Source organism: Streptomyces sp. NPDC056061, from assembly GCF_042266885.1.
In the GTDB taxonomy this organism is placed as follows: domain Bacteria; phylum Actinomycetota; class Actinomycetes; order Streptomycetales; family Streptomycetaceae; genus Streptomyces.
On record NZ_JBHJWQ010000044.1, the window covers coordinates 1 to 41,370 of the forward strand.

Below are 41,370 nucleotides of genomic sequence, written 5' to 3' on the forward strand. Positions count from 1 at the left end.
TGCTGCGTCCACCTCACTCAAAGCGGGCGCCCCGCCCAGTTCCGCCCCACTCCGGCGAATCGGACGAACGCTGACCTTGCAACGGACCCTGGGTCGTGACCGACCCCCGGGACATCGCCCAATACGTGGCGAAGTTCGAGGGTTTCGCCCAACAGGCGCTTCCGGGGGCCGAGTCGGTGGAGCTTCTGAGATCCATCAGCGACGAGCTGTTGCAGCAACAGTAGAGCGGCTGCTGATGGCGACCGCTTTCCTGCGTGGCCTACTTGTCGAAAATGAACAAGATGTGGCCCGGCACGGGGCCCCGAGGATTGTTCCGGTCGCACCGAATCGGTCCGCTGCGCGGACACCCTGTCGCAGACTGGCCCCATGACCACCGCACCGGACAGCAAGAGCGATCTCCACTACTACCTCCAGTCCGCCCGCGACGCCCTGCTGTGGAAACTCGAAGGGCTCCCGGAGTACGACGTCCGCCGCCCCTTCACGCCGACCGGCACCAACCTTCTGGGCCTGGTGAAGCACGCGGCCAGTGTCGAACTCGGTTACCTGGGCGACACGTTCGGGAGGCCGTCCGGCATACCGCTGCCCTGGGTCGCCGCCGACGCCGCCCCCAACGCCGACATGTGGGCCACCGCCGACGAGTCACGGGAACAGATCGTGGGGCTCTACCGGCGCGCCTGGGCGCACGCGGACGCGACGATCGACGCGCTCCCGCTCGACACGGTCGGCAGGGTGCCGTGGTGGCCCGACGACCGGGACGAGGTGACGTTGCACCACGCCGTGGTACGCGTGATCGCGGACACCCATCGGCACGCCGGGCACGCCGACATCCTCCGGGAACTCGCGGACGGGGCGGTCGGCATGAACAAGGGGAACGACAACATGCCGCCGGGCGACGCGCAGTGGTGGGAGAACCACCGGAACCGGCTGGAACGCGCGGCCCGCGAGGCCGGGGGCCACGCCTGAACCGGACAACGGCAAGGGGCGGCGGGCCCATCGGCCCGCCGCCCCACCCGGTCGCGTACGCGTATCGGTGTTACTGGACGACCGTGATCCGGTCCGCCGCCGGCGGGGCCAGCGGGGCGGCGGCCGAGGAGTGGGCCGCCAGGTAGGCGTTGAACACGTCGAGGTCGGACGGGCCGACCAGCTTGTTCGTGCCCTCGCCAAGGGCCGCGAAGCCGTCGCCGCCGCCCGCGAGGAACTCGTTCATCGCGACACGGTAGGTCTTCGCCGGGTCGATCGCCTCACCGTTCAGCTTGATGGTGTCGGTGACCACGCGGGCCGCACCCGACTTCGTCATGTCCAGGGTGTAGGTGAGCCCCTTCGAGACCTGGAGGATCTTCGGGCTCGCCTCGTTCGGGCCGCTGACCTGCTGCTGGAGCGCGGTGACCAGCTGGGCACCGGTCAGGTCGACGACGTTCATCATGTTGGTGAAGGGCTGCACGGTGAAGGACTCGCCGTACGTCACCACGCCGTCGCCCTCGTCGCCGGACGCCTTGTGGACCAGGTCCGCGCGGATACCGCCGGGGTTCATCAGGGCGACGACCGCCCCGCCCTTGTCCTCGGCGGCCAGGCCCTCCAGCTGTGCGTCCGCGATCAGGTCGCCGAGCGGCTTCTCGGGGGCCGTGGAGCCGCGGCCGTTGATGTCGGCGGTGATGTAACCCTGCGGCTTGTTCGCGATCGGGGCCGCGAGGGCGTTCCAGCGCGCGATCAGGGCCGTCATGTCGTTGGCCTTGGGCTGGTCACGGGTGACGATGTGGTTGACCGACTTCGGGTTGTGCGCGCCGGCCGACTTCACCGATGTCCGGACGATGTCCTTGGTGCGGCGGTCGTAGGTGAGGGTCGTGTCCGTGTACAGCTTGCCGAACGACGACGCGGAGGTGACCATGCGCGGGTTGCCCGCCGGGTCCGGGATGGTGCACACGTACGCCTGGTGGGTGTGGCCGGTGACCAGCGCGTCGACCTTGGGCGTGATGCCCTTGGCGATGTCGGTGATCGGACCGGAGATGCCGTCACCGGTGCCGGAGCTGTCGCAGTCGTAGTTGTACGAGGTGGAGGCGGGCAGCCCGCCCTCGTGGATCAGCGCGACGATGGACTTGACGCCCTGCCGGTCCAGTTCCTTGGCGTACTTGTTGATCGTCTCGATCTCGTCGTGGAACTTCAGGCCCTTGACGCCGTTGGCCGTGACGATGTCCGGGGTGCCCTCCAGGGTCACGCCGATGAAGCCGATCTTGACGCCGTTCTTCTTCCAGACCGTGTACGGCTTGAGGATCGGCTTGCCGGTCTTCTCCTTCGTCACATTGGCGGCGAGGTAGGGGAAGTCCGCGCCCTTGAACTTCTTGCCCTTCTCGTAGCAGCCCTCGACCGGGTGGCAGCCGCCGTTCTGGAGGCGGGCCAGCTCGGTGGCGCCCTCGTCGAACTCGTGGTTGCCGACCGACGTGACATCGAGGTCGAGCTTGTTGAGCGCCTCGATGGTCGGCTCGTCGTGGAAGAGACCGGACAGCAGCGGGCTCGCGCCCACCATGTCGCCGCCCGCGGCGGTGATCGAGTACGGGTGGCCCTTGCGCGCGGTGCGGAGCGAGGACGCGAGGTACTCGATGCCACCGGCCGGAATCGCCTCGACCGTGCCGTCGGCCTGCGTCTCGTTGACCGTGCCGGCCGAGCCGGCCGGCGGCTCCAGGTTGCCGTGCAGGTCGTTGAAGGACAGCAGCTGCACATCGACGGTGTTGCCCGGCTTGTGGTGCCCGTGCCCGTGGCCGTGACCGTTCCCGTGGCCCCGGTCCTGGGCGCCGGCCGGCATCGCGGCGACGAGCGCGCCGACGGTGGCGAGCCCGGCCGCGGCGGCCAGCACCCGCCGGGACGCGCGGTTCTTCTGCGGTGTCGCTGACATCGGTCCCCTTGTGAGTTCAGCGGAGTTCTGAGGGTGGTGACGAGTCTGGAGACGTCGTGCGCAGCCTAGGGTCAACGCGCGTAGCGCGACAGATGTTCGTGGTTACGAACTGGTTGCCATGCGGTCGGAAACGGGAGCAATGCCCACCCATCACCCGTATGGCCCACGTATGTACGCAGAATCATCACGGCACGCATGAACCCCGGAAACCCGGTCGTCCGGGAGGCGTTCCACCCCGCCCCGGGAAGGGGGCATCACCGCAAGCTGCCGAGTTCCGGCTCCCGGCCCGGCCCGCCCGCGCAAGCGCCCCCCAACCCCCGCCTCGCCCCCGTACGCTCGTACACATGACGACTGACGTACCTCTGCCCGCTCCCGGACGGGAGATCCAGACGCTCGACGTGCTCTCCTCCGAACAGGCCGGGGCCGTGGCCGAGCTGCTCGCCGAGGCGGCCCGGTCCGACGGCATGCAGGCCGTGTCCGAGCAGGGGCGGCTGCAACTGCGCGGCGGGCGGCGCGAGGGGGTGCGGCACCTGCTGCTCAGCAGCGGACCCGTCCTGGTGGGGTACGCGCAGCTGGAGGACACCGATCCGGTCGAGGCGCCGGCCGCCGAGCTGGTGGTGCACCCGGCGTACCGCGGGCAGGGCCACGGGCGGGCCCTGGGTGCGGCGCTGCTCGCCGTGACGGGCAAGCGGCTGCGGGTGTGGGCGCACGGCGGGAAGTCCGCGGCCCGGCACCTGTCCCAGGTCCTCGGGCTCTCGCTCTTCCGCGAACTGCGGCAGTTGCGCCGCCCGTTGGTCCCGCTGGACATCGCCGAACCGGTACTGCCGCCCGGTGTCACCATCCGCGCCTTCGTGCCCGGCGAGGACGACGCCGCGTGGCTCGCGGTGAACCGTGCCGCCTTCGCCCACCACCCCGAGCAGGGGTCGCTGACCCAGCGCGATCTGGACGACCGCAAGGTGGAGCCCTGGTTCGACCCGAAGGGCTTCTTCCTCGCCGAGCGCGACGGCGAACTGATCGGCTTCCACTGGACGAAGGTGCACGCCGAGCAGCAGCTCGGCGAGGTGTACGTCCTCGGCATCCGGCCGGACGCGCAGGGCGGCGGCCTCGGCAAGGCGCTCACCGCGATCGGGCTGCGCCACCTGGCCGCGCAGGGGCTGCCGACCGCGATGCTCTACGTCGACGCGGACAACAAGGCGGCCCTGACGGTCTACGAGCGGATGGGCTTCGCGACGCACGAGGTGGACCTCATGTACCGCACGGAGACCTGAGCCCGGCCCCGGTCCCGGCCCTGATCCCGGTCCCGGCCCCGGCCCCGGCCCCGGCCGCGAGGGGCCCGTCGGAGCCCGACGGCAAGGGGCGTCGTCATCCGGACAGCATGGGTCCGCTTGACGTCGCCCCTTTCTTGCCCCAGGCTTTCACTACTTAGCTAGGGAAAGGGGGAACTATGGCAGAGCCGGCAGCGATCGAGTACCGCATCGACCGACGCAGCGGTGTCGCCACGTACCTCCAGATCGTCCAGCAGACCAAACAGGCCCTCCGGCTCGGCCTGCTGGAGCCCGGTGACCGGCTGCCCGCCGCGCGGGAGGTCGTCGAGGCCACCGCCATCAACCCGAACACCGTGCTCAAGGCGTATCGGGAGCTGGAACGCGAGGGCCTAGTCGAAGGCAGGCGCGGGCTCGGCACGTTCGTGACGGGGACGCTCGGCGGCGCGGCGGCCTCCGACGACGGCGCGCTGCGTGCCGAACTCGCCGACTGGGCGCGGCGGGCCCGCGCAGCCGGGCTGGAGAAGGACGACGTGAGCGCGCTCTTCACCGCCGTACTGGACAGGACTTTCGAGGGGGATCGGACCGGATGACAGGCGCTGCGATCGAGACCGTCGGCCTCGGCATGAAGTACCGGAAGAGGGGAGGTGGCTGGGCGCTGCGCGACTGCTCGTTCCGGTTGCCCGCCGGGCGCGTGTGCGCCCTGGCCGGCCCGAACGGCGCGGGCAAGTCCACGCTGCTCTCGCTGGCCGCGGGCGTCCTGCGCCCGTCCGAGGGAACGCTGCGGGTACTGGGCGGGGAGCCCGGCGAGGCACGGGAGCGGGTGGCGTTCGTGGCGCAGGACAAGCCGCTGTACCCGCAGCTGACGGTGGCCGGGACGCTCTGGGCGGGTGCCGAGCTGAACCCGGACACCTGGGACGGGGGCACCGCCGAACGCATCGCCGGGCAGCTCCCGCGCGACGCCAAGGTGCGTGACCTCTCCGGTGGTCAGCGCACCCGGCTCGCACTGGCCCTCGCCCTGGGCAAGCGGCCCGCGCTTCTCCTGCTGGACGAGCCGATGGCCGACCTCGACCCGCTGGCCCGCCACCAGCTGATGGGTGCGCTGATGGCCGAGGCCGCCGACCGCTCCACGACCATCGTGATGTCCTCGCACATCCTCACCGAGCTGGAGAACGCCTGCGACTACCTGCTGCTGGTCGACGGCGGCCGGGTCCGGCTGGGCGGCGGGACGGACGATCTGCTGGCCGCGCACGCCCTCCTCACCGGCCCGGTCCGGGACACCTCCCCGCACACCGTCGTCGAGTCCCGTACGGCGGGGCGCGTGCAGACGACCCTGGTGCGCAGGCAGGGGGCCGTCGACACCACCGTCTGGGAGGCCGTCGAGCCCTCCCTGGAAGAACTGCTGCTGGCACACCTGCGGTCGCCGGAGGCACCCGCCCTGCTCACGCCGAGCGCCGGGGCGACCGGGAACGAGGTGGCGGCGGCGTGAGCACGCTCGGTCTCCCCGGCCCGGCCCGGGTCGTGCTGCGCCAGCACCGCGGCACCCTGTGGATCACCGGCGTCCTCGCACTCGTGGGGATCGTCGCCCTCGCCGCCGTCTGCCTGTGGCCGAGAGCCGCGGTCAGCGCGTACGCGGCCTCCGGCTGCTCGATCGAACACACGGTCTCGGGCTGCGGTGACGTCGTCCGCCGGTTCCTCGACTCCGAGATGCGGCTCACGCACGCCATCCGTTACGCGGGCCTGGCGATGCTGCTGCTGCCCGTGTTCATCGGCATGTTCGTCGCCGGGCCGATGATCGGCCGTGAGCTGGAGAGCGGCACGTACAAGCTGTCATGGACCCAGTCGGTCCCACCGGCGCGCTGGCTCGCGACCAAACTCGCGGTACCGGCCGCGCTGTCCCTGGCCGGGGTCGGTGTCCTGTCGGCGGTCTGCCGCTGGGCCCAGGCGCGGGTCGACCGGACGTACTACCCGGTGAACCGGTACGAACGTCTCGCATACGGCTCGATCGGCACCGTCCCGTTCGGCTACGCCCTGTGCCTGCTGGCCCTGGGGGCGCTCGCCGGGCTGCTGCTGCGGCGCACCGTGGCCGCGATGGTCGCCACCGCGGCCGGATTCGCCGTGCTGGTGGAGGCGCTCGACATCGTGCGCGACGGCCTGTGGCCCACGATGACCCGGGCCTACGGGCTGAAGGGCACGTACACGCTTCCCGACGGGGCCCTCAATGCCGGGGGCGGCTGGCTGACCGGGGACGGCGCGCGGCTGTCCGGGGACACGTGCCGTGAGTGGGTGCCCGGCTTCCGGCAGTGCCTTGCCGACCACGGCATCAACCGGCGCTTCGTCGACTACCACCCCGCCTCGCACTTCTGGCCGCTCCAACTCGTCGAGACGGGCATCCTGCTCGCCCTGGCAGCCCTCGCAGTGCTCCTTGCCTTCCGGGTGCTGCGCCGCCGCCACGGCTGAGCGGGCCGTCGGCGCGGCAGGAAGCGGTGTGCCGCACATGGCACACCGCTTCCTGCACGTCATGTCGCCGTTACCAGCCATTCAGAAGGGCTTGCCACCCTCACAGAATGCAGCCAGCTGTGCCGACCCCCCGCAACGGGAGAAATCCCGACGGAGAACGCGCGAACCGCACGAGCCCCATGAACCGCACGGGACGCACGGACCGTGCCGAGCGCATGGACCGCACGGGACGCACGGAACGGACCGAACGCACCGAACGCACGGGACGCGCCGCGCGCACGGAACGTCCGACCAGCACGGATGCCCCGGCCACCGCCGAAACCGACCACCCGAACCCGGTGTCACCGGCGCTTCCCACCCCTTCCGACGCGCCCGGGAGGCGCTCGGCGCGGAAGAATGGGTTCATGAGCCAGCAGCCCAGCTCCGAGGTCCCGGTCCAGCCCGCCGTGCAGCCGTCGGTCGGCTCGCTCGCCGCACACCGGCCGCACGCCGTCGCCTCCTCCTCGCACAACGGCGCCGCGCTCTCGACCGCCGCGGACCTCGATCCCGACATCGACAACGACGTCGACGCGTACGAGCCCGACATCGACGGCGACGAGCTGCCCCACGACCGTTTCCTGGACCGGGAACGCAGTTGGCTCGCGTTCAACGAACGGGTGCTCGAACTCGCCGAGGACCCGGCGACGCCCCTTCTCGAACGGGCTAATTTCCTCGCCATCTTCGCCTCGAACCTCGACGAGTTCTTCATGGTCCGGGTGGCCGGGCTGAAGCGCCGCATCGCCACCGGCGTCGCCACCCGCTCCGCCTCCGGCCTCCAGCCCCGCGAGGTCCTCGACCTGATCTGGACCCGCTCGCGCGAACTCATGGCCCGGCACGCCGCCTGCTACCAGCAGGACGTCGCTCCCGCCCTCTCCGACGAGGGCATCCAGCTGATCCGCTGGCCCGAACTCACCGAGAAGGAACAGGCCCGCCTGTTCACCTTCTTCCGGCAGCGCGTCTTCCCCGTGCTGACGCCGCTCGCGGTCGACCCGGCGCACCCCTTCCCGTACATCTCCGGGCTCTCGCTCAACCTCGCCGTCGTCGTCCGCAACCCGGTCAGCGGCCACCGCCACTTCGCGCGGGTCAAGGTGCCGCCGCTGCTGACCCGCTTCCTGGAGGCGTCGCCGCAGCGGTACGTGCCCATAGAGGACGTCATCGCCGCCCACCTCGAAGAGCTCTTCCCCGGCATGGAGGTCCTCGCCCACCACACGTTCCGGGTCACCAGGAACGAGGACCTGGAGGTCGAGGAGGACGACGCCGAGAACCTCCTCAAGGCCCTGGAGAAGGAACTCATGCGGCGCCGCTTCGGCCCGCCGGTCCGCCTGGAGGTCGAGGAGTCCATCGACCCGTACGTGCTGGACCTGCTGGTCCGCGAGCTGAAGGTGTCCGACGCCGAGGTCTACCCGCTGCCCGGACCGCTCGACCTCACCGGACTGTTCGGCATAGCCTCCCTGGACCGGCCGGAACTGAAGTTCCCCAAGTTCATCGCCGGCACCCACCGCGACCTCGCCGAGGTCGAATCCGCCTCCGCGCCCGACATCTTCGCGGCGCTGCGCGAACGCGACGTGCTCCTGCACCATCCGTACGACTCGTTCTCCACCTCCGTGCAGGCGTTCCTGGAGCAGGCCGCCGCCGACCCCGACGTCCTCGCCATCAAGCAGACCCTGTATCGGACCTCCGGCGAGTCGCCGATAGTGGAAGCCCTCGTCGACGCCGCCGAGTCCGGCAAGCAGGTCCTCGTGCTCGTCGAGATCAAGGCCCGCTTCGACGAACAGGCCAACATCAAGTGGGCCCGCAAGCTGGAGGAGGCCGGCTGCCACGTCGTCTACGGACTCGTCGGCCTCAAGACCCACTGCAAGCTCTCGCTCGTCGTGCGCCAGGAGGGCGACACCCTGCGCCGCTACGCGCACGTCGGCACCGGCAACTACCACCCCAAGACGGCACGGCTGTACGAGGACCTCGGCCTGCTGACGGCGGACCCGCAGGTCGGGGCGGACCTCTCCGACCTGTTCAACCGGCTCTCCGGCTACTCCCGCCGCGAGACCTACCGCCGCCTCCTGGTCGCCCCCAGATCGCTGCGCGACGGGCTGATCACCCGGATCAACAAGGAGGCCACCCACCAGCGGGCCGGGCGGACCGCCTACGTCCGCATCAAGGTCAACTCCATGGTCGACGAGGCCGTCATCGACGCCTGCTACCGCGCCGCGATGGCGGGCGTACCGGTGGACATCTGGGTGCGCGGCATCTGCGCGATCCGCCCCGGCGTACCCGGCCTCTCCGAGAACATCCGGGTCCGCTCGGTCCTCGGCCGCTTCCTGGAACACTCCCGGGTCTTCGCCTTCGGCAACGGCGGCGAACCCGAAGTGTGGTTCGGCAGCGCCGACATGATGCACCGCAACCTCGACCGCCGGATCGAGGCCCTGGTCCGGGTCACCGACCCCGCCCACCGCGCCGCGCTCAGCCGTCTCCTGGAGACCGGCATGGCCGACACCACCTCCTCCTGGCACCTGGGTCCCGACGGGAACTGGACCCGGCACTCCACGGACGCGGACGGCCAACCGCTGCGACACGTACAAGAAATGCTCATTGATGCCCGGAGGCGCCGGCGTGCGACGCCATGACCACCACACGACGACGCAAGCGGACGTTACGGCGGGGGCGGTGCTCGCACCCTACCTCCAGGAGCAGGCCGCCGCGTTCCTCCGCAGCCTGCGCCTGCACCGCGAGAACAGCGCCCCCACGGACGCCGGACCCCACACCGCCGAGGAGGCCGTCGCCGCACTGCGCCGCTCGTCCCGCCGGATCGGCGGCACCCTGCACACCTTCCGGGCGGCGCTGGACCCGGCCTGGGCCGAACAGCTCCGCGCCGAACTCGCCTGGCTGTCCGGCACCCTGGCCCGGGAACACGCCTACGCGACCCGGCTGAACCGGCTCCTCGAAGCACTGCACAACCTGTCCGGCACCCCGCTGCCCGCCGCCCGCAAGTCACCGGGCACCGGCCCGGACGACAAGGAACGCGCCGCCCTCGGCGTCGGCGCCGCCCGCGCCGGGGCCCTGCTCGAACGGCAGCTGACCCTCGCCCGGACCCGCGCCCACTCCACCGCGCTCCAGGCGCTCGGCTCCTCCCGCTTCCACGCGGTGGCCGACGCCGTGGCGCTGCTCGCCTCCGAGGTCCCGCTCGCCCCGGCGGCCACCGCCCCGGCCGACGAACTGCTGCGCCTCCCCGCCGACCGGGCCGAGCAGCAACTGCTGGGCGCGGTGTCCGCGCTGTCGGCGGACGAGGCGGGACAGCCGTACAACGAGGCGCAGGACGCGCCCTGGCACCGGACCCGGCTGCTGCTGCGCCTGCACCGGTACGCCCACGAGGTGGTCCGGGGCGCTCCGGACCCGGTCCTGGCTGCGGCGGGGCGCGCACTCGACCTGCACCGGGACGCGGCGGAGGCCGCCGCCGCGGCTGCCTCGGCGGCCCGCACGCCCCGGATCGCCCCCACGACCGCGTACGCCCTCGGGGTGCTCCACGCCGATCAGCGGCACGAGGTGCGGGCGGCACGCGGAATGTTCCGGACGAGCTGGCCGTACGCGGCGGCGGTGACCGCGTCATGAACCGGCCGCCCGCGCCGTGGGGGACGCGGAGGACGTGGAGGACGTGGAGGACGGTGAACCGCGTCACAGCGGCAGTGACCGGGCCGGGAGGAGCGGTGACCCCGTCATGAGCGGGACGCCCGCGTCCGAGGGCCGCGCTGGGGGAGGAACCGTGCGGGACCATGCCGGTGAGCCCGTCGGCAAGCGGTCCGCGAACCGGCCGGTGCTCGCCGCGGGGTGCCTGCTGTGGCGGCGCTCGGAACGTTCCGGCGCCCTGGAGGTCTGCCTGGTCCACCGGCCCCGTTACGACGACTGGTCGCATCCCAAGGGCAAGCTCAAGCGCGGCGAGTCGGCACTGGACGCCGCCCGCCGCGAGGTCCTGGAGGAGACCGGCCACCACTGCGCTCCGGGCGCCGCGCTCCCCACGGTCCGGTATCTGGTGAACGGGCGGCCCAAGGAGGTCTTCTACTGGGCGGCCGAGGCGACCGGCGGCTCGTTCGTGCCCTGCTCCGAGGTGGACCGGGTGAGCTGGCTCGCCCCGGAGGCGGCCCGGGACCGCCTCACCCAGCAGCACGACCGCGACCTCCTCGACGCCTGGCTCGCCGCACCGCCCGACGCCCGACGCCCGACGCCTGACGCCTGACGCCTGACGCCTGACGCCTGACGCCTGACGCCAGGCTCCCGACAGCGCCGCCCGAGGCCCGACACACCCCTCGCCGGCCCGCCCGGCACCCGACGCCGCCACGCGCGGCGAGGCCGGGGGCGGACGGGGTGTGACCGCGCACACCCCGGGCAGATGGCCAGAACCGCACCGTCCGACACGGTTCACCTCCCGTTCACCAACCCCCGTAAACCACTTCACCTGCCCTGCCTAACTTCGGCGGTGCACGGTGCACGGCGCAACGCCGGAGCACCCACCACATCGCGCGCCGTCGGAGAACGAAATGGCCTCGGCGGCTCCTGGAAGGAACACCCGAAAGTGAAGCTTCAGCGCAAGAACCGGCTTCGTGCCACCGCGCTCGGTGCCCTCGCCGTCTCCGGCGCCCTGGTCCTCACGGCGTGCGGTTCGGACGACAACAGCAACGGGTCCACCGGCGGCAACGGCGGCGGCAAGACCAGCGCCGCGTCGAACATCAAGTGTGACGACGCAAAGGGCCAGCTGCCCGCCTCCGGCTCCAGCGCGCAGAAGAACGCCATGGACCTCTGGGCCAAGAACTACATGGCCGGCTGTTCCGGTGTCGAGATCAACTACAAGTCGTCCTCCTCCGGTGAGGGCATCGTCGCCTTCAACCAGGGCACGGTCGGCTTCGCCGGTTCCGACTCGGCGCTGAAGCCCGAGGAGGTCGCCGACTCCAAGAAGATCTGCAAGGGCGGCCAGGGCATCAACCTCCCGATGGTCGGCGGCCCGATCGCCATCGGTTACCACCTGGAGGGCGTCGACAACCTGACGCTGGACGCCCCCACCCTCGCCAAGATCTTCGACACGAAGATCAAGAAGTGGAACGACCCGGCGATCGCCAAGCTCAACAGCGGCGTGAACCTCCCGGACAAGGCCATCCAGCCCTTCCACCGCTCCGAGGACTCCGGCACCACGCAGAACCTCGGCAAGTACCTGAACGCCGCCGCGCCGAGCGACTGGAAGTACGAGGCCGAGAAGAAGTGGCCGGCCCCCAACGGCCAGGCCGCGTCCGGCTCCTCCGGTGTCGCCTCCCAGGTGAAGGCGGTCGACGGCTCGATCGGCTACTTCGAGCTCAGCTACGCCACCTCGCAGTCGATCTCCACCGTCGACATCGCCACCGGTGCCGCCGCCCCGGTCAAGGCCACCCCGGAGAACGCCTCCAAGGCCATCGCCGCCGCCAAGATCAAGGGCACCGGCAAGGACCTGGCGCTGGAGCTCGACTACGCGACCAAGGCCGACGGCGCCTACCCGATCGTCCTGGTGACCTACGAGGTCGTCTGTGACAAGGGCAACAAGGCCGAGACCCTGCCGACGGTCAAGTCCTTCCTGAACTACACCGCCGGTGACGAGGGCCAGAAGCTCCTCACCGACGCCGGCTACGCGCCGATCCCGGCCGAGATCAACGCCAAGGTCCGCGAGACCATCGCCTCCCTCTCGTAACCGGAGCACGCGGGCCGAGGCACCCGGCCGAGGCCCGCAGGCACCCCTCGCAACACGCAAGGCAACACGAGCACGACCCGCAACACCAGTAGCACCCGCAAGACGAGCAACACCGGCAGCACCCGCAACACCGGCAGCACCCGCAACACCCGCAACACCCGCAACACGAGAAAAACGAGCAACACCCGGCGGACCGGCCCGGTGCACCCATCCGGACCGGTCCCGCCCCACCCATCCGGTGCACCGCCGCCAGGGGAGCCACGCCGCTCCCCCACACAGACCGGAAAGACCATGGCTTCCACCACACCGATAGACACGCCGCCGGCCTCGCCGGTGGCGCCCGGCCGCGCCAGGCCCAGGACAGGGCGCGCGGGCGACAAGATCTTCCTCGGGCTCTCCCGGGGTTCGGGCATCCTGCTGCTCGTGATCATGGCGTCGATCGCCGTGTTCCTCACCTACCGCGCCTCGCTCGCCATCGCCGACAACGAGGGCAACTTCTTCACCACCTTCGACTGGAACCCGGCGGGCGACCCGCCGGTCTTCGGCATCGCGGTCCTCCTCTTCGGCACCGTCGTCAGCTCGGTCATCGCCATGGCCATCGCCGTCCCGGTCGCCGTCGGCATCGCCCTGTTCATCTCGCACTACGCGCCGCGCAAGCTGGCCGCGCCCCTCGCCTACGTCGTCGATCTGCTCGCCGCAGTGCCGAGCATCGTGTACGGCATCTGGGGCGCCCTCTTCCTCGTCCCGTACCTGGAGGGCCTGAACCTCTGGCTCGACGAGTTCTTCGGCTGGACCTACATCTTCGAGAAGACCGAGGTCGGCGTCGCCCGCTCGCTCTTCACCGTCGGCATCCTGCTCGCGATCATGATCCTGCCGATCGTGACCAGTGTCAGCCGCGAAGTGTTCCTCCAGGTTCCCCGGATGAACGAGGAAGCCGCCCTCGCGCTCGGCGCCACCCGCTGGGAGGTCATCCGCCTGTCGGTGCTGCCCTTCGGCCGCTCCGGCGTGATCTCCGCCTCGATGCTGGGCCTGGGCCGCGCGCTCGGCGAGACGATGGCCGTCGCCACGGTCCTGTCGCCGAGCTTCATCGTCTCCGGGCACCTGCTCAACCCGGGCGGCGGAACGTTCGCCCAGAACATCGCGGCGAAGTTCGACGAGGCCAACCAGTACGGGCGGGATGCCCTGATCGCCTCCGGCCTCGTTCTCTTCGTCCTCACCCTGCTGGTCAACGGCGCGGCCCGGCTCATCATCGCCCGCCGCAAGGAGTACTCGGGGGCCAACGCATGACCCAGGCAGCCAACACCGGCATCCAGGAGATCCCCGCCCCCGTGGTCACCGCCCCCCGCAGCAGCATCGGCACCCGGTCGCTCCCCCGCTGGGCGCCCGTCGGCTTCGCCGCCGTCGCGCTCGTGCTGGGCGTCGGCACCGGCGCCCTCGCGGGCTGGCACAGCCGCACCCAGTGGGGACTGTTCTCCGCCCTCCTCTTCGTCGTCATCTCGTACGTCACGACGTCGGTCGTCGAGAACCGCCGCCAGGCCAAGGACCGGCTCGCCACCAGCATCGTCTGGGTGTGCTTCCTGCTGGCCGTCGTGCCGCTCGCCTCGCTGCTGTGGACCACGGTCAGCCGGGGTGCCGGCCGCCTCGACGGCTACTTCCTGACCCACTCGATGGCCGGGGTCCTCGGCTCCGAGGCGACCGGCGGTGTCTATCACGCGCTGATCGGAACGCTGGAGCAGGTCGGCCTCGCCACCCTGATCTCCGCGCCGCTCGGCATGCTGACCGCCGTCTACCTGGTGGAGTACGGCAAGGGTGCGCTGGCCAAGGCCGTCACCTTCTTCGTCGACGTCATGACGGGCATCCCGTCCATCGTCGCCGGTCTCTTCATCCTCTCGATCATGCTGATGACCAAGACCCAGCCGTCCGGTCTGATGGGCTCGCTCGCCCTCACGATCCTGATGATTCCGGTCGTGGTCCGCTCCACCGAGGAGATGCTCAAGCTCGTCCCGAACGAGCTGCGTGAGGCATCGCTCGCCCTCGGCGTCCCGAAGTGGCGCACCATCCTGAAGGTGGTCCTGCCGACCGCGCTCGGCGGCATCACCACGGGTGTGATGCTCGCGATCGCCCGCATCGCCGGTGAGACCGCGCCGATCATGCTGCTCGTCTTCGGCAGCCAGCTGATCAACACCAACCCCTTCGAAGGCGCCCAGTCCTCGCTCCCCTTCTACATCTGGGAGCAGTACAAGGTCGGCACGGAGCAGTCCTACGACCGCGCCTGGGCCGCAGCCCTGGTGCTGATCGCCTTCGTCATGATCCTCAATCTGGTGGCCCGCGGCATCGCCCGCTGGAAGGCCCCGAAGCACTGAATATGCGGCTCCGCCGCGTGGCCGGCCGCTGAGGCGGCCAACAGAAAGAAGCAGTGATTCAGATGGCCAAGCGCATCGACGTCAGCGGCCTGTCCGCCTACTACGGCTCCCACCTCGCCATCGAGGACATCTCGATGACCGTGGAGCCCCGCTCCGTGACCGCCTTCATCGGCCCGTCCGGCTGCGGCAAGTCCACCTTCCTGCGCACCCTGAACCGCATGCACGAGGTCACCCCCGGTGGCCGCGTCGAGGGCAAGGTACTGCTGGACGACGAGAACCTCTACGGGCCGAACGTCGACCCGGTCTCCGTGCGCCGCACGGTCGGCATGGTCTTCCAGCGCCCCAACCCGTTCCCGACCATGTCGATCTTCGACAACGTCGCCGCGGGCCTCAAGCTGAACGGCTCGTACAAGAAGAGCGAGCTCACGGACATCGTCGAGAAGTCGCTGCGCGGCGCGAACCTCTGGAACGAGGTCAAGGACCGGCTGAACAAGCCCGGCTCCGGCCTCTCCGGCGGTCAGCAGCAGCGCCTGTGCATAGCCCGCGCGATCGCGGTCGAGCCCGAAGTGCTCCTGATGGACGAGCCGTGCTCCGCGCTCGACCCGATCTCCACCCTCGCCGTCGAGGACCTGATCGGCGAGCTGAAGGAGCGCTTCACGATCGTCATCGTGACGCACAACATGCAGCAGGCGGCCCGCGTCTCGGACCGCACGGCGTTCTTCAACCTCGCGGCGGTCGGCAAGCCCGGCAAGCTCGTGGAGATCGACGACACCGAACGCATCTTCTCCAACCCGTCCGTCCAGGCCACCGAGGACTACATCTCGGGCCGATTCGGATAATCGCCGGAACCGACGGTGACAGCCGGAACCGACGGTGACGGCTCGAACCGACAGTGACGGCCGGACCGAATGACCACGACAGCCGGAACGTCACCGTCCCCGGCTCCGGCCCGGTCCGGCCCGGTCCGGCCCGGCGAGCCACCCCGCTGACCGACACCACAAGCGGGGTCGTCACCCCACAGATGGCCTTTGGGTGCTGCATGGCGGTGCCACCCGAAAGGCAAAGGGTCCGCCCCGTCCCCCTCGCAGGGGGCGGGGCGGACCCGTCTCCGTATCGTTCGCCGCACCGCCGCCCGGCGCCGCACCGGTCGGCGCGGCCTCCATCAACGGTCTTCGCCGACAGTCTTCGTCACCCGAAGAGCAGCAGCACGACCCCGTAGCTGGCGGCGGCGACCAGGGCCGCGGCCGGCATGGTGATGAACCACCCGAGGATGATGTTCTTGGCCACCCCCCAGCGCACCGCGTTCACCCGCTTGGTGGCGCCGACGCCCATGATCGCCGAGGTGATCACGTGCGTGGTGGAGATCGGCGCGTGGAACAGGAACGCCGAACCGAACATGATCGACGCGCCGGTCGTCTCCGCGGCGAAGCCCTGCGGCGGGTCCAGCTCGATGATCTTCCGGCCGAGCGTGCGCATGATGCGCCAGCCGCCCGCGTACGTGCCCAGCGACAGCATCAGCGCGCAGACCAGCTTCACCCAGATGGGAATCGGGTCCTCCGGGCTCTCGACATCGGCGATGACCAGGGCCATCACGACGACACCCATGGTCTTCTGCGCGTCCTGGAGACCGTGCCCGAGCGCCATGCCCGCGGCCGAGACCGTCTGCGCGATCCGGAAGCCGCGCTTGGCCTTGTGCGGGTTGGTCTTCCGGAACAACCACATGATCACGACCATCACCAGATAGCCGACGACCAGACCGATGACCGGGGAGAGGAACATCGGAATGACGATCTTGTCGATCACCCCGTCCCAGTGCACCATCGTCCCGCCGGCGAGCGCCGCGCCGACCATGCCGCCGAACAACGCGTGCGAGGACGAGGAGGGCAGCCCGAAGTACCAGGTGACGAGGTTCCAGATGATCGCGCCGACGAGCGCGGCGAAGAGGATTCCCATCCCCTTGTGCCCCTCGGGCGTCGCGATCAGTCCCTCACTGACGGTCTTGGCGACCCCGCTGCCGAGAAATGCCCCGGCGAGGTTCATCACCGCGGCCATCGCCAGCGCCGCCCGCGGCGTGAGCGCACGGGTGGAGACGGAGGTGGCGATCGCATTCGCCGAGTCGTGGAAGCCGTTCGTATACGTAAAGCCGAGCGCGACCCCGATGGTCACGATCAACGCAAAGGTGTCCACGTGGTTCAGGACTCCTTGACCGCGATGGTCTCCACCGTATTGGCGACGTGCTCGAACGCGTCGGCCGCCTCTTCCAGCACGTCCACGATCTGCTTCAGCTTCAGCACCTCAATGGCGTCGTACTTGCCGTTGAAGAGATGGGCGAGCAGTTTGCGGTGGATCTGGTCGGCCTGGTTCTCCAGACGATTGACCTCGATCCAGTACTCGGTGAGGTTGTCCATGGTCCGCAGCCCCGGCATCGCCTCGGCGGTGAGTTCGGCCGCGCGGGCCAGCACCTCGATCTGCTGCGCGATGCCCTTGGGGAGTTCCTCGATCTGGTACAGCACGACCAGGTCGACGGCCTCCTCCATGAAGTCCATGATGTCGTCGAGCGACGAGGCGAGGTTGTAAATGTCCTCACGGTCGAACGGCGTAATGAATGAGGAGTTCAGCTGGTGGAAGATCGCGTGGGTGGCATCGTCCCCCGCGTGCTCCGCTGCCCGCATGCGCTCCGCGATCTCGGCTCGGGAGGCTGGGTCCGCCCCGAGCAGTTCCATCAGGAGTTTCGAGCCCGTGACGATGTTGTCCGCGGAAGCGGAGAACATGTCGTAGAAGCTCGTCTCCCTGGGGGTCAGACGAAAGCGCACGTGGGGTCCTCGGGGTGCTTTGGATTCGGTCAGGCTGATGCTAGGCGCATCATCCGGCCACGGCTAACCGGCGTTCTTCAGTGTCGCGCATGGGGCGCGGAGATCGGCACGGGCCCCCGGTCACGGTTTGACAGAATTCGTTAACATATACCCACCAGGGGTATATGGATGCAGTAAAGGGAATACGGGAGGAAGCCATGACCACCACCGAAACATCCGCGATCACAGGCGCCGGAACGAGCGCGAGCACCGGCACGGACACGGGTGCCGGTGCGAGCAAGAACACCGGCACGGACACGGGTACGGCCACAGGTGCCGGCACCGCCGACGCCCCGGTCGCGGAGCCGGTCGTCACCGACCACGACCGGGGAATACACGGCTACCACCACCAGAAGGCCGAGCACCTCAAGCGGCTGCGCCGGATCGAGGGCCAGATCCGCGGCCTCCAGCGCATGGTCGACGAGGACGTCTACTGCATCGACATACTCACCCAGGTCTCGGCGTCCACGAAGGCGCTCCAGTCCTTCGCGCTCCAACTGCTGGAGGAGCACCTGCGGCACTGCGTCGCCGACGCGGCGCTCAAGGGCGGCGGCGAGGTGGACGCCAAGGTCGAGGAGGCCACCAAGGCCATCGCCCGCCTGCTCCGCACCTGAGAGCCCGGCCTCATCCCAGGTGGTCGCCGTGCCGGGGCACGACGGCCCGCTCGGCGATCACCCGGACGTTCAGCACCTCGTCGATCCGGTCCGCGCTGAGCCGCTCCCCGATCGCGGACGACGCGGCGATCATCAGCTCGCCGCAGAGCTCGATCTCGGCGAGCGCCACATGGTCGGATTCGGTCCGCCGCGTGCCGAGCGTCATCACGTCACTCACCTCTCACTGCCGTCGCCGACTTCCCGTCCCCCCTGGCAAGCGGCAAGCATCGCCAGTCACAGCACCAGCGTAGGGAGCGGACCACGCGCCGCGCATGGCACGGACGGACCATTTCGTACCCGCCGGTCTACCTAAGCGGTGTCCCCGTCCGGCCCTCGCCCCATCCGCCACTGCCGTTCCCACCGCCCCGACCGACCTCCCCGCCCCACCCCGCCGAAGATGTCACCCCGCCAGGGGCACCGCCCGCGCGGCAGCCGCATTCGCGCGCTCCGCAGGCACACGTTCCGCCGCCATCCGCCGCTATCGCTGCTGGATGCTCCCGGTGTAGATGTCGCGGTCGTCCGGCAGCCGCACGGCAACCGGCACGCCGAACCCGGACAACAGCGTCGTCGACACCACCTCCACCGCAGACCCCCCGTCGGCGAAGCTGAACCGGTGACTCACCTTCCGCAACCGCCCCTGGTCGTCCACATACGCGTCGAACGGCACCGTGCGGGTGCGAAATCCTTTCGCCGCCGCGGCCAGCGACCCACGCGACTCCGGCGACGCCTCGCGCGCCGCCCTCCCGATGTCCGCGACCCCCCGGTAGTGCCGCACCGGCACCCCGGCGATCTCGGTCCTTCCCTCGTACGTCACCTGCCGCGCCCCGCGCAGCAGTTCGGCGGCGACCATCGGATCGGTCACGCCGCCGGTGACCAGATTGCCGTCCGCCAGGGCGGTGGTGTCGACCCTGACCCACTTGTCCGCGGGCACCCCGGCGCCGCGGTTCATCATGTACAGGGCGCCGGGGACCAGCAGTTCGGTGATGGGGCGGTGCACGTCCGCCCCGGCGACGTCCTCGGGCAGCACGACCGTGAGCCGTCCCGCGCGGCTGCGGAAGTCGTACGTCCCGCGGCCCCTGATCGTCACCCAGGTCCCGCCCGCCGCGGTCTGCATCGACGTACGCACCTGGGCGCTGCCGGCCACGGACCGCGACGCCGCCCCCGCCACCGCCGCCCTCCCGGTGCCGGACACCGTGCCGCCGAGCACCTCGGCCGCGCGGCGGACCGCCTCCAGCGCGTCGGCCCCGCCCCGCTCGTCGGCCACGGCGCTGTCGCCGCCGCCCCCGCCACCGCATCCGGCGGTCGCCGCCATCACGCCCACCACGGCGAGGGCGCACACCGCGCGCGCCCCGCCTCCGGACCTGTGCTGCTGCACCACCATCGCCTGCCAACCCCCAACGACGTACCGCTTGCCCGGGCCCCCACCGTTCCGGATAACGATCGCCCGTGTCCCTCGTCACGCCACCCCCATACGCCACACGGCCGAGTGGCGGTGCCCAGTACCGTGGTCGCGTGTACGTCCGACACACCACCGAGGCCCCGCCGGCACCCCCCGCACCCGCGTCCGGTGGGCACGAGCCCACGACCGTGGAACGCGGCTCGTTCTGCACCGCACGCTGCGGCTGCGGCTGGTCGGGACCGGCCCGCCGTTCCCGCGACCGGGCCCGCGCGGACGCCGAGGAACACCGCACGGCGACCTGACCCCACCCCGCGTTTCCGGCCTCTCCCCCCACCGACCGGCCCGTGCGGGCCACGCCCCGGAGATCCGATGCCCCTGCCGCTCCCGCCCAACTCGCCCAGCCCGCCCGGCTCGTCCGGTCGACGGCCGCCGCCCGCCCGGCGCACCGTGCTGACCGCGGGCATCACGGTGGCACTCGCCGCCACCGCGACGGCGTGCGACAACACCTCCGGAACCGGGGACGACCCCGCGGGAAGCGGGAGCACATCGGGCATGTCGAGCGAGCCCTCCGCCTCCTCGCCCGCCCCGACGGCCTCCTCCCCGTCGACGGGACCCGCCTCCCCGGGCCCGGCCGACTGGTCGGCCCTCGCCAAGAGCCTCGACGGCAAGCTCGTCCGCCCCCAGGACGCGCTCTACCCGACGGCCCGTCAGCTCTACAACACCCGTTTCGACGGCCTGAAGCCCGCGGCCGTCGCCTATGTCGGTCACGAGGCCGACATCCGCGAGTGCCTGGCCTTCGCCCGCCGCACCGCCACGCCCGTGTCCATCCGCAGTGGAGGGCACTCCTACGCGGGGTGGTCGAGCGGCGACGGACGCCTCGTCATCGACGTCTCGTCGCTGTCCCGCGTCGAGCGGAACGGCACGATCGGCGCGGGCGCCAAACTCATCGACGTCTACCAGGGGCTCGCCCGGCACGGACTGACCATTCCCGGCGGCTCCTGCCCCACGGTCGGCATCTCCGGTCTCACCCTCGGCGGCGGCCACGGCGTCGCGTCCCGCGCGTACGGCCTGACCTGCGACAGCCTCACCGCGGCGACCGTCGTCACGGCCGACGGCAAGACGCTCACCGCGGACGCGCGGAACCACCCGGATCTCTTCTGGGCACTGCGCGGCGCGGGCAACGGCAACTTCGGTGTGGTCACCGGGCTGACGTTCCGCACCCGCCCGGTCCCCCAGTCCGTCACGGCCTACCTGTCCTGGCCCTGGTCGCGGGCCCGCTCGGCGGTCACGGCGTGGCAGGAGTGGGGACCGTCGCAGCCCGACGAGATCTGGTCCTCGCTGCATCTCGCCGCAGGCCCGGGCGGCAGCCGACCGACCGTCACGGTGGCGGCGTTCAGTCTCGGCACCTACGGCGACCTGCAGAACGCCGTCGACCGGCTCGCCGACCGCATCGGTGCCCCGGCCTCCTCCGTCTCGCTGCGCCGCCGCAGCTACCAGGAGGCGATGCTCGGATACGCGGGCTGCGCCGGCATCACCGACGCCCAGTGCCATCTGCCGGGCACGACGCCCGGCCGCACCGAGCAGGGGACGCTCCAGCGCGAGACGTACGCCGCGGCGTCCGACTTCTTCGACCGCTCCCTGCCCCCGGCGGGCGTGGACGCCCTGCTCGACCGGGCCGAGGCGTTCACCCGGATTCCGGTGACCTCGGGCGGAGGCGCGGGCTCCCTGGTGCTGACCGCGCTCGGCGGGGCCATCAACCGGGTCTCCCCGGACGCGACGGCGTTCGTCCACCGCGGCTCCCGCATGCTCGCCCAGTACATCGGTGCCTGGACCGCCGGCACGGCGGGCAGCACCCAACGGGACTGGCTGAAAAACACCCATACCGCAATGCGCCGGTACGCGTCGGGAGCGGCGTATCAGAACTACACGGACCCCTTGCTCAGCAACTGGCGCCGGGCCTACTACGGCACCGCCGCCGATCGCCTGACGGCCCTGAAGAAGCAGTACGACCCCGAGCGCCTCTTCTCCTTCCCGCAGGCACTCTGACCTGCGGGAGGGCTCACGGCACGCACACGTACGGCACAGACGGGCGTGCGGCGCGAACGGCACGCAGGCGCCGGGCGGGGCGCCACGACCGTGTCTCCCGGGTCCGCCCCCGGTCGCGCTCCGGCCGGTCGGGGCCGGGCGGACTCCGGTCGGGTCCTACGCGGCCAGGTCCTTCTCCCCGGCCCCGCCGCACGTGCCCTGCCTGGGCTCGGGGATTCCGATCGTGTCGGTCCGGCCGCCGGTCGCGGTCCGCGCGGATGCCCGGCGCGACCGTACGAGTCGGCCGAAGCGCTCCGAGCGCGACACCGCGCCCGTCAGCGGGGTCAGCAGCATCATCGCGAGCGGGGCGAGCAGCAGGGCGACGGCGGTGCCGAGAGCGAAACCACCGATGACGTCGGTCGGGTAGTGGACGCCCATGTAGATCCGGCAGAAGCCCTCCACCACGGCCAGGCCGATCGCGGCGAGGCCGAACTTCCGGTTGGCCACGAACAGCCCGACGCCCAGAGCCATCGCCATCGTGGCGTGGTCGCTCACGAAGGAGAAGTCGTTCTTCCCGTCCACCAGGACGTCCAGCCCCTGGTGGTCCCGGAACGGACGCGGCCGCTCCACGAACCCCCGGATCGGAATGTTGACGAGCAGCGCGATCCCGGCGGCGAGCGGTGCCCAGACGATCCCGGAGACCGCCGCCACCGCGTCCTCGGCCGTGCCGCGCCGGCGCACGCTCCACCAGCACCACAGGACCACCAGGACCATGCCGAGCATGATCCCGTACTCGCCCACGAACTCCATGACCCGGTCGAACCAGGCGGGGGCGTCCTTCGCGAGCCCGTTGATGTCGTAGAGCAGGCTGACATCGGGGTTCGACCCATCCAGTGCGAGTCCAGCCATCTGCTGCGGCCCCTTGCCTTGTCTGCTGCCGCGGGGCACTCCCGTGTGCACCGCTTTGACGAACCCCCGTGTCGGTTCGATCACTGCCTGGTCATGCTGCGCATGAGGGCCGGTCCGGTCGACGCCGCATGGTCGGCGCATCGCCGTCCGGACGCACCCGGTCCGCCCGGGTCCTCCGGTCCCCCCAAGGAACGATGCACTCCGTGCATGCGTTCCACTCTCCACCGAATGATCACTACGACGTTATCGAAGAGTGACTCGTCGTCGCAGCTCAGGGCCCAGGCTTTACAGAGAGTTCCGGCCACCGCCGAACCCCTGCGCCGTCCCGGTGCCATGCCCCGGTGTCGCGTCCTGCCATCACGCCCCCGGACGGTCGGCCGGAAGATCGGTCGGAAGCGCCGCGGCCCCGTCCTTGGTCACGCGCGTCGCGCCGAAGTAGTCAGCCGCGTCGATCTTGTCGAACCGGATCACGGCCCCGGTGTACGGAGCGTTGATCATGTACCCCCCTCCGACGTACAGCCCCACGTGATGAATGGCCCGCGAGTTGCTCAGATCGTTCGAGAAGAACACCAGGTCACCCGGGAGCAGTTCGTCGCGTGCGGGGTGCGGCCCGGCGTTGTACTGGTCGTTCGCCACCCGGGGCAACTCGATGTCCACGGTGCGGAACGCGGCCTGGGTCAGACCCGAGCAGTCGAAGCGCCCGTTCTGCTCGGGCGTGCCGTTGCCACCCCACAGATAGGGCGTGCCGAGCTTGTTCTGCGCGAAGTGGATCGCCCCGGCCGCCTGCGCCGAGGGCTGCATCCGCCCCACCGGACGGGCGAAGCTCTTCTCCAGGGACCGGATGATGGTGACGTAGTTCTTCGTCTCCGCGATGTTCGGGACACCACCGGATTTGATCACCCGGTAGGCCCCGGCGTTGTACGCGGCGAGCATGTTGTCCGTCTGATCGCCCGGCACCTTCTTCACGTACCCGGCAAGTTCGCAGTCGTACGAGGCGGCGGACGGAATCGCGTCCTCCGGATCCCATACGTCCCGTCTGCCGTCACCGTTGCCGTCGATCCCGTGCCCGGCCCAGGTACCCGGGATGAACTGGGCGATCCCCTGGGCGGCGGCAGGGCTCTCGGCCCGGGGGTTCCATCCGCTCTCCTGGTACAACTGCGCGGCCAGCAGCGCGGGGTTGATGGCCGGACAGAGGTTGCCCCACTTCTGCACGAGCGACTGGTACTGCGCGGGCACCGCCCCCTTGGCCAGCCCGATGGCGCCGCTCCTGCCGGAACTCGTGAGTCCGGCGGCGGCCGAGTACGTACCGACGACGAGCAGCGCCACGAAGGACATGGCCGTGCCCGCACCGATACCACCGATCACCCAGTATTTGCGCACCTCTCAACCATCCCCCATCAGGACGGTTTTCATGGCCCGTTTCGCGGGTGTGTACGAATCGTCCGGGTCACAGGAGTCACTCACGGGCCACTGGGGCGCACCGGCCGGCGAGTGGGGCGCAACGGCCGGTCAGTGGGGCGCACTGACCGGCCGTTGGGGCGCACGAACCAGCTGCGACCGGAAAGGTTCACCGGCTCGCGACGCCCGGTACGGCACCTCGCCGCGTTGTCGCATCACCCGAGTACATCAAGTACGAGGGCGATCCTCCGCCTTGCGATGCACCGCACCGGACGCCGCGAGCTTCCCGGCAAACCTTTCCGGCCACAGCACTACCGACTGCTGATCAGGATGCTCCGGTGGACCAGTAGTCGGAGCGCACATTGGGCCGCGGGAGCGGGTAGACCCCTTCGTACGCCGGTCCGTTCGGCTTGGAGGCGGAGGCCGCGACCTTCGACTCCTTCACGCAGGGGCTGTCCGCCTCGAAGAACACCTGGCCCTTGCCGCGGACACTGACGCTGATCCCGAAGCCGTCCTTCGTCTGCGCATAGACCGCCGGGAACATCTCGTCGTTGTTCTTGCCCTTGATGCGGTAGCCGCTCTTGACCCAGAACTTCTCGACCTGGTCCAGGAAGCCCTGCCGACGCGCCTCCGACACGATCGTCATCACCGTGCGCCGACGCGTCACGTCGCAACTGCCGGTGCTCGTGGGCCCGTGTGCCCACTGCACCTCGGGGTTGATCTCCTTGAGCACTGCGTCGAGCATGCTGTCGGACCGCTCTGCGGCCTCCTGCATGTTCATGCCGTTCCCCTTGGCGCCCTGGTCCTTGGTGTCCTTGGTACTCATATTGCCCTCGGTGGACGCCTTCGCGCTTCCGCTCCCGCTTCCGTTCGAACCCGCGTGCTCGGTGCCGCAGCCGGACAACGCGAAACCGACAGCCAGCGCCACGGCGACGAACTGGAACTTGCGCTTCATCGCTGTTCCTCCATCTTGAGCCTGTCGGAGTGTCCCGACACGATCAGAGCGATGCTGTCCGCCGACATGGCGTCGCGTTCCGGGGTGAAGTACTGGGAGTGCGCGTCGAAGCTCACCCCACCGGTACTGATGAACGGCGTCCCGGGATCCACCGGGAACCGGTGCGCCCCGAACGCCTTGCTCGCCGGATCCTTGCCGAACCACAGATCGTCGTTGCCCCGGTCGGCCAGGTCGCCCGCGATGTACGCGCCGGCCGGGCCGCCCAGAATCATTCCCACCGTACCCGCAGCGACCTGGGCCTTGGAGGGCAGATGCGTGACCGGGTCATTCTCGGCGGCACCGACGAAGACGTGCCCGGCACCGACCCCGAGGTCCACTGCGCGGTCCACGCCGACCCCCGGACTGCCGACCAGGATGATGTCGTCGACCCCCGGGATACCCCCCGGGTGCTGGGTCGCGGCGCCCACGGTCCGCGAACCGTAGGAGTGCCCGATGGCTGTGATGTGCGGGTCCTGCATCTGGTTGGTGGACGAGATGCCCGCCATGAACTCGTTGTAGGCGACCCCGCCCTTCTCCGCCCGCTTGGTGCCCGCGACGGCCAGGCTGTGCAAGCCGTCCGGCGCCAGCGGCGCGTCGTAGCCGAGCCAGACGATCGCCGCGCTGGACGACTCGTACCCCTGGGCGCCGATCGCCGTGTCGCGGGCGCGCTTGAGGCCGCTCTTCGCGAACTCCTCGTCCAGCGACGTGTTCAGCCCGGGAACGTAGGCCGACACGTTCTGCGAGGTGTCGGGGTTCCCGTAGGAGACGATGGCCCTCCCGTTGCCCTCGTCACTGATGCCGAGCAGGTACATCGGCGGCTGGCTGTTCTCGCCCAGCTGGCGCTGGATCTCCCGCAGACCGGCGAGCTGGTCCTTCGACTTGGAGTCGGTCTTCCCCTCCAGCTTCGAGATCAGCTCCGGAAGGTTCTTGCGGTTGGCCCGGTCGCGGTCCGCCGCAGGAATGCCGTCCAGGTAGCCGATCTTGTCCGAGGAGACGTCGAGGTACTGATCGCGCTGCTCCTGCGTCAGCCCGTTCCACCACTTCGTGCGGTCGGCCGGGGAGGCGCCGGTCGGGATGCGGTCGTTGATGTAGTCGCGCGTCGCGCTCTGCACCGCCTGCTCGACCCGGGTCCCGGAGCCGGGCAGCCCGGCGACCGCGCCGCCGCCTCCGCCGGACGCCTTGGTCATGTCCCAGGCGGCGGCGACGTACTGGCCCTTGTCCCACTTGTCGCCCGCACGGCGTGCTGCCTGGCCGTACTGGTCCCCGATGCCCTTGACCGCGTCACCGGGGTGGAAGACCGTCTTGACGACGCCCTTGACGTCGCCCAGCAGGCCGTCGTCACCGACGACACCGTCGAGGAAGCCGCCCTCGGACGGGTTCGAGGAACCCGGGCCGCCCTCTTGTCTACCCGCGTCAACCGGCGAAGAGGAATCGCCGCCGGACGATTCACCGGAACCACCGGAGGAATCCGAACCGGAGCTGCCGGAACCGCCGGACGCGTCCGAGCCGCCGGATGCGCCCGAACCGCCGCCCGAGCCCGAACCGCCCGTCGCCGACGAACCGCCCGTGTCCGAACCGCCGGAATCCGCGCCGCCCGTGTCCGAACCACCGGATCCCGAACCACCGGAGGCGCCGGACCCGCCGGACGTGTCGGCGCCGCCGCTCCCGGTCCCACCGGTCACCGTCGCGCCGTCGGAACCGCCTCCGCCGGACGAACCGGATCCACCGCCGGTCTGCCCGGAACCCTTGCCTGCCTCCACGTTCACGTCGGGCGGCGGACAGGCACTCCCGGTCAGCTGGCAGATGGCGTTCTGGAGCTGCCCGGTCAGCTGCGCGCCGATTCCCGTGGCCACGAGCCCGCCGATGAGGGCCACGACCACGAGGATCATGCCCAGGTACTCCATCGCGGTCTGCCCGGCATCGTCGCGCCGCCACTTGAGCATCCGCGCGAAGTTGAACGGACGGCGCTCCACGCGCTGTTCGGGCCGCAGTCGGAACCACTCGCGCGAGCTGCGCCGACTCAGCAGAACGACGACGGCGACCGGCATCACCAGCTGCGCCGGACCCTGCCCGGCGACACCGTCCTGCAGGGTCGCGAGCGCCCCGAGAGCGAGCCAGACATGCACGGCGAGGAGCCCGCGCCGGACCCAGACGCCTCCGGTCCGCAGGTACAACGACAGCACGAAGCCGATGACACCGGGCAGGGCCGCGTACAGCAACATGCCCAACAACCGGCCGTCCACCGCGTCGACGGCCGAAGCGACGACGAGCGCATCGACCACACCGATGAGCGTGACCGCGAAGAGAAGCCGTACGAGCACCAGCACCGCCTGCAAGGGGCGTGGCAACGGCTGTCTACCCGGAGGGGCTTCGGTGGCGCCGACAGCGGCGCCACCCGGTACCGTTAATACTCGTATGCCAGACACGGCGAGTCTCCCCAACTTTGTGAGTGGGCGCAGCGACAGTTCCCCCCCGGTACATGTCATGCGACCACACCACCGCGGGAGGCGGCATGGGCCCCTGGGCCCAATGCCAGGCTCAAAATCCCAGGTGACCGCCGTCGCGTACCGCCATCGACCATATGGATACCGGCCATTGCGGGCGCGCCGCTCCCAGGGGGCCGGAGCCGTGGAGCAGTCGCCGCACCGATCCCGGACCGTTCACTCACCGGCCCCGAAGCAGGGACCGCCCCATACGAAACCGAACCGGCCGCCCCGCTCCCCCGTCACCAGGGTTTTTCGGCCGCGCACTCCACCCAGAGCAGCTTCCCGCCCCGGCCCGGCAGACCGCGGCGCAGCGGAATCGCGCCCCAGCTCTCCGCGTACAACGTCACCAGGTACAGCCCGCGCCCTTGCTCCGCCGCCTCCGCCGGGGCCGCGGGCGCCCAGCGGAAGGGCGCGGGGATGCGCGGACTGGTGTCCCGAACGGCCAGTCTGATACGGCTTCGTCCGGCATCGCACAGGCGTAACGAGTACGGCCCCGACGAGTGGAGGTGCGCATTGGTGACGAGCTCGCTCGCCAGCAGTTCGGCAATCTCGGTGAGTTCGGCCATGCCGTGCACGCGCAGCACCGTGCGCAACATCCCGCGAGCCACGCCGGGAGCACGGGGATCCCGCGGTAGTTGGAGGGTGTACGTCCAGGGCGGGGATACCGTGGCACTGACCATGGAAGTCTCCGTTCACGGAGGAAAGTTGAAAGGTGTGCTTGTGGTTGCCCGGTGACGAGGCCGCTCCGTCGAACGGGGTACTTCCGGGCCGGTGGCCTGAGTCACACACTAGGGCGAGACATGGAATAGATTCCATGAACTTCATGAATTACATGACAGATACCCTCGTACGAGTGACCGAGCCGGGGAGCATGTGATGTCGTCCAGCACCGCACCGACCGCCCGCCGCCGGCGACTGGGGGCGGAGCTGCGCAAACTGCGCGAACGCGCCGGCATCACGGCGACGGAGGCCGCCCGGCTCCTGGGCGGCAACCAGGCCCGCATCAGCAACATCGAGGCGGGCCGTTACGGCGTCAGCGCCGAGCGGGTGCGCACCCTCTCCTGCCACTACGCGTGCGCGGACGGCACGTTGGTCAACGCCCTGGCCGCCATGACCGGCGACCGCAGACGCGGCTGGTGGGAGGAGTACCGAGAAATCCTTCCCACCGAGCTGCTGGACCTCGCCGAACTCGAACATCACGGCACGGCGCTGCGCACCTCGCACACCGCCGGGCTGCCGGGCCTGCTCCAGACCACGGACCACGCACGGGAGATCTTCCGGCAGGTCGTCCCCGCCCTGCCACCGCCGGAGATCGAGCACCGTCTGTCCTTCCGCATCAAGCGGCAGAGCGTCGTCTTCCGCGAACGGCCGGCGCCCTACCGCGCGGTCGTCCACGAGGCCGCCCTGCGCATGCGGTTCGGCGGTCCGGCGGTCGCCAAGCAGCAGTTGACCCACCTGCTGGCCATGAGCGAACGCGACGGCGTCACGATCCGGATCATCCCGTTCGAGGCCGGCGGATTCCCGGGCACCGGTCAGCCCGTCTGTTACGTCCACGGCGCCGTACCCCAGCTGGACACCGTGCAACTGGATCAGGCGCACGGCATCGCCCTCCTGGACGCGGAGGCCGAGCTGCTCACGTACCGCCGGCTCCTGGACCGCCTGGAACTCCTGGCGCTGGACACCACCGAGTCGCGCGACCTGGTGCGCAGGATCATCCAGAGCCTCTGATCCGATCCGAAGGGATCCGCGATGCCGAAGCCCCTGCGACAGAAGTCCGCGTACTTCGGTGCGGGCGAGTCCTGCGTGCACGTGGCCGCCCCGGCCCCCGGAGCCGTCCGGCCCGCCGAGACCGGCGACCCCGCCGGGACGGCGCCGCGCGCCTCCCCCACCGCCGCCCTAAAACCCCTGGTGCGCGCCCCAGAGGAGAGCCCCGCCCATGACTGACGTCCCCACCGGTCCGACCTGGATCCGTGCCGCCGCCGAGGGGGACGAGGGGCCCGGCCCCTGGATCGAGATCGCTTTCGGCCCCGACGGACTCGTCCACCTCCGCGAGACCGGCGACCCCACCACCGTCGTCACCACCACCCGCTCCAAGTGGGACGCCTTCGCCAAGGGCGTCCGGGCCGGCGAGTTCGACCACTTCGTCGAGGGCGTCGACGAGCGTGACACCGGCACTCGGCCCTGACACCGACGCCGGACCACCGTGCCGCCGCCGCGGGCGCTTCCCCACGTGTCCGCCCGGTCCGCCCCGGGCATGATCAACGGTATGACCGACGCCCCGGGCCGGATACTCCGCTGGAACTTCTTCATCGGCGGCCACCTGAGCGCCTCCGTACCCGTCCGCCTCGTCGAACGCACCGAGGCGGGCCAGTTGGTGTGGATGGAGACCGGCACGCCCATGTGGCGCACGAAGCTCCCGCGCGGCGCACACCTGCGGGACATCGCGCCGCACGAGCGGCCGGCCGACGGCTACCCGCTGGTCGCCGACCGGTGGCCGATGGGCAGCGCGCTGTTCTACCAACCGACCGGTGCGGCACACTCGGTGCTCTGGCTGTTCGGCCGCCGGGGGAAGTTCCGTGGCTGGTACGTGAATCTGGAGCGCCGGGTCCACCGCGGCGACGACATCGACATCGTCGACCACGAACTCGACATCGACGTGGCACCGGACCGGAGCTGGCGGTGGAAGGACGAACGGTCGTTCGCCGAGAAGACCGGGGACCCCGCCTACTGGACGGCCGCCGAGGCGTCGGCCATCCGGGACGAGGGTCGCGCGGTCGCCCGACTCGCCGAGGCCGGAACGTTTCCCTTCGACGGCACCTGGTGCGATTTTCGGCCACCTCCGACCTGGACGACGCCTCCCCGCCCACCGGTCGGCCGTCACCCTCTGCTCTGACCGGCCACGACACCGAACACCCCGGCAACCCCAACCCCTCTGGGTCCCGGCCGGTATGACGCGATGGCAGTCATTGCCCGGGATCACGCCCCGTGATACACAGAGTGACCATACATATTCGCTCATACACCGATTCGATCCACCGGTCGGATGGTCAGACCGGTCACACGTGCGAGATCCGGGTAAAGAGAGCCGTCAAGCCGTCGTGCGAATGCAGTTTCATCAGCGAAGATAGAGGGCGACCCGTGTCGTGCGACAGGGGCATCGAACTACCCAACAGGGGCGGTGACTTACATGATCCTGGCAGCTGAAAAGGGCGACATCACCACCATCATCGGCGGAATCGCCCCGAACTGGGGGCCGTTCGGGACCCTGGGCAACGAGGCCCGCGTGATGATCGAGGTCGTCATGGCCATTGCCATCCTGCTGTGCCTCGGCATCGCGGTCTGGGGCGCGGCGAAGCAGCGCATCGGCGCCACGGCTCTGCGCGACACGTTCAGCGCGGAACAGGGCAAGGGGCTGATCGTCGCCGGTCTCACCGGTGTGTTCATCATCGGATCGCTCGGGACCTTGTTCACCATCGTCTACGGAATGGCCGTCTGACCAGCTGATCGACCATCTGGCCAGCTGTTCGATCGTCCGGTCGACCGGCAGCCGATCGACCGACCGGCTGCCGCCCCACGTCAGGGGCGGTTCCGTCCGCCCCACCCCTCCCCGTCCGCCACTCCCCCACCGTCCGCCCGTCGTGCCCACCGGCAGAGGTTGCGTCTCCCTGATGTCGAGTCACCACACCGCGCCCGCGCGGGAGCCCGCACGGCTACCGTCGTACTACCTGATTCAGGCAACGGCAGAGGAAATGGCTGAGGGAGCGCACGAGGCATGAGTCCTGACGACGAGCGCGGCTACGGCGGCCCCGGCCGTACCGACGATCCCTACAGCACGATCGGCGGGACGCGCCAGACCCGTACCCGCCTCCCCGACAGCGAGGGCGAAGGCTACGGCACCGCCCGCCGCCCGGCCCGCGCCTCCCGCTCCCTCGTCATGGTGGTCGGCGTGGTCGTCCTGCTCTTCGCGGCTATCGCGTTCGCGAACATGGGCGGGGACGGCCGGGGCGGCGACGGCGGTTCGGGGAAGCCCGGGAGCACACCGGACTCGTCGTCCACGGCGGCCACGGGGACGAAGCCGGTCACCGGGAAGAACGGCACCATTCCCTCGGGGTTCGCCCACGACGAACAGGGGGCGCAGAGCGCGGCCTCCAACTTCGCGGTGGCCCTGGGATCCATCGAGATGTTCGGCGCGGACACCCGGCAGACGATCGTCCGGGCCACCCACGACCCCGCCGTCGTGGACAACTTGCTGACCGACCTGGCGAAGGCGTACTCGCCGGGCTTCCTCCAGAACATCGGCCTCGACGGGAACGGCACCGCACCCGACGGCCTGACCTTCGTCTCCCGGACGGTCCCGGTCGGCACGAAGGTGGTCGAGCACACCGGCGACACGGCCACCGTCGAGGTCTGGTGCACCGGACTCGTCGGACTTGCCGGACCCGACTCCACCAAGCCCGTCACCGCTTCGTGGTTCACCGTGACGGAGAAACTCAAGTGGATCGGCGGCGACTGGAAGATCGAGTCGTCGAGCCAGAGCCAGGGCCCCACACCCGTCAACGGCGACAACCGTGCCTCGACCGCGGACGAGATCGCCGGCGCGGTCAAGGGATACGGAGGCTTCACCTATGCCCGATAGCCGACGCACACGCGCACGTTCCCTCGCCGCGGTCCTGAGCAGCCTGCCGGTCGCGCTGCTGCTGCCTGCCGCGACGGCCGTGGCGGACCCCTCTCCCTCGTCCACGCCCGCCTCCACACCCGCGCCCTCCCCCAGCGGGAGCAACAGTTCGTGCGACCTCATCTTCGGGCGGGCCAAGGACTTCTGCGAGAACGGCGACGCCGCCGCCCCCGGGAAGCCCCCCTCCGGCCCCGACACCTCTCTCGACCCGCTCACCTCCCTCGCCAGGGGCTGCGCCGACGCCGCCGCGTGGATCGTCGACAAGCTCAGCGAAGCCGTGAAGAGCACCGCCAACGTCGACTTCACGAACTCCAAGTTCCTCCAGCAGTACGCGATCGTCTTCGCCGCCTCGACCGTCCTGACGCTCGTCCTGTGGCTGCTCGCGGTCGCCAAGCGCGCGATCCGCGGCGTCCCCCTGACCACCGCCATCTCCGAAGCCGTCGGCTTCCTGTGGCTGACGGTCCTCGCCTCGGCCTTCACCCCCCTGATCCTCTACACCGTCGTCTCCGCGACCGACGGCGTCACCGAGGTCATCGCCACGTCCTCGGGCGGCCAGACCGACGTGTTCTTCGGATCGTTCGCCGAGGCCCTCAAGAAGGGCTCCGACATCGGCGGCGGACCGATCATGCTGATCGTCGTCTCGCTGGTGTCGATCCTCGCCGCGGGCGTCCTCTGGCTGGAGCTGGTCATCCGGGCCGCCCTGCTCTACGTCGGCGCCCTCCTCGGCACTGTCGTCTACGCCGGTCTCGTCGACAAGAACATGTGGGGACACGTCCGCCGCTGGGCGGGCATCATGATCGCGGTGATCATGGTGAAACCCGTCATCGTCATCGTGCTCGCGCTGGCCGGCGCGCTCTCCCAGGACAAGGGTCCGGACGCCGTCTCCGCCGTCGTGTCCGGCCTCGCCATCATCCTCCTCGCGATCTTCGCCTCCGCGATGATCTACCGTTTCGTCCCCGGCTTCGGCGACGAGATCCAGGGTGCGCGCACCAACCGCAAGCAGGCCACCGACGGCTCGCAGGCCGCCGCGATGATCAGCTCCCCCGCCGCCCTGGTCTCCCAGGGCATCAAGACCCACAGCGGCCGCAACAGTCCGAACGACAGCGGCGGCGGGGCCAGGCCCGCCAACCCGGTCAGCGGCGGTGTCGCCGCGCACGGCTCCCGGGGCTCCGGCGGGTCCCCCGCCACACCGTCGCCACGCAGCGGGTCGGCTCCCACCTCGGGCACCCCCCACAGCAGCCGCACCGGCCGCGGATCAGGCAGCACAGGTAACAACAGCACGGGAGGTGGAGCGCGTTGACGACTCCGTCCCACACGATCGCGCCCCGCCGTACGTATCTGATCGGCCGGGCCCGGCCGAACGCGATCGTCGGCAAGAACCGCGAGACCGGAGAGATCGCGCTGATCATCGCCGGTGCGTTCCTCGGCATGGTGAGCGGGCTGAGCATCCCGTACCTGGGCCCGCGGATCGTGCTGCTGGTCGGCTTCCCGATCCTCGCCCTGGCGATCGTGTACGTCCCGTACAAGCACCGCACCTTCTACAAGTGGTTCGAGATCAACCGCAGCTACAAGCGCATCCTGCGCCGCGGCACGACCTATCGCTCCGGTGCCATGGAGGCCGGCGTCCGCGGCGACGGGCGCGAGGTCGAGATCGGCCCGCCGCCCGGGATCGGCAGGATCAACTGGCTGGCCGCCCCCTTCGGCCCGGACGAGATCGCCGTGCTCCTGCACGCCGACCGGCGCACCGTCACCGCCGCGATCGAGATCGAGGGCCCCGGGGTCGGCCTGCGCGACAGCGAGGACCAGGAGGCGCTCGTCGACCGCTTCGGCACCCTGCTGAAGCACGTCGCCAACGGGGACGGCTTCGTGACCCGCATCCAGATGCTGGCCCGCACCCTTCCCGCCGACCCCGACGCGCACGCCAAGGACGTCGCCCAGCGCGGCGACAGGACCTCCCCGCTCTGGCTCCAGGAGTCGTACGACCAGCTCCAGTCCATGGTCTCCACCTCCAGCGAGCAGCACCGCGCCTACCTCGTCGCCTGCATGCACTACACCCGCGAGCTCGCCGCCGAGGCCAACGCCATGGCCCGCGCCGCCCGCCCCGAGAAGGGCCGCAGACTCGACCGGGACGCCGGCCTCGCCGTTGTCATGGCGCGCGAGCTGACCGACATCTGCGCCCGCCTCGCCGAGGCCGACATCCGGGTGCGCCAGCCGCTCGGCCAGAGCCGGCTCGCCTCCCTCGTGCACTCCATGTACGACCCCGACCACCCGATCGACCACATCCAGGCCATGACCAAGCGCAACGCCTGGCCAGCCGAGCTGGACGCGGTCGAGCCGACGTTCCTCCAGGCCAAGACCCGGGAGTCGGCGACCCGCGCCCCCTGGTGCCACTCCACGGCCTGGGTGAAGGAGTGGCCGATGACGCCGGTCGGCGTGAACTTCCTGGCGCCGCTCCTCGTCCACACGCCCGATGTGATCCGCACGGTCGCGGTCTGCATGGACCTCGAACCCACCGAGATCGCCATCGAGCGGATGCTCACGGAGAAGACCAACGACGAGGCGGAGGCGAGCCGCCAGGCCAAGATGAACCGCACCGTCGACCCGCGCGACATCGCCGCGCACGGCCGGCTCGACCAGCGGGGCGAGGACCTCGCGAGCGGCGCGGCCGGGGTGAACCTCGTGGGGTACATCACCGTCTCCTCACGTTCGCCCGAGGCACTCGCCCGCGACAAGCGGACGATCCGCGCCTCCGCCGGCAAGTCGTACCTCAAGCTGGAGTGGTGCGACCGCGAGCACCACCGCGCCTTCGTGAACACCCTGCCGTTCGCCACCGGAATCCGGCACTGACCGCGCGACAAAACACCCGACGAGAACACCCGAACCGACAGCTCAACCGCACCGATCGCATCACCGCACCAACCGACAAACACCGAGCACCGAGGGACCGAGCGCCCCCGAGCGCTCGGCGAACCGAGAGAACCGAGAGGGAGGTCGGTCACGCCATGCGAGATCCGCTGTCCGCACTGTCGGACGCCTTCACCGCCTTCCTCTTCGGGAAGGTGGAGACGACGAGGCTGCCCGTCCGCACATCGACGGGACAGGCCCAGGCCGTCTACCTGCCCACCGCGGCCCCCGGCCTCGGTGACTCCGGCGTGATCATCGGCCGTGAGGTGTACTCCGGCAAGGGCTACATCTACGACCCCTTCCAGCTGTACGGACAGCAGCTGCCCGCCCCGCACTGGCTGGTGCTGGGCGAATCCGGCAACGGCAAGTCGGCGCTGGAGAAGACGTACGTGCTCCGCCAGCTCCGCTTCCGCGACCGCCAGGTCGTCGTCCTGGACGCGCAGGGCGAGGACGGCGTCGGCGAGTGGAACCTCATCGCGCAGGAGCTCGGCCTCACCCCGATCCGCCTCGACCCGACCGCGGCCCTGAACGGCGGCATCCGGCTCAACCCGCTCGACCCCTCGATCACCACGACCGGTCAGCTCGCCCTGCTCCGCACGATCATCGAAGTGGCGATGGGGCACGGCCTGGACGAACGGTCCGGCTTCGCGCTCAAGGTCGCCCACGCGTACGTCAACGAGACGATCACCGACCGGCAGCCGGTCCTCACCGACATCGTCGAGCAGCTCCGCCACCCGGAACCCGAGTCCGCCGAGGCGATGAACGTCGACATAGACGACGTACGGGCATGGGGCCTGGACGTCGCCCTCGTCCTGGACCGGCTGGTCGACGGTGACCTGCGCGGCATGTTCGACGGGCCGACGACCGTCGGCATCGACCTCGACGCCCCGCTGATCGTCTTCGACCTCTCGCACATCGACCGGAACTCGATCGCCATGCCGATCCTGATGGCGATCGTCGGCGTCTGGCTGGAGCACACCTGGATCAGGCCCGACCGGAAGAAGCGCATCTTCCTGGTCGAGGAGGCCTGGCACATCATCAACTCGCCCTTCGTGGCCCAGCTCTTCCAGCGTCTGCTGAAGTTCGGGCGCCGACTGGGTCTCTCGTTCGTCGCGGTCGTCCACCACCTCAGCGACGTCGTCGACGGTGCGGCGGCCCGCGAGGCGGCGGCGATCCTCAAGATGGCCTCGACGCGGACGATCTACGCCCAGAAGGCCGACGAGGCAAGAGCGACCGGACGCGTGCTCGGCCTGCCCCGATGGGCTGTCGAGATCATCCCGACCCTCACCCCCGGCATCGCGGTCTGGGACGTCAACGGCAACGTCCAGGTCGTCAAACACCTGATCACCGAGGCGGAACGGCCCCTGGTCTTCACCGACCGCGCGATGACCGAGTCGTCCGCGGCCGAGAGCGTCCCGGACGACATGCTCGCCGCCGACCTCGAAGCGGAACAACGCGCGGCCCGGATCGAGCAGCAGCAACAGCTGAACGAGTCGTCCGAGTCAACGGTGGCATGACGTGGCGGGGCGCGGCGACGGACGCACCGGAAACGGCGGCGGGTACGGCGGCAGCTACGGCGGTGGCGGCAACGGAGGCAGCGGCGGCGGCATCCCGGACGGACTGCTGATCGGCCTGCTGGCCTTTCTGCTCGGGCTGGCACTCCTGGCATGGACGGCCACCGGCCTCGCCGGACTGTTCGCACACGGTGCCTGGCCGGAGGGCGTCACCCTCACCGGGACCCCGTCCGCCATACGCCGCCTCGCCGCCGCCCCGCACGACCTCCCGGCCGCCTGGCCCCACACCCCCGCGGGCGAACTCTCGGGATACGGGCTGTTCTGGGGCCTGTTCATCGGCGAGCTGATGGTGCTGTTGGTGCTGTCGGTGTTCGTGCTGGGGGTGGTGACCCGCTGGCGGGCGGTACGGGCCCGACGGCGCGACGGATGGTACGGGGAAGCGGGCTCGCAGTCGGCGACGGCGGCGGAGGCCGGCACGGGGACGACGGCGGCCGACACCGCTGCCGCACGGCCCCGGCAACGGAAGCCCGGCCCCGATCCGCACCCCCCAACGCCCGTACCCCCGAACGTGGATCCGGGACACCGGGCGCCGCAGCAGCCGCCACCCCGGCACCCGGAGCCCGCGCCCTCCGGGCAGGATTCCCCCGCACCGGCGTCCGCCGCCCTCGAATCCGCCCCGGCCGGGGGGCCGGAGCCACAGCCCACCCCGTCGGCATCCGCCTCCTCCATCCCCGTTCCCGTCCCCGCCGGTGACCCCGTCCCGGGCCCCCGTCCCGCCGCCTCGGCCACGCCTTCTCGGACGGCGCACGTGCCGTCCGAGAAGGCCCCTGCCCTCCCCTCCCCCCGTGCCCCGCACATCGTCTACGGGCCGCCCGCCACCCGCCGCCCGACCGTGGTCCAGGCGATCCAGGAGGCCGACGGACCCGCGCTCGTCATCACCTCGGACCCCACGGTCTGGGTCGAGACGAAGGACGCCCGGGCCAAGCTCGGCCCGGTGCTCGTCCACGATCCCGGGCACCTCTGCGACACCCCGGCCCGCCTCCGCTGGTCCCCCACGGCGGGGTGCGAGGACCCGGACACGGCAACATCCCGGGCCGCCGCGCTGCTGGCCCCGGTCCGGCCGCAGGCCCGTATGGACGCGGCGACCGCCGACACCGCGGAAACGCTCCTGAAGTGCTGGCTGCACGCCGCCGCCGTCGACGGCCGCCCCTTCCGCCAGATCCACCGCTGGGCCCTCGGCGGCAACGCCCACGAGCCGGTGCGCCTGCTCCGTACCCACCCCAAGGCGGCGTCCGGACTCGCCGGCCTGCTGGAGTCCGCCCTCACCGCCCATCCCGAACGCCGGGAGGCGGCACAGGAACTGACGGTTCGGGCCTTCGGCGCGCTCTCCTCCGTCCACATCCGCAACGCCTGCACATCGAATCGCGCCGATTCGCTCGCGCTTGCATCTTTCATCGACGAAGGGGGCACACTCTTCGTGGTGGGTGAGCCGATCGAGGATCCCCGTTCGGGCCCCGGAGCAATGCCCCTGCTCACGGCGCTCGCCTCACACGTGGTCGAGCACGGCCGCCGCTTGGCCGCACGGTCAGCCGACGGTCGGCTCGACCCACCAATGACGCTCGTGCTCGACGACGTCGCCGCCGTGGCGCCCCTCCCCGTACTGCCGGAGCTGTTGGCGACCGGTCACACCCTGGGCATGCCGACCCTGGCCCTCCTCCGCTCCCGCGAACAGGCCCGCGCCCGTTGGCCGCAGGAGCTCACGGACCCCCACTGATCAACAGGCCCCACCGACCACGCACCACCGGCTCGAAGCACCATCGGCCGGACGCATGGAGCACCGAACCCCAAGCGAGCCGGGCCGAAAGCGCCGAGCACCGGAACCGGGCGCCCGACCGAGCACCACCGAAACCGGACACCACCAGGACCGGGCGCCCTCAAAAACCGGCGCCATCGGCACCGGTGTCCTGTTCCGGCCCTCCCACCGCGTACTCGATCTCCCGGGCGGACGGGTCCCCCGGCACCGGCTCCGTCTTCCCGGTGGGGACGAACCCGATGCGCCGGTAGAACGCCGCGGCCCGCGGATTGTCCTCGTGGACATACAGCCGCACCCGCTCGATCGGCGGCTCGCCCAGGGACCAGGCCCAGTCGGTCGCGACCCGGAACAGTTCCTCGGCAAGGCCGGCGCCCCGCGCCTCCGGCCGCACGAACACACCGACCACATGCGCCTGGTGGACATCGGCAGTCGCACCGAACCGCACGCCCGCGTCCGGCCGCTCGATCAGCACCGTCACGCTGCCGTCCCACCGCCCGTCGGGCGCCTCGGCGACGAACTGCCGCACCTCGCCGTCACCATCCTCGGACCCACCGAGCGCCCGGTCCTGCCAGAACGCGTCGGAGTGCGCCGCACCTTGCTCGTACGTCTCCAGGAAGGCCACCGGAGCGACCGGGTCCTGCAACGCGGCAAGCCGCAACTCCTTGACCGCGCGCCATTCATCAGCCCGCACGACTCGCATCACATGTTCCATCCACCGATCCTGCCCCCACCGCCCCGACCTGCACAAACAACTTTCCCTCGCTCCTGCCCGGACGTCGTACCCCGGTACTACGCGCACCGCCACGTCCCGACCCGAGTCGGACGCCCGCGCCCGCCTCCTTGCGTAGCCTCCCGTACCCGTGGGCCGGCGCGTCCCCGGGCGCGGCCGCCCTGCTACTGCGCCGACGCGATGTATGAGAGGGCCGCTGAGACCGGCAGTACGGCCGACGGCAAGGATGGACACGTGACGGACGAGAACGAGGAACGGGCCTCGAACACCACCGCACTCACCGGGCACGTCCAGGACGTGCTGCACCGCGTGCGCGCGTTCGACACACGCCACCCCGCGGTCTGGAACGTCCTGCTCACCGGGGTCTGGGTGGTGAGCGCCGTACTCGACTTCACCTCGGGCGGCTGGCGGACCGTGGCCGTGAACCCGCACGCGCCCGAGCCGGTGGTGCTGATGATGTGCCTGGCGTTCTCCGTGCCGTTGCTGTGGCGCCGCACGCATCCGCTCGCCGTTCTGACGTTCATGCTGCCGTTCTCCCTGGTCAACGTCTGGACGGGCGCCGTCGTCCAGGCCGCCTACTTCCAGCAGATCGTCGTCCTCAACATCGCGTTGCGGCAGCCCGTGCGGGCACTGGCGTGGGCGGCGGCACTGACCACCGCCCCACTGGTGGTCGGCTCGCTGCGCTTCCCGCACGGGTGGGACCTGCTGTTCGTCCCGCATGTCTGGGCATTCGCGCTGGCGGCACTGGTCGGGATCGCGTTCCGGACCCGCCGGGAGTACACGGCGGCCCTCGTCGACCGGGCCCACCGGCTGGAACGCGAACGCGACCAGCAGGCCCGGCTCGCGGCCGCCGCCGAACGGACCCGCATCGCCCGCGAGATGCACGACATCATCGGCCACAACCTGTCCGTCATCACGGGTCTCGCGGACGGCGGTGCCTACGCGGCGGCCAAGAACCCCGACCGCGCCGCACAGGCGCTGGAGGCCATCGGTACGACGAGCCGCCAGGCCCTCACCGAACTCCGCCGTCTGCTCGGGGTCCTGCGCGACCACCCCGCCGAGGCCGAACGCACCCCGCAGCCCACCCTCGACGACCTCGACGCCCTGCTCACCGATGTCCGCGCGGCGGGTCTTCCGGTACGTCTGCGTGTCCGCGGCACGCCGCCGCCCACCGCAGCCACTGCCGGACGGCAGTTGACGGTCTATCGGGTGGTGCAGGAGTCCCTGACGAATACGCTGAAGCACGGCGGACCTGAACCGTCACTGACCGCGGAGATCACTCTCATCTACCGCCCGACGGAGCTGGAGGTCCTGATCACGGACACCGGCACCCCCGTCAACGGCCCCGCGGGCGAGCCGGGGCGAGGCACCGGTCAGGGCATCACCGGGATGCGGGAACGGGCATCCCTCTACGACGGCACACTCGAAGCAGGCCCACGACGGCCGGGCACCGCCTCCCCCGCCGGCTGGTGGGTGCGCCTGCGACTTCCCCTGGAGGACACCCCCTCGTGACGACCGTGCTCATCGCGGACGACCAGCCGATGCAGCGCTTCGGCTTCCGCATGCTCCTGGAGAGCCAGGACGACATGGCCGTGGTCGGGGAGGCCGCCAACGGCCACGAGGCCCTGGAACTGGCCTCCCGGCACCACCCGGACGTGGCACTGATGGACATCCGCATGCCTCTTCTGGACGGCATCGAAGCCACCCGCCGCATGGTCAGGGCCGGAATCGGCACCCGCGTACTCATCGTCACGACGTTCGACCTCGACCGCTACGCCTATGACGGCCTGCGCGCCGGCGCCAGTGGCTTCCTGATCAAGGACGCACTGCCGGAAGAGCTCCTGTCGGGCATCCGGGCAGTGGCCGGCGGGGACGCGGTGGTCGCCCCCAGCCTCACCCGCCGTCTCCTGGACACGTACGTGCAACACCTGCCGCCCTCCCCCGGCGGCGGCCCCACCGCCCAGGACCCCCGTATCGCGGCCCTCACGGAGCGGGAACGAGAAATCCTCACGGTCGTCGGCCGGGGCTGGACCAACTCCGAAATCGCCGAGCGACTCCACCTCGCCGAATCGACGGTGAAGACCCATGTCACACACATTCTCGCGAAAACGGGCTCCCGCGACCGCGTCCAGGCAGTCATCCTCGCCTACGACACCCACCTGGTCACCCCGGCCTGAACAAAAGAAGGGCCCTTCCCTGAGCGGGGAAGGGCCCTGAAACGCGGAAAAGCCCCGTGCCACAAGGGCACGGGGCTTCCCACAAAAGGAGTCCGGCGGCGACCTACTCTCCCACAGGGTCCCCCCTGC

Annotated in this window: 39 protein-coding genes; 28 read left to right on the forward strand and 11 right to left on the reverse strand. The window is 70.5% G+C overall.

The window, feature by feature from the left end; genetic code table 11:
* Positions 1–95: 95 nt before the first annotated feature.
* Together ACFC79_RS35025 and ACFC79_RS35030 are read left to right on the forward strand one after the other, a co-directional pair.
* Complete coding sequence (locus ACFC79_RS35025) at positions 96–224, forward strand: hypothetical protein (protein ID WP_376248892.1); 129 nt, start codon at positions 96–98, stop codon at positions 222–224.
* 142 nt (positions 225–366) lie between these two features.
* Positions 367–963, forward strand: a complete 597-nt coding sequence (locus tag ACFC79_RS35030; RefSeq protein ID WP_376248893.1) for a DinB family protein — start codon at positions 367–369, stop codon at positions 961–963.
* Positions 964–1,033: 70 nt separating this feature from the next.
* On the opposite strand, the gene ACFC79_RS35035 is transcribed toward ACFC79_RS35030, so the two are convergent.
* Positions 1,034–2,887 (reverse strand): bifunctional metallophosphatase/5'-nucleotidase, encoded by a 1,854-nt coding sequence (locus tag ACFC79_RS35035; RefSeq protein ID WP_376248895.1) that lies wholly within the window; start codon positions 2,885–2,887, stop codon positions 1,034–1,036.
* 344 nt (positions 2,888–3,231) lie between these two features.
* On the opposite strand from ACFC79_RS35035, the gene mshD reads away from it, so the two are divergent.
* The 11 genes from mshD (at position 3,232) to pstB (ending at position 15,551) form a co-directional block, all read left to right on the forward strand.
* Positions 3,232–4,155, forward strand: a complete 924-nt coding sequence (mshD, locus tag ACFC79_RS35040; protein WP_376248897.1) for a mycothiol synthase — start codon at positions 3,232–3,234, stop codon at positions 4,153–4,155.
* A 176-nt stretch (positions 4,156–4,331) separates the two neighbouring features.
* Complete coding sequence (locus ACFC79_RS35045; RefSeq protein ID WP_376248899.1) at positions 4,332–4,742, forward strand: GntR family transcriptional regulator; 411 nt, start codon at positions 4,332–4,334, stop codon at positions 4,740–4,742.
* Positions 4,739–5,638 (forward strand): ABC transporter ATP-binding protein, encoded by a 900-nt coding sequence (locus ACFC79_RS35050; protein WP_376248900.1) that lies wholly within the window; start codon positions 4,739–4,741, stop codon positions 5,636–5,638. The genes ACFC79_RS35045 and ACFC79_RS35050 overlap by 4 nt, the downstream gene beginning before the upstream one ends.
* Positions 5,635–6,609: a hypothetical protein gene (locus ACFC79_RS35055; RefSeq protein ID WP_376248902.1), complete on the forward strand. Its 975-nt coding sequence runs from the start codon at positions 5,635–5,637 to the stop codon at positions 6,607–6,609. Before ACFC79_RS35050 ends, ACFC79_RS35055 begins: the two co-directional genes overlap by 4 nt.
* Before the next feature lie 404 nt (positions 6,610–7,013).
* The gene (locus tag ACFC79_RS35060) at positions 7,014–9,269 is read left to right on the forward strand and encodes an RNA degradosome polyphosphate kinase (RefSeq protein WP_376248904.1); all 2,256 of its coding nucleotides are present in this window, start codon (positions 7,014–7,016) and stop codon (positions 9,267–9,269) included.
* On the forward strand, positions 9,238–10,251 hold the full coding sequence (locus tag ACFC79_RS35065) for a CHAD domain-containing protein (protein WP_376248906.1): 1,014 nt from the start codon (positions 9,238–9,240) through the stop codon (positions 10,249–10,251). Before ACFC79_RS35060 ends, ACFC79_RS35065 begins: the two co-directional genes overlap by 32 nt.
* A gap of 106 nt (positions 10,252–10,357) precedes the next feature.
* Positions 10,358–10,873, forward strand: a complete 516-nt coding sequence (locus tag ACFC79_RS35070) for an NUDIX hydrolase (RefSeq protein WP_376248908.1) — start codon at positions 10,358–10,360, stop codon at positions 10,871–10,873.
* A gap of 336 nt (positions 10,874–11,209) precedes the next feature.
* Positions 11,210–12,349, forward strand: coding sequence for a phosphate ABC transporter substrate-binding protein PstS (gene pstS, locus ACFC79_RS35075; protein WP_376248910.1), 1,140 nt, complete (start codon positions 11,210–11,212; stop codon positions 12,347–12,349).
* 291 nt (positions 12,350–12,640) lie between these two features.
* Positions 12,641–13,636 (forward strand): phosphate ABC transporter permease subunit PstC, encoded by a 996-nt coding sequence (gene pstC / locus ACFC79_RS35080; RefSeq protein WP_376248911.1) that lies wholly within the window; start codon positions 12,641–12,643, stop codon positions 13,634–13,636.
* A complete protein-coding gene (gene pstA, locus ACFC79_RS35085) occupies positions 13,633–14,712 on the forward strand; it encodes a phosphate ABC transporter permease PstA (protein ID WP_376248913.1) in 1,080 nt (359 codons plus the stop codon). Before pstC ends, pstA begins: the two co-directional genes overlap by 4 nt.
* Before the next feature lie 62 nt (positions 14,713–14,774).
* Positions 14,775–15,551, forward strand: a complete 777-nt coding sequence (pstB, locus tag ACFC79_RS35090) for a phosphate ABC transporter ATP-binding protein PstB (RefSeq protein WP_376248915.1) — start codon at positions 14,775–14,777, stop codon at positions 15,549–15,551.
* Between the two features lie 349 nt (positions 15,552–15,900).
* On the opposite strand, the gene ACFC79_RS35095 is transcribed toward pstB, so the two are convergent.
* Both ACFC79_RS35095 and ACFC79_RS35100 read right to left on the reverse strand, forming a co-directional pair.
* Positions 15,901–16,899, reverse strand: coding sequence for an anion permease (locus ACFC79_RS35095; protein WP_376248916.1), 999 nt, complete (start codon positions 16,897–16,899; stop codon positions 15,901–15,903).
* Between the two features lie 5 nt (positions 16,900–16,904).
* Complete coding sequence (locus ACFC79_RS35100) at positions 16,905–17,525, reverse strand: DUF47 domain-containing protein (protein WP_376248918.1); 621 nt, start codon at positions 17,523–17,525, stop codon at positions 16,905–16,907.
* A 197-nt stretch (positions 17,526–17,722) separates the two neighbouring features.
* Between ACFC79_RS35100 and ACFC79_RS35105 the strand changes: the two genes are divergently transcribed.
* Positions 17,723–18,178: a metal-sensitive transcriptional regulator gene (locus ACFC79_RS35105; RefSeq protein ID WP_376248919.1), complete on the forward strand. Its 456-nt coding sequence runs from the start codon at positions 17,723–17,725 to the stop codon at positions 18,176–18,178.
* Between the two features lie 10 nt (positions 18,179–18,188).
* On the opposite strand, the gene ACFC79_RS35110 is transcribed toward ACFC79_RS35105, so the two are convergent.
* Positions 18,189–18,383, reverse strand: coding sequence for a hypothetical protein (locus ACFC79_RS35110; RefSeq protein WP_376248921.1), 195 nt, complete (start codon positions 18,381–18,383; stop codon positions 18,189–18,191).
* A gap of 312 nt (positions 18,384–18,695) precedes the next feature.
* Entirely contained in the window at positions 18,696–19,598 is a 903-nt protein-coding gene (locus ACFC79_RS35115; RefSeq protein WP_376248923.1) for a hypothetical protein, read from the reverse strand.
* 131 nt (positions 19,599–19,729) lie between these two features.
* Here ACFC79_RS35115 and ACFC79_RS35120 point away from each other — a divergent pair, with 131 nt between their 5' ends.
* The gene (locus ACFC79_RS35120) at positions 19,730–19,918 is read left to right on the forward strand and encodes a hypothetical protein (RefSeq protein WP_376248925.1); all 189 of its coding nucleotides are present in this window, start codon (positions 19,730–19,732) and stop codon (positions 19,916–19,918) included.
* A gap of 67 nt (positions 19,919–19,985) precedes the next feature.
* Positions 19,986–21,662, forward strand: a complete 1,677-nt coding sequence (locus ACFC79_RS35125) for an FAD-binding oxidoreductase (RefSeq protein WP_376248927.1) — start codon at positions 19,986–19,988, stop codon at positions 21,660–21,662.
* Between the two features lie 156 nt (positions 21,663–21,818).
* Here ACFC79_RS35125 and ACFC79_RS35130 read toward each other — a convergent pair whose 3' ends face one another.
* The 5 genes from ACFC79_RS35130 to ACFC79_RS35150 form a co-directional block, all read right to left on the reverse strand.
* Positions 21,819–22,550, reverse strand: a complete 732-nt coding sequence (locus ACFC79_RS35130) for a phosphatase PAP2 family protein (RefSeq protein ID WP_376248929.1) — start codon at positions 22,548–22,550, stop codon at positions 21,819–21,821.
* A gap of 357 nt (positions 22,551–22,907) precedes the next feature.
* Positions 22,908–23,885: an NlpC/P60 family protein gene (locus ACFC79_RS35135; protein WP_376248954.1), complete on the reverse strand. Its 978-nt coding sequence runs from the start codon at positions 23,883–23,885 to the stop codon at positions 22,908–22,910.
* A gap of 388 nt (positions 23,886–24,273) precedes the next feature.
* A complete protein-coding gene (locus tag ACFC79_RS35140) occupies positions 24,274–24,903 on the reverse strand; it encodes a hypothetical protein (protein ID WP_376248931.1) in 630 nt (209 codons plus the stop codon).
* A complete protein-coding gene (locus ACFC79_RS35145) occupies positions 24,900–27,290 on the reverse strand; it encodes an alpha/beta hydrolase (RefSeq protein WP_376248932.1) in 2,391 nt (796 codons plus the stop codon). The genes ACFC79_RS35140 and ACFC79_RS35145 overlap by 4 nt, the downstream gene beginning before the upstream one ends.
* A gap of 377 nt (positions 27,291–27,667) precedes the next feature.
* On the reverse strand, positions 27,668–28,108 hold the full coding sequence (locus ACFC79_RS35150; protein ID WP_376248934.1) for an ATP-binding protein: 441 nt from the start codon (positions 28,106–28,108) through the stop codon (positions 27,668–27,670).
* A gap of 196 nt (positions 28,109–28,304) precedes the next feature.
* Here ACFC79_RS35150 and ACFC79_RS35155 point away from each other — a divergent pair, with 196 nt between their 5' ends.
* From ACFC79_RS35155 to ACFC79_RS35200, 10 genes are all read left to right on the forward strand, one after another.
* Positions 28,305–29,156, forward strand: coding sequence for a helix-turn-helix domain-containing protein (locus ACFC79_RS35155; protein ID WP_376248936.1), 852 nt, complete (start codon positions 28,305–28,307; stop codon positions 29,154–29,156).
* A 21-nt stretch (positions 29,157–29,177) separates the two neighbouring features.
* Positions 29,178–29,372, forward strand: a complete 195-nt coding sequence (locus ACFC79_RS35160; RefSeq protein ID WP_376248938.1) for a DUF397 domain-containing protein — start codon at positions 29,178–29,180, stop codon at positions 29,370–29,372.
* Positions 29,365–29,613 (forward strand): DUF397 domain-containing protein, encoded by a 249-nt coding sequence (locus tag ACFC79_RS35165; protein WP_376248940.1) that lies wholly within the window; start codon positions 29,365–29,367, stop codon positions 29,611–29,613. Before ACFC79_RS35160 ends, ACFC79_RS35165 begins: the two co-directional genes overlap by 8 nt.
* 81 nt (positions 29,614–29,694) lie before the next feature.
* Complete coding sequence (locus ACFC79_RS35170; protein WP_376248942.1) at positions 29,695–30,321, forward strand: DUF402 domain-containing protein; 627 nt, start codon at positions 29,695–29,697, stop codon at positions 30,319–30,321.
* A 294-nt stretch (positions 30,322–30,615) separates the two neighbouring features.
* On the forward strand, positions 30,616–30,924 hold the full coding sequence (locus tag ACFC79_RS35175; protein ID WP_018101695.1) for a hypothetical protein: 309 nt from the start codon (positions 30,616–30,618) through the stop codon (positions 30,922–30,924).
* Between the two features lie 276 nt (positions 30,925–31,200).
* A complete protein-coding gene (locus ACFC79_RS35180; protein ID WP_376248943.1) occupies positions 31,201–32,064 on the forward strand; it encodes a hypothetical protein in 864 nt (287 codons plus the stop codon).
* On the forward strand, positions 32,054–33,403 hold the full coding sequence (locus ACFC79_RS35185; protein WP_376248945.1) for a hypothetical protein: 1,350 nt from the start codon (positions 32,054–32,056) through the stop codon (positions 33,401–33,403). The genes ACFC79_RS35180 and ACFC79_RS35185 overlap by 11 nt, the downstream gene beginning before the upstream one ends.
* Entirely contained in the window at positions 33,400–34,950 is a 1,551-nt protein-coding gene (locus ACFC79_RS35190) for an SCO6880 family protein (RefSeq protein ID WP_376248946.1), read from the forward strand. Before ACFC79_RS35185 ends, ACFC79_RS35190 begins: the two co-directional genes overlap by 4 nt.
* 155 nt (positions 34,951–35,105) lie before the next feature.
* Complete coding sequence (locus ACFC79_RS35195; protein WP_376248948.1) at positions 35,106–36,524, forward strand: ATP-binding protein; 1,419 nt, start codon at positions 35,106–35,108, stop codon at positions 36,522–36,524.
* 1 nt (position 36,525) lies between these two features.
* On the forward strand, positions 36,526–38,295 hold the full coding sequence (locus ACFC79_RS35200) for a type VI secretion protein (protein WP_376248949.1): 1,770 nt from the start codon (positions 36,526–36,528) through the stop codon (positions 38,293–38,295).
* A 160-nt stretch (positions 38,296–38,455) separates the two neighbouring features.
* On the opposite strand, the gene ACFC79_RS35205 is transcribed toward ACFC79_RS35200, so the two are convergent.
* Positions 38,456–39,046 (reverse strand): GNAT family N-acetyltransferase, encoded by a 591-nt coding sequence (locus tag ACFC79_RS35205; RefSeq protein ID WP_376248950.1) that lies wholly within the window; start codon positions 39,044–39,046, stop codon positions 38,456–38,458.
* A gap of 252 nt (positions 39,047–39,298) precedes the next feature.
* Between ACFC79_RS35205 and ACFC79_RS35210 the strand changes: the two genes are divergently transcribed.
* Both ACFC79_RS35210 and ACFC79_RS35215 read left to right on the forward strand, forming a co-directional pair.
* Entirely contained in the window at positions 39,299–40,576 is a 1,278-nt protein-coding gene (locus tag ACFC79_RS35210) for a sensor histidine kinase (RefSeq protein ID WP_376248952.1), read from the forward strand.
* Positions 40,573–41,241, forward strand: a complete 669-nt coding sequence (locus ACFC79_RS35215) for a response regulator (protein WP_376248953.1) — start codon at positions 40,573–40,575, stop codon at positions 41,239–41,241. Before ACFC79_RS35210 ends, ACFC79_RS35215 begins: the two co-directional genes overlap by 4 nt.
* Positions 41,242–41,370: the final 129 nt, after the last annotated feature.

Coding starts and splice junctions, on each gene's coding strand:
- pstB (WP_376248915.1), top strand. CDS start 14,775: ATGGCCAAGCGCATCGACGTCAGCGGCCTGTCCGCCTACTACGGCTCC.
- ACFC79_RS35160 (WP_376248938.1), top strand. CDS start 29,178: ATGCCGAAGCCCCTGCGACAGAAGTCCGCGTACTTCGGTGCGGGCGAG.
- ACFC79_RS35195 (WP_376248948.1), top strand. CDS start 35,106: ATGCGAGATCCGCTGTCCGCACTGTCGGACGCCTTCACCGCCTTCCTC.
- ACFC79_RS35170 (WP_376248942.1), top strand. CDS start 29,695: ATGACCGACGCCCCGGGCCGGATACTCCGCTGGAACTTCTTCATCGGC.
- ACFC79_RS35050 (WP_376248900.1), top strand. CDS start 4,739: ATGACAGGCGCTGCGATCGAGACCGTCGGCCTCGGCATGAAGTACCGG.
- ACFC79_RS35165 (WP_376248940.1), top strand. CDS start 29,365: ATGACTGACGTCCCCACCGGTCCGACCTGGATCCGTGCCGCCGCCGAG.
- mshD (WP_376248897.1), top strand. CDS start 3,232: ATGACGACTGACGTACCTCTGCCCGCTCCCGGACGGGAGATCCAGACG.
- ACFC79_RS35140 (WP_376248931.1), bottom strand. CDS start 24,903: ATGAAGCGCAAGTTCCAGTTCGTCGCCGTGGCGCTGGCTGTCGGTTTC.
- pstA (WP_376248913.1), top strand. CDS start 13,633: ATGACCCAGGCAGCCAACACCGGCATCCAGGAGATCCCCGCCCCCGTG.
- ACFC79_RS35135 (WP_376248954.1), bottom strand. CDS start 23,885: ATGTCCTTCGTGGCGCTGCTCGTCGTCGGTACGTACTCGGCCGCCGCC.
- pstC (WP_376248911.1), top strand. CDS start 12,641: ATGGCTTCCACCACACCGATAGACACGCCGCCGGCCTCGCCGGTGGCG.
- ACFC79_RS35060 (WP_376248904.1), top strand. CDS start 7,014: ATGAGCCAGCAGCCCAGCTCCGAGGTCCCGGTCCAGCCCGCCGTGCAG.
- ACFC79_RS35155 (WP_376248936.1), top strand. CDS start 28,305: ATGTCGTCCAGCACCGCACCGACCGCCCGCCGCCGGCGACTGGGGGCG.
- ACFC79_RS35125 (WP_376248927.1), top strand. CDS start 19,986: ATGCCCCTGCCGCTCCCGCCCAACTCGCCCAGCCCGCCCGGCTCGTCC.
- ACFC79_RS35045 (WP_376248899.1), top strand. CDS start 4,332: ATGGCAGAGCCGGCAGCGATCGAGTACCGCATCGACCGACGCAGCGGT.
- ACFC79_RS35115 (WP_376248923.1), bottom strand. CDS start 19,598: ATGGTGGTGCAGCAGCACAGGTCCGGAGGCGGGGCGCGCGCGGTGTGC.
- ACFC79_RS35105 (WP_376248919.1), top strand. CDS start 17,723: ATGACCACCACCGAAACATCCGCGATCACAGGCGCCGGAACGAGCGCG.
- ACFC79_RS35150 (WP_376248934.1), bottom strand. CDS start 28,108: ATGGTCAGTGCCACGGTATCCCCGCCCTGGACGTACACCCTCCAACTA.
- ACFC79_RS35130 (WP_376248929.1), bottom strand. CDS start 22,550: ATGGCTGGACTCGCACTGGATGGGTCGAACCCCGATGTCAGCCTGCTC.
- ACFC79_RS35180 (WP_376248943.1), top strand. CDS start 31,201: ATGAGTCCTGACGACGAGCGCGGCTACGGCGGCCCCGGCCGTACCGAC.
- ACFC79_RS35065 (WP_376248906.1), top strand. CDS start 9,238: ATGCCCGGAGGCGCCGGCGTGCGACGCCATGACCACCACACGACGACG.
- ACFC79_RS35035 (WP_376248895.1), bottom strand. CDS start 2,887: ATGTCAGCGACACCGCAGAAGAACCGCGCGTCCCGGCGGGTGCTGGCC.
- ACFC79_RS35110 (WP_376248921.1), bottom strand. CDS start 18,383: ATGACGCTCGGCACGCGGCGGACCGAATCCGACCATGTGGCGCTCGCC.
- ACFC79_RS35205 (WP_376248950.1), bottom strand. CDS start 39,046: ATGGAACATGTGATGCGAGTCGTGCGGGCTGATGAATGGCGCGCGGTC.
- ACFC79_RS35185 (WP_376248945.1), top strand. CDS start 32,054: ATGCCCGATAGCCGACGCACACGCGCACGTTCCCTCGCCGCGGTCCTG.
- ACFC79_RS35070 (WP_376248908.1), top strand. CDS start 10,358: ATGAGCGGGACGCCCGCGTCCGAGGGCCGCGCTGGGGGAGGAACCGTG.
- ACFC79_RS35030 (WP_376248893.1), top strand. CDS start 367: ATGACCACCGCACCGGACAGCAAGAGCGATCTCCACTACTACCTCCAG.
- ACFC79_RS35175 (WP_018101695.1), top strand. CDS start 30,616: ATGATCCTGGCAGCTGAAAAGGGCGACATCACCACCATCATCGGCGGA.